This is a genomic window from Paraburkholderia sp. GAS38, from assembly GCF_050434965.1.
GTDB lineage: Bacteria > Pseudomonadota > Gammaproteobacteria > Burkholderiales > Burkholderiaceae > Paraburkholderia > Paraburkholderia phenazinium_A.
The window spans coordinates 114979-172649 of record NZ_JBNDJO010000003.1; the positions used below are offsets into that span (position 1 = coordinate 114979).

50 protein-coding genes (2 of these 50 only partly in view) are annotated in these 57671 nt (G+C 61.2%); 30 read left to right on the plus strand and 20 right to left on the minus strand.

Translation table 11 applies throughout. The annotated features are described in order from the left end of the window. Both P3T42_RS08110 and ggt read left to right on the plus strand, forming a co-directional pair. Positions 1-776, plus strand: the 3' portion of a protein-coding gene (locus tag P3T42_RS08110; RefSeq protein ID WP_074297070.1) for an MFS transporter. 628 nt of this gene lie to the left of the window's left edge; only the last 776 of its 1404 coding nucleotides appear in the window; its start codon lies off the left edge, out of view; the stop codon is at positions 774-776. Between the two features lie 166 nt (positions 777-942). Beyond that, positions 943-2667, plus strand: coding sequence for a gamma-glutamyltransferase (ggt, locus tag P3T42_RS08115; protein ID WP_429305686.1), 1725 nt, complete (start codon positions 943-945; stop codon positions 2665-2667). A gap of 45 nt (positions 2668-2712) precedes the next feature. Here ggt and P3T42_RS08120 read toward each other — a convergent pair whose 3' ends face one another. Together P3T42_RS08120 and P3T42_RS08125 are read right to left on the minus strand one after the other, a co-directional pair. After that, the gene (locus tag P3T42_RS08120; protein WP_429305687.1) at positions 2713-2982 is read right to left on the minus strand and encodes a hypothetical protein; all 270 of its coding nucleotides are present in this window, start codon (positions 2980-2982) and stop codon (positions 2713-2715) included. Positions 2983-3098: 116 nt separating this feature from the next. Continuing rightward, positions 3099-4154, minus strand: coding sequence for a S1C family serine protease (locus P3T42_RS08125; protein WP_429305688.1), 1056 nt, complete (start codon positions 4152-4154; stop codon positions 3099-3101). A 124-nt stretch (positions 4155-4278) separates the two neighbouring features. On the opposite strand from P3T42_RS08125, the gene P3T42_RS08130 reads away from it, so the two are divergent. Together P3T42_RS08130 and ppk2 are read left to right on the plus strand one after the other, a co-directional pair. Beyond that, entirely contained in the window at positions 4279-4659 is a 381-nt protein-coding gene (locus P3T42_RS08130; protein WP_429305689.1) for a VOC family protein, read from the plus strand. A gap of 154 nt (positions 4660-4813) precedes the next feature. Beyond that, positions 4814-5740, plus strand: a complete 927-nt coding sequence (gene ppk2 / locus P3T42_RS08135) for a polyphosphate kinase 2 (protein ID WP_074294365.1) — start codon at positions 4814-4816, stop codon at positions 5738-5740. A 123-nt stretch (positions 5741-5863) separates the two neighbouring features. Here ppk2 and P3T42_RS08140 read toward each other — a convergent pair whose 3' ends face one another. Further along, the gene (locus P3T42_RS08140; RefSeq protein WP_074294366.1) at positions 5864-7450 is read right to left on the minus strand and encodes an inorganic phosphate transporter; all 1587 of its coding nucleotides are present in this window, start codon (positions 7448-7450) and stop codon (positions 5864-5866) included. A 368-nt stretch (positions 7451-7818) separates the two neighbouring features. On the opposite strand from P3T42_RS08140, the gene P3T42_RS08145 reads away from it, so the two are divergent. Both P3T42_RS08145 and P3T42_RS08150 read left to right on the plus strand, forming a co-directional pair. Continuing rightward, a complete protein-coding gene (locus tag P3T42_RS08145; protein WP_074294367.1) occupies positions 7819-8760 on the plus strand; it encodes a LysR substrate-binding domain-containing protein in 942 nt (313 codons plus the stop codon). Between the two features lie 405 nt (positions 8761-9165). Further along, positions 9166-11055 (plus strand): bifunctional diguanylate cyclase/phosphodiesterase, encoded by a 1890-nt coding sequence (locus P3T42_RS08150; RefSeq protein WP_083640236.1) that lies wholly within the window; start codon positions 9166-9168, stop codon positions 11053-11055. Positions 11056-11059: 4 nt separating this feature from the next. Here P3T42_RS08150 and P3T42_RS08155 read toward each other — a convergent pair whose 3' ends face one another. Beyond that, positions 11060-12349 (minus strand): Nramp family divalent metal transporter, encoded by a 1290-nt coding sequence (locus P3T42_RS08155; RefSeq protein WP_429305690.1) that lies wholly within the window; start codon positions 12347-12349, stop codon positions 11060-11062. A gap of 396 nt (positions 12350-12745) precedes the next feature. Between P3T42_RS08155 and P3T42_RS08160 the strand changes: the two genes are divergently transcribed. Then, entirely contained in the window at positions 12746-13405 is a 660-nt protein-coding gene (locus P3T42_RS08160; RefSeq protein WP_429305691.1) for an H-NS histone family protein, read from the plus strand. 91 nt (positions 13406-13496) lie between these two features. Here the strand turns inward: P3T42_RS08160 and P3T42_RS08165 are convergent, their stop codons facing one another. The 3 genes from P3T42_RS08165 to P3T42_RS08175 all read right to left on the minus strand — a co-directional run bounded on the left by P3T42_RS08165 (position 13497) and on the right by P3T42_RS08175 (position 16985). Beyond that, complete coding sequence (locus P3T42_RS08165; protein WP_074266324.1) at positions 13497-13700, minus strand: cold-shock protein; 204 nt, start codon at positions 13698-13700, stop codon at positions 13497-13499. A 109-nt stretch (positions 13701-13809) separates the two neighbouring features. Continuing rightward, positions 13810-14916 (minus strand): VTT domain-containing protein, encoded by a 1107-nt coding sequence (locus tag P3T42_RS08170; RefSeq protein WP_429305692.1) that lies wholly within the window; start codon positions 14914-14916, stop codon positions 13810-13812. 53 nt (positions 14917-14969) lie between these two features. Beyond that, positions 14970-16985 (minus strand): bifunctional DedA family/phosphatase PAP2 family protein, encoded by a 2016-nt coding sequence (locus P3T42_RS08175; protein ID WP_074294372.1) that lies wholly within the window; start codon positions 16983-16985, stop codon positions 14970-14972. A 353-nt stretch (positions 16986-17338) separates the two neighbouring features. Here P3T42_RS08175 and P3T42_RS08180 point away from each other — a divergent pair, with 353 nt between their 5' ends. The 4 genes from P3T42_RS08180 to P3T42_RS08195 all read left to right on the plus strand — a co-directional run bounded on the left by P3T42_RS08180 (position 17339) and on the right by P3T42_RS08195 (position 21840). Continuing rightward, positions 17339-17641: a hypothetical protein gene (locus tag P3T42_RS08180; RefSeq protein WP_074294373.1), complete on the plus strand. Its 303-nt coding sequence runs from the start codon at positions 17339-17341 to the stop codon at positions 17639-17641. A 460-nt stretch (positions 17642-18101) separates the two neighbouring features. Continuing rightward, positions 18102-19247, plus strand: coding sequence for a porin (locus tag P3T42_RS08185; protein WP_074294374.1), 1146 nt, complete (start codon positions 18102-18104; stop codon positions 19245-19247). Positions 19248-19685: 438 nt separating this feature from the next. Continuing rightward, entirely contained in the window at positions 19686-21149 is a 1464-nt protein-coding gene (locus P3T42_RS08190) for a sensor histidine kinase (RefSeq protein ID WP_083640237.1), read from the plus strand. A gap of 13 nt (positions 21150-21162) precedes the next feature. Then, positions 21163-21840 carry a response regulator transcription factor gene (locus P3T42_RS08195; protein WP_429305693.1) on the plus strand — a complete coding sequence of 226 codons (678 nt, stop codon included), beginning with the start codon at positions 21163-21165 and terminating at the stop codon, positions 21838-21840. Positions 21841-21971: 131 nt separating this feature from the next. Here P3T42_RS08195 and P3T42_RS08200 read toward each other — a convergent pair whose 3' ends face one another. Next, positions 21972-22241: a DUF4148 domain-containing protein gene (locus tag P3T42_RS08200; RefSeq protein ID WP_074294376.1), complete on the minus strand. Its 270-nt coding sequence runs from the start codon at positions 22239-22241 to the stop codon at positions 21972-21974. A 144-nt stretch (positions 22242-22385) separates the two neighbouring features. Next, complete coding sequence (locus P3T42_RS08205) at positions 22386-23060, minus strand: response regulator transcription factor (RefSeq protein ID WP_429305694.1); 675 nt, start codon at positions 23058-23060, stop codon at positions 22386-22388. Between the two features lie 478 nt (positions 23061-23538). Between P3T42_RS08205 and P3T42_RS08210 the strand changes: the two genes are divergently transcribed. Continuing rightward, positions 23539-24249, plus strand: coding sequence for a lysophospholipid acyltransferase family protein (locus tag P3T42_RS08210; protein ID WP_074294378.1), 711 nt, complete (start codon positions 23539-23541; stop codon positions 24247-24249). Positions 24250-24405: 156 nt separating this feature from the next. Here the strand turns inward: P3T42_RS08210 and P3T42_RS08215 are convergent, their stop codons facing one another. After that, positions 24406-24609, minus strand: a complete 204-nt coding sequence (locus tag P3T42_RS08215; protein WP_074266313.1) for a cold-shock protein — start codon at positions 24607-24609, stop codon at positions 24406-24408. Between the two features lie 218 nt (positions 24610-24827). Between P3T42_RS08215 and P3T42_RS08220 the strand changes: the two genes are divergently transcribed. Both P3T42_RS08220 and P3T42_RS08225 read left to right on the plus strand, forming a co-directional pair. Further along, complete coding sequence (locus P3T42_RS08220) at positions 24828-25097, plus strand: hypothetical protein (protein ID WP_429305695.1); 270 nt, start codon at positions 24828-24830, stop codon at positions 25095-25097. Positions 25098-25177: 80 nt separating this feature from the next. Further along, positions 25178-25438, plus strand: a complete 261-nt coding sequence (locus P3T42_RS08225; protein WP_074294380.1) for a DUF6723 family protein — start codon at positions 25178-25180, stop codon at positions 25436-25438. 139 nt (positions 25439-25577) lie between these two features. Here P3T42_RS08225 and P3T42_RS08230 read toward each other — a convergent pair whose 3' ends face one another. Beyond that, positions 25578-25847, minus strand: a complete 270-nt coding sequence (locus P3T42_RS08230) for a hypothetical protein (RefSeq protein ID WP_074294381.1) — start codon at positions 25845-25847, stop codon at positions 25578-25580. 266 nt (positions 25848-26113) lie between these two features. Here P3T42_RS08230 and P3T42_RS08235 point away from each other — a divergent pair, with 266 nt between their 5' ends. The 5 genes from P3T42_RS08235 to P3T42_RS08255 all read left to right on the plus strand — a co-directional run bounded on the left by P3T42_RS08235 (position 26114) and on the right by P3T42_RS08255 (position 32403). Next, positions 26114-26362 (plus strand): hypothetical protein, encoded by a 249-nt coding sequence (locus P3T42_RS08235; protein WP_074294382.1) that lies wholly within the window; start codon positions 26114-26116, stop codon positions 26360-26362. Positions 26363-26557: 195 nt separating this feature from the next. Beyond that, a complete protein-coding gene (aldA, locus tag P3T42_RS08240; protein WP_429305696.1) occupies positions 26558-27982 on the plus strand; it encodes an aldehyde dehydrogenase in 1425 nt (474 codons plus the stop codon). 163 nt (positions 27983-28145) lie between these two features. Further along, complete coding sequence (locus P3T42_RS08245; RefSeq protein ID WP_429305697.1) at positions 28146-29468, plus strand: MFS transporter; 1323 nt, start codon at positions 28146-28148, stop codon at positions 29466-29468. Further along, the gene (locus P3T42_RS08250) at positions 29469-30686 is read left to right on the plus strand and encodes a mandelate racemase/muconate lactonizing enzyme family protein (RefSeq protein ID WP_429305698.1); all 1218 of its coding nucleotides are present in this window, start codon (positions 29469-29471) and stop codon (positions 30684-30686) included. It begins immediately after the preceding gene. A 55-nt stretch (positions 30687-30741) separates the two neighbouring features. Continuing rightward, the gene (locus P3T42_RS08255) at positions 30742-32403 is read left to right on the plus strand and encodes a GMC family oxidoreductase (protein WP_429305699.1); all 1662 of its coding nucleotides are present in this window, start codon (positions 30742-30744) and stop codon (positions 32401-32403) included. 105 nt (positions 32404-32508) lie between these two features. On the opposite strand, the gene P3T42_RS08260 is transcribed toward P3T42_RS08255, so the two are convergent. The 3 genes from P3T42_RS08260 to P3T42_RS08270 all read right to left on the minus strand — a co-directional run bounded on the left by P3T42_RS08260 (position 32509) and on the right by P3T42_RS08270 (position 34266). Next, complete coding sequence (locus P3T42_RS08260) at positions 32509-33099, minus strand: IMPACT family protein (protein WP_429305700.1); 591 nt, start codon at positions 33097-33099, stop codon at positions 32509-32511. A gap of 141 nt (positions 33100-33240) precedes the next feature. Further along, positions 33241-33819: a TetR/AcrR family transcriptional regulator gene (locus P3T42_RS08265; RefSeq protein WP_074294387.1), complete on the minus strand. Its 579-nt coding sequence runs from the start codon at positions 33817-33819 to the stop codon at positions 33241-33243. 120 nt (positions 33820-33939) lie between these two features. Further along, positions 33940-34266, minus strand: coding sequence for an NIPSNAP family protein (locus P3T42_RS08270; RefSeq protein WP_429305701.1), 327 nt, complete (start codon positions 34264-34266; stop codon positions 33940-33942). A 301-nt stretch (positions 34267-34567) separates the two neighbouring features. Here P3T42_RS08270 and P3T42_RS08275 point away from each other — a divergent pair, with 301 nt between their 5' ends. Genes P3T42_RS08275 through P3T42_RS08285 form a run of 3 tightly spaced genes read left to right on the plus strand, consistent with a single transcriptional unit; the run spans position 34568 to position 38519 of the window. Next, positions 34568-35629 (plus strand): ABC transporter substrate-binding protein, encoded by a 1062-nt coding sequence (locus P3T42_RS08275; RefSeq protein WP_429305702.1) that lies wholly within the window; start codon positions 34568-34570, stop codon positions 35627-35629. A gap of 32 nt (positions 35630-35661) precedes the next feature. After that, the gene (locus P3T42_RS08280) at positions 35662-37269 is read left to right on the plus strand and encodes an ABC transporter substrate-binding protein (protein WP_429305703.1); all 1608 of its coding nucleotides are present in this window, start codon (positions 35662-35664) and stop codon (positions 37267-37269) included. Then, on the plus strand, positions 37266-38519 hold the full coding sequence (locus tag P3T42_RS08285) for an acyl-CoA dehydrogenase family protein (RefSeq protein ID WP_429305704.1): 1254 nt from the start codon (positions 37266-37268) through the stop codon (positions 38517-38519). Before P3T42_RS08280 ends, P3T42_RS08285 begins: the two co-directional genes overlap by 4 nt. A 70-nt stretch (positions 38520-38589) precedes the next feature. Here the strand turns inward: P3T42_RS08285 and P3T42_RS08290 are convergent, their stop codons facing one another. The 6 genes from P3T42_RS08290 to P3T42_RS08315 form a co-directional block, all read right to left on the minus strand. Continuing rightward, positions 38590-40107: an ABC transporter substrate-binding protein gene (locus tag P3T42_RS08290; RefSeq protein ID WP_429305705.1), complete on the minus strand. Its 1518-nt coding sequence runs from the start codon at positions 40105-40107 to the stop codon at positions 38590-38592. Continuing rightward, positions 40104-40778 carry a maleylacetoacetate isomerase gene (maiA, locus tag P3T42_RS08295; protein WP_429305706.1) on the minus strand — a complete coding sequence of 225 codons (675 nt, stop codon included), beginning with the start codon at positions 40776-40778 and terminating at the stop codon, positions 40104-40106. The genes P3T42_RS08290 and maiA overlap by 4 nt, the downstream gene beginning before the upstream one ends. A gap of 20 nt (positions 40779-40798) precedes the next feature. Next, on the minus strand, positions 40799-41302 hold the full coding sequence (locus P3T42_RS08300; protein WP_074294393.1) for a cupin domain-containing protein: 504 nt from the start codon (positions 41300-41302) through the stop codon (positions 40799-40801). A gap of 45 nt (positions 41303-41347) precedes the next feature. Beyond that, complete coding sequence (locus P3T42_RS08305) at positions 41348-43234, minus strand: FAD/NAD(P)-binding protein (RefSeq protein WP_429305707.1); 1887 nt, start codon at positions 43232-43234, stop codon at positions 41348-41350. After that, positions 43231-44097: an N-acyl homoserine lactonase family protein gene (locus P3T42_RS08310; RefSeq protein WP_074294395.1), complete on the minus strand. Its 867-nt coding sequence runs from the start codon at positions 44095-44097 to the stop codon at positions 43231-43233. Before P3T42_RS08310 ends, P3T42_RS08305 begins: the two co-directional genes overlap by 4 nt. A 110-nt stretch (positions 44098-44207) precedes the next feature. Next, positions 44208-45149: a class I SAM-dependent methyltransferase gene (locus tag P3T42_RS08315; RefSeq protein ID WP_429305708.1), complete on the minus strand. Its 942-nt coding sequence runs from the start codon at positions 45147-45149 to the stop codon at positions 44208-44210. A 211-nt stretch (positions 45150-45360) separates the two neighbouring features. On the opposite strand from P3T42_RS08315, the gene P3T42_RS08320 reads away from it, so the two are divergent. The 8 genes from P3T42_RS08320 to P3T42_RS08355 all read left to right on the plus strand — a co-directional run. Continuing rightward, positions 45361-46677 (plus strand): aspartate aminotransferase family protein, encoded by a 1317-nt coding sequence (locus P3T42_RS08320; protein ID WP_429305709.1) that lies wholly within the window; start codon positions 45361-45363, stop codon positions 46675-46677. Positions 46678-46727: 50 nt separating this feature from the next. Then, on the plus strand, positions 46728-47696 hold the full coding sequence (locus tag P3T42_RS08325) for a diiron oxygenase (RefSeq protein WP_429305710.1): 969 nt from the start codon (positions 46728-46730) through the stop codon (positions 47694-47696). A 54-nt stretch (positions 47697-47750) separates the two neighbouring features. Next, positions 47751-52178 (plus strand): amino acid adenylation domain-containing protein, encoded by a 4428-nt coding sequence (locus P3T42_RS08330; RefSeq protein WP_429305711.1) that lies wholly within the window; start codon positions 47751-47753, stop codon positions 52176-52178. A 127-nt stretch (positions 52179-52305) separates the two neighbouring features. After that, positions 52306-52992 (plus strand): hypothetical protein, encoded by a 687-nt coding sequence (locus P3T42_RS08335; RefSeq protein ID WP_429305712.1) that lies wholly within the window; start codon positions 52306-52308, stop codon positions 52990-52992. Further along, on the plus strand, positions 52989-53672 hold the full coding sequence (locus P3T42_RS08340) for a hypothetical protein (protein ID WP_429305713.1): 684 nt from the start codon (positions 52989-52991) through the stop codon (positions 53670-53672). Before P3T42_RS08335 ends, P3T42_RS08340 begins: the two co-directional genes overlap by 4 nt. Before the next feature lie 117 nt (positions 53673-53789). Further along, a complete protein-coding gene (locus P3T42_RS08345; RefSeq protein ID WP_143788254.1) occupies positions 53790-54683 on the plus strand; it encodes a LysR family transcriptional regulator in 894 nt (297 codons plus the stop codon). Positions 54684-54949: 266 nt separating this feature from the next. Beyond that, entirely contained in the window at positions 54950-56410 is a 1461-nt protein-coding gene (locus P3T42_RS08350) for an MFS transporter (RefSeq protein ID WP_429305714.1), read from the plus strand. Between the two features lie 154 nt (positions 56411-56564). Beyond that, positions 56565-57671, plus strand: the 5' portion of a protein-coding gene (locus P3T42_RS08355) for an MFS transporter (protein WP_429305715.1). It continues 390 nt past the right edge of the window; 1107 of the gene's 1497 nt are visible here — the first part of the coding sequence; it begins with the start codon at positions 56565-56567; the stop codon falls past the right edge of the window.

A 57671-nucleotide genomic window follows, 5' to 3' on the forward strand; every position in this document is an offset into this window, starting at 1 on the left:
TCATGCTGGGCGTCTCGCTGATCGGCGGAGAACTGGTGTCGAATACGCTGTCGCTCGGTATGACCGTGGCCGGCGCCGCGCTGCTGCTCGTCTACTGGCTGTATGCGAGCCGGGTCGAATTGCCGGTGCTCGATCTGCGCCTGCTGCGCATCCCGAGTTTTCACGCGAGCGTGCTGGGCGGTTCGCTGTTTCGCATCGGTCTTGGCGCCGTGCCCTTCCTGCTGCCGCTGGCGTTGCAGGAAGGACTCGGCATGACAGCCTTCGTGTCAGGCTCGATTACGTGCGCCTCGGCCTTCGGCTCGATCTTCATGAAGACGGTCGCTTCGCGCGTACTCGGACGCTTTGGCTTCCGCAAGGTGCTGATGGTCAATGCGTGCTTCGCCGGACTGGCGATCGCCGTGTACGGATTGTTTTTCCCCGGCATGCCCCATTGGGCGATCTGGTGCGTTGTGTTGTTCGGCGGCTTCTTCCCGTCGCTGCAGTTCACGTCGTTGAATACGCTCGCTTATGCGGATATCCCTAGCCGCGACATTGGCCGCGCCACCAGCGTGGCGAGCGTGATCCAGCAGATTTCGCTTGGGCTCGGCGTGACGATAGGCGGGCTCGTGCTGCAGATCTCGCATCATCTGCAAGGCCATCCGGCGATTGTGTGGTCCGACTTCTGGCCCGCGTTTCTGGTGGTGGGGCTGTTCTCATTGGGCTCGATTCCGGTGACCGCACGCATGCCGCAAGGCAGCGGCGACGAAATCGCCAGAGGCGGCAGAGGGCGCGCATAACAGCAAGACCCTGCCACGAGCGCCAGACAGAAACGAAGTGGATGAATTCGTTGCAGCACAGCAAGTTAGGACTGCAGTCGGTGGCTTCGCAAAACACCGTCACGCATGCTATAAGCGAAGGCAGTCGTTTTTTTCACCGCGAAAGAATGGTCATGGAGGAGAGTCAATGTCGTTGGATAAAGTCAAGCTGTCCGCAAGCGCATTTGCCGTTGCCGCACTCGTCACGGTCTCGAGCGGCTTGCTCGAAACGGCCCCCGCGTACGCGAAAACATCCGATCAACCTGCTGTTCTCAACGCCTCGGCCATCGCCGTTGCGGACAAGTTCAGCGCCGACGCCGCCGAGCAGATCTTCAAGGAAGGCGGCAATGCCGTCGACGCCGCTGTAGCCATTGCCTTCACGCTTGCCGTGACCTATCCGGAAGCCGGCAATATTGGCGGTGGCGGCTTCATGACGCTCTACGTAGACGGTAAGCCTTACTTTCTCGACTATCGCGAGAAGGCGCCGATCTCGGCGACACGCAACATGTACCTCGACGACAAGGGCAACGTCATCAAGGGCATGAGCCTGTTCGGCTATCGCGCGGTGGGCGTGCCGGGCACCGTCGAAGGCATGTGGGAAGCGCAGCGCCGTTTCGGCAAGCTGAAGTGGAAGCAGGTGCTGGCGCCGGCCATCAAGTACGCCACGGATGGCTTCGAAGTGAGCGAGCAGTTGCAGCAGCGCCGCGACGACGCGGCCAAAGACTTCGCGGGCAAGACCAACTTCGATACTTACTTCGGCAACCTCAAGCAGGGTGTCAATTTCAAGCAGCCGGATCTCGCCGCGGTGCTGACGCGCATTGCCAACCAGGGCGCCAAAGACTTCTATGACGGCAAGACGGCCGACCTGATCGCCGCATCGATGCGCGGTCACGGGCTGATCACCAAGCAGGACCTGCACGAATACAAGGCCGTGTGGCGCCAGCCGGTCGAGGCGAACTGGAACGGCTATCACGTGATCACCGCACCGCCGCCGAGTTCGGGCGGCATCGGCCTCGTGCAGTTACTGAAGATGAAAGCGGACCTTGCGCCTGACTTCAAGGACGTGCCGCTCAACTCGGCGCAGTACGTGCATCTGATCGCGGAAATCGAAAAGCGGGTGTTCGCCGATCGCGCGCAATACCTGGGCGACCCCGACTTCTACAAGGTGCCGGTCGCCCAGCTGATCGACGATTCGTATCTGGCCAAGCGCGCTGCCGAGGTCAATCCGACTACGCCTTCGGATACGAAGAGCGTGCAGCCGGGACTCGGCACCTCGATGCCGGAGAAGGCCGAGACCACGCATTTCTCGGTGATCGACAAGTGGGGTAACGCTGTCTCGAACACGTACACGATCAACGGCTACTTCGGCTCGGGCGTCGTGGTGGACGGCACGGGTATCGTGCTCAACGACGAAATGGATGACTTCTCGGCCAAGCCGGGCATGGCGAACCAGTTCGGCGTGGTGGGCAGCGACGCGAATGCGATCGAACCGAAGAAGCGGCCGCTGTCGTCGATGACACCCACCATCCTGACGAAGGACGGCAAGGTGTCGCTGGTGATCGGCACGCCGGGCGGCTCGCGCATCTTCACGTCGATCTTCCAGGTGATCAACAACGTCTACGACTTCAATATGCCGTTGCAGGACGCGGTGGCCGCGATGCGCTTCCACCACCAGTTGCTGCCGCCGAACACGATCTTCTGGGAGCCGTACAAGCCGATCGAGGGCGAACTCGCGCAGCAGATCGAAGCGAAGGGCTACAAGCTGCAAGGCCAGGACTTCAGCGGCGACATTCAGGTCATCAAGGTCAATGGCGATACGCCCGAGCCCGCTGCCGATCCGCGTGGCCGCGGTGTGACGCGGGTGGTCCAGTGAGGGTTTGACGCAGCGGCGGTGTGAGCGCGTTTCGCGCCGCACCGCTTACAGCTCTGTAAACCGCCCAAAGAAGCGTTCCCATGCTTCCTTGTCCGTCGTGGAGAGGGTGGGGTTCGACGTCACGCCGAACGCCTCTTCGCGGGCGCGGATGCAGGCATCGATAAACTGCTGCAAGGTGTCGCGATCGGCAAACACCAGTTCGCGTCGCGATGCGGCAATCTCCACGCGCGCCGGCGTTTTGCTCACACGCGGCACGCCGGCGTCATCCGGGCCGGCGGTGTCCCGCGTGACCCGCACCTGATAGTTGCCTGTCACATCGATCTCCCATGCCAGGTGATGGCGGTTTGCTGTCCGAGGGTCGGTTCCCTCAGTATAGAAAATCGCTGTGACACTGTTGGATTTCTCTGGCTTTTCTGCCGTGCGGTTCGGCCTTAGCTAGCCTGTTCGACCGGTGTGAGCGTCAACTCGAGCCGCTGCGCGCCGCGCAGCACCGTCACGTTGACCGGGCGGTCGATCCGCGACGCATCCAGCACGCGTTGCAGGCTGTCGACACCATCCACGGGCAGGGTATCGATCGCGACGATCGTATCGTCCGTGCGCAGTCCGCCTATTGCCGCCGGGCTGGCCTTGACGATTTCCATTACCCGCACGCCGGTTTCCGAGTCGAGGCCAAAGTAGCGTTGGACGCGCCGCGACAGCGGCGTGGTGGTGCCCGCTACGCCGATATACGCGCGCCGCACCCGGCCGTGCGCGAAAATCTGCATGATGACCCACTTCGCGGTATCGATGGCCGTGGCAAAGCAGATGGCCTGGGCGCCGGGGATGATCGCCGTGTTCACGCCGATCACCTGGCCCGCGGAGTTGATCAGCGGGCCGCCCGAGTTGCCGGGATTCAAGGCCGCGTCGGTCTGGATCACGTCGTAAATCATGCGCCCCGAGTTCGAGCGCAGCGAGCGGCCGAGCGCGGAGACCACGCCGGTGGTGACGGTCTGCTGCAGGCCGAGCGGGTTGCCGACCGCAATCGCAATCTGACCGACCCGCACCCGTCCGGATTCGCCCAGTTCGACGTGCGGCAAGGGTTCGGCCGAACCGATCCGCAGCACGGCAAGGTCGCTGCCGGGGTCGTCGCCAACCAGATCGGCGTCGAACTGGCTGCCGTCGGCAAGGGTGACGCGGATCTGGGCGGCGCCGTGTACGACGTGGCTATTGGTCAGCAGGTAGCCGTCCGGCGTGAACAGGAAGCCCGAACCGGTGCCACCGCGCGTGCCGCGGCCGCCCGGATTGGCGGGCGTGCGGTGTTCGACGGCAATGAACACCACCGCCTGCTGGACCCGCTCCAGCGCGCCGATCACGGTGCGCGAGTAGGCGTCGAGCAAGGCGTCGTCGTTCAGGGCGGACGGTGTGGCGGACGCGGCGGCGCCGACGGGCGCGTCCGGCTCGGACGAGGCGCGCGACAGATCATCAATAAAACGGGGACGGCTTCCCATGGCGAAGCTCCGGACAGGGCGGGAGCGTAACTGCAGGGCTGTCCATCCGTTTTCAAGATGCGGGTACGGGTGTGAGAAACTGGCCGTGCCGACGCCCCGTGCGCCAGATGCAAGGAGTACCGCAATGACTGAAGCTGACCCCTCCGAGGCGCCGCGCATCGAGTCGCTGAGCGCGATCACGCTGGCGACCCATGACATGGCGCGGGCCGTGCCGTTTTATGAAGCGCTAGGTTTCCCGCTGAAGTACGGCGGTCCGCAGGAAGCGTTTACATCTTTTGCGTTCGGCCCGTCGTTTCTGAACCTGATTGCCGACAGCCGCGGCCCGATTAACTGGTGGGGGCGGGTGATCGTTTACGTGTCGGACGTGGACGGGATTTATCGCAGGGCGCTGGCGGCCGGGTTGCAGCCCGAGTCCGCACCCGCGGATGCGCCGTGGGGCGAGCGCTATTTCCACCTGACCGACCCGGACGGCCACGAGTTGAGCTTCGCGAAGCCGTTGCGCTAGCCGGATTGGATCGCGTGGAAAACTCGCTATCATGAGTTGATGCAAGCCGTGCCGCCCCAGTAATAACAGTGACACCTCGATCGCCGATAATCGGCCGGTCGCCGCTGCGTCCGGCGCAGTGGGCTTACCTATTCCCGTTTCCAGGAGAGTCGCGATGAAAGAGCAGGATCCCAGAGCCGATATGGCGTCGATGGCGGAGCGGCAGCGCCGTTTTGAAGAGGATCTCATCGACGCGTACGACGAAGAGCTCGAAATGGAAGTGGACGACCGCATCAACGACGGCGAAGCGGGTTTTTCGGCCGAGCATCGCGAGGCGCGCAAGAAGTACTTCCGCGAGCTGTTCCGTCTGCAGGGCGAACTGGTCAAGCTGCAGGACTGGATCGTCGCCACGGGACACCGGCTCGTGGTGATCTTCGAGGGACGCGACGCAGCGGGCAAGGGCGGCGCGATCAAGCGCATCACGCAGCGTCTCAATCCGCGTGTGTGCCGGGTTGCGGCACTGCCGGCGCCGAACAATCGCGAACGCACGCAGTGGTACTTTCAGCGCTATGTGTCGCATCTGCCGGCCGGCGGCGAGATGGTGCTATTCGACCGGAGCTGGTACAACCGCGCGGGTGTCGAGCGTGTGATGAACTTCTGCACGGACGAAGAGTACGAGGAGTTTTTCCGCTCGGTGCCGGAGTTCGAGAAGATGCTGGCGCGCAGCGGCGTGCAGATTCTCAAGTACTGGTTTTCGATTACCGACGAAGAGCAGGAAATCCGCTTCCAGACACGTATCCACGACCCGCTCAAGCAGTGGAAGCTGAGCCCGATGGATCTGGAGAGCCGGCGCCGCTGGGAGGCGTACACGCATGCGAAGGAAGTGATGCTGCAACGCTCGCATATTCCCGAGGCGCCGTGGTGGGTGGTTCAGGCGGTCGACAAGAAGCGCGCGCGTCTGAACTGCATTCACCATCTGCTGAGCCAGGTGCCGTATCACGAGGTCGAGCATCCGCTGATTACGCTGCCGGAGCGCGTGTACAACACGGAGTACATCCGGCAGCCGGTGCCGGCTAACATCATCGTGCCGGAAGTGTATTGAGCGGCTGACGGGTGTTTGCGGCAGGCGGGTGGCGGGAGAGGCAGGTTACTAGTGTGATGGTAAAACATCACACTAGTGAACTCGTAAAGCATAAAACAACCGGCTCGCGCCCCCGTTGTCCCTTCAAAACACGTGCAGGAACACCCAATACAATCCGGCTGCCAGCGCGATGGAAGCGGGCAGCGTCAGCACCCACGCCATCAGCAGACTGCGCACCGTGCTCCACTGCAGCCCCGAGCCGTTGGCCGCCATCGTGCCGGCTACCCCTGACGACAGCACGTGCGTCGTCGACACCGGCAGACCGTAGAGATCGGCCGCGCCGATTGTCAGCATGGCGACCAGTTCCGCCGAGGCGCCCTGCCCGTAGGTCAGATGCTGTTTGCCGATTTTCTCGCCAACCGTCACGACAATCCGTTTCCAGCCCACCATCGTCCCGAGCCCGAGTGCGATCGCCACGGCGACCTTGACCCAGGTCGGAATGAATTTGGTTGCATGATCAACCTGCTTCTTGAAGTTGTCGATCGGCTTCATGTCGTCCTGCGTAAAGGCGGGCTGTTTGGCCTTTTCCATCAGGCGAATCGCCTCGGAGGTGACGTACATGTTGTTACGCACGTTATCGACGACATCTTGCGGCACGTTCGCCATCGAGCCCGATGCGCCGACCTGCTGACCGATCTGGTCGGTCAGTTGCTGCAGCGCGGGCAGCGTCTCGGGTGTCAACTGGCGGGTGCGGACATAGGCTTCGACGGCGGTGCGCGGGTGCGCCGACGGCGGAGCGCCGTTCGTATATTTGGCGAACGTAGCGGAGGCCTGTTGCGACACCGCGACGAAGGTCTGCGTTTCACCAGGCGTGACGGCCTTGTTCAAGGCGTACGCGGTGGGCACCGTGCCGATCAGGATCAGCATGATCAGGCCCATGCCCTTTTGGCCGTCATTCGAGCCGTGTGCGAACGAAACGCCCGTACAGGTGAGGATCAGCAGGCCGCGGATCCAGAATGGCGGCGGCTCCGAGCCCTTCGGTTCGGCATACAACGCCGGCACGCGGACAACGGCTTTCAGTACCATCAGAAGCAGTCCTGAGAGCAGGAACCCGACGATCGGCGAAAACACGAGCGACTTGCCGACGCCCAGCGCCTGATTCCAGTCCACGCCGCTGGTGCCGCTGGCGCCGTGCATCAGTTGATTCATCAGGCCCACGCCGATGATGGAACCCACTAGCGTATGCGAGCTCGACGACGGCAAGCCGAAGTACCACGTGCCGAGATTCCAGATGATGGCCGCGATCAGCAGGGCGAACACCATCGCGAAGCCGGCGCTGCTGCCGACCTGCAGGATCAGTTCGACCGGCAGAAGCTGCAGCACGCCAAACGCGACAGCGCCGCTCGAAGTCAGCACGCCGAGGAAGTTCCACGTACCGGACCACATCACCGCGATATTCGGCGTGAGCGAATGCGTGTAGATCACCGTGGCGACGGCGTTCGCGGTGTCGTGAAAGCCGTTGACGAACTCGAAGCCGAGCGCGATCAGCAACGCGACGCCGAGCAACAGGTAGGGCAGGAAACTGAGTGACTGTACGGACTGCAGATCGGTTACCAGATGCACGGCGCAATACACCGCGCCGAATGCGATCACAAGGAGGAAAATAATCAGACCAATGCCGCGGCTTCGAGCGTTGGTGGTGGTCGTCTGCGGGTACGAAAGTTCCGGCATGGCGTGAGCCCCAAGGTAGTCGCGTCAACTTTTTATGTTGGTTCATCAATATGTCGCATTCGTGACAGATATGTGTCATTCCGGCCCTTTAGGCGCGCAGAGGGGTCTCGCGCCTTGCCTGGCGGGCCTGTGTCATATGTGAAACGCATACGGCTTGCAACTACTATTTCTATTTTGTGGCGGCTAATTTAATTCGTAATACGAAACATATTGCCGATTTCGGTATTCGTCGTTTATCGGCCCTTTCCTCACATCATGAACCTCCGCTGATTGAGTCAACGCTTGCCGTCCGGAAGGCCCGTGGAGCGAACGCGTAAAATGTCACTCCGGTTTGCCGCATCCGATCAGAGACGCCCTTGAAACGAAAAATGCCCGCGCTCAACGCGCTCAAAGCCTTTGAAGTGGCCGGCCGTACCGGCAGCTTCACCCGTGCCGCCGAGTTGCTCAACGTCACCCAGAGTGCGGTCAGCCGGCAGGTGCGTCAGTTGGAAGAGCAACTCGGCGAGGCCTTGCTGCAACGCCGCCATCACCACCTCGAACTGTCGGCCGCCGGCCGCCTGCTCCTGCAGGCGCTGCAGCAGTCGTTCGACAAGATCGAACTGACCGTGCGCAGCATTCAGGAAAAGACCCATCTGAACCGCTTGCGCATCAACGCGCCGCCCACGTTTACGAGCCGCTGGCTGATGCCGCGTCTCGCGCGTCTGCGCGACGCGCACCCGGAACTCGAACTGAGCCTGTCGACGCGCGTCGAGGACAAGCTCGCCGAATCGGGCGTGCTCGATTGCGCGATCCGTTTTGGCGACGGCGAATGGGAAGGCTTCGACAATCGTCTGCTGATGAGCGAACGGCACGTCGCCGTCTGCTCGCCGGCGCTGCTCGCCCGGCACTCGGGGCAGCAGGGCATCGACCTGAATCAGTTCACGCTGCTGCACGTGCTGGCGAGCGACGACCAGCGTTACCTCACCTGGCAGCACTGGCTGAAAGCGGCCGGGATTGACGGCGTCGATACCAGCGGCGGCTACGAATTCGATCTGCTCGATCTGGCGATTCGCGCGGCCGTCGACGGTCTCGGCATCACCATCGCCGACCGCCATATGATTGCCCGCGAACTGGCAACCGGTGAACTCGTGCAGGTGCTGAACGTGCATGTCGACGGTCACCAGTCCTACTGGCTGGTGACGCGCCCGGAGCAGGGCGATCTGCCGCAACTGGCCTTGTTTCGCGACTGGCTGCAGCATGAAGTGTGGTCGACCGAACGCAACCTGGAGCCGTCGGCGTCGTCGCCGGAACGGCTGATCGGCGGCCACTGAACGTTAAGCGGTAAGCGGCGGATAAGCGGTGGCCTCGCTTGCGGGTTAGCGTGCCGGCAAGCGGCCACTCACAACGCATAAGGGGGCCTGAAAGCCTGATCTGGAAGCGCCTTTACATGCCGGCCGGCACGACGCCGTAGCGCCTTGCAAACGGCTTGAACGGCGCCGACGGAGCGGTTAAGGCGAAGTAAGTTAGAGGCCCACACCAAAAAGTTCGTTTTCTGCGGTGTTCTGCACGTTTCGCGGCTAGCTCTGCTTTCCGGTTTCGTCTGATTATCTATACACTGGCTCGACGATGACGAAACGCAAGGTCGTTCTGAAGAACAAGGTGTGGGCCGCGTAACGGGGAATGGCTTTAACGTGCCGCGCGAGCCGACGCTAACAAGAAGAATTGAGAGCAAGCGTATGGGGCAGCGAGCCGAAGGACCAACTGGAGAACCGCGGGTATTTCTGGAAGGGGTACGTCCGCAGCGCGTGGTGTCGACACGCTGGAGCGTGTTGCTGGCATTCGTGGTGACGACGCTCACCTGTTTATTGAGCGGCGCGCTCAAGAGCATGGCGGGTGAAATCGCAGCTATCTGGCTGACGAATGCGGTGCTGCTGGGCCAGATGATGGTGGTTGCGCCCAGGCAGCGCTATTGGGTGCTGGCCGGCGGCATAGCGGGGAACCTGGCGGCCAATCTGATTAGCGAAAGCCTCGCGGTATCGCTCTCTTATACATTGGCCGATACGCTCGAAGTGCTGATTGCGTTCAGCTTTGCGCCGCGCTTGAGCACGGTCGCCGATTTGTTGCGTCCCAAGGCGCTGCTGAGATTTCTGGCCGGTGGCGTGATCCTCGCGCCGCTTTTGTCGGGGCTGCTTGCTACGACGCTGCTGCGCAGCCAGTTAAGCGGCCATCTGCTGCCCAATCTTGCCAACTGGTTCGTCTCCGACGCGCTCAGTCTCGTGATCTTTACGCCCGCGGCGGTCGTGTTCTGGAACGGCGAGGCCGCCGATCTCCTGCGTGCGGACCGGCGTCTGAAAACCTTGGCCCTGTTGCTACTGGTGTGCGCCGTCACCGCCGGGGTATTTTCCCAGAGCCGGTTCCCGCTGCTCTACTGGGCGCTGCTGCCCATCGTGCTGCTGGCGTTTCAAGTGGACCTTGCAGGGGTCATGGTGGGCTTATTGCTGTGTCTTGCGATTGCGGTGTCGTTCACCATGCGCGGCATTGGACCGCTGTGGATATTCCCGTATGAGGACATGGAAGCCCGCATCTTCTCGCTGCAACTGTTCCTGTTTGCCGCGTTGTGCATTGCACTGCCGATCAGCGCGACGCAAGTGTCGCGTGGCCGCCTTGTGGGACTCCTGCGCGAGGGCGAACGGCGCTACCGGATACTCGCAGAGAACGCGACCGACATCGTCATGAGTGTCACGCTCGAGGGCCGGCTTACCTATGTTTCGCCGCGTGCTCAAACCGTGATGCGTCGCAATCCTGACGAACTGATCGGTGCGTACTTGCCGGACCTGGTGATTGCTGACGATCGCGATGCGCTGGCCACGGCCATCGAGAATCTGGCGATCGGCGCGAGCGAAATCTCGCAGGTCAGCCGCTTCAGACGACCCGACGGCCAGATCCTCTGGCTGGAAACCTATCTTCGTCCGGTGATCGATCCGTTTTCCGGACAGCCTGAAGCGCTCACGGCGACGACACGCGACATCACGGTACGCAAAGCGGCCGAGCAGCGCCTTGCCGACGAGCGTATCGAACTACAGGGACTGGCGTTTCGCGACGGACTGACGGGACTCTTCAACCGGCGTCATTTCGACCTCGAACTGGCCAATCAATGGCGGCAAGTTGCAGAGGGCGACGGCGCCGGTTTTACGGCGGTCGTGATGATCGATATCGATGCGTACAAGAGCTATAACGACCACTACGGCCATCAGCGGGGAGACGACTGTTTGCGCACGATTGCCCAGACCATCGCATTGTCGGCGCGGCGTCCGACGGATATCGTGGCCCGCTACGGTGGCGAGGAGTTCGCGTTAATCCTTAAGGAGACCGATCTGCATGGTGCGCGCGTGGTGGCGGAGCGCATTCGCCGTGCTGTTGAAGGGCTGCAGGTACCGCATCACGCGAGCGATGTCGGGATGGTGACGGTGAGCCTGGGCGTCGCTGCGCGGCAGCCGCGTGAAGGGGGCGGCGCGGCCAGTCTCGTGGCGGCCGCGGACCGCGCGCTCTACGAGGCCAAACGGCGCGGCCGCAATCAGACCTTCGTGGCCGAAGACGGCGATGCGGGTCCCGGCTCGCGCGCCTGACGCGTCACGCCGGCCAGAACATGCCGAGCGCCGCGAGTCCCATGATTGCGGTCGCGATCCAGCCCACCCAGCGCAATAGACCCGTCACGGCAAACTCACCCATGATCTCCGGGCGTCCTGACATCAGCATCACCAGCACCATGATCGGCACGGCCGCGAGGCCATTGACGACGGCGGCCCAATACAACGCGTCGATGGGATCGAAATGGGCAAAGGTGAGCGTCACGCCGCCAAAGGTCGCAACCGCCATCACCACGTAAAACTGCTTGGCGACGTTCACCTGCAGCGCCACACTGTTGCGCCAGTTCATCGCACCGGCGGCCGCATACGCAGCGGACCCGGCGAGCACGGGCAGGGCGAGCAAGCCGGTGCCGATCACGGCGAGACTAAACAGCAGGAATGCGAATGGACCGGCGACGGGCTTCAGTGCGCTCGCGGCATCGGCAAACGTTGCGAGTCCCGTGCGATGCACGTGCAAGGTCGCCGCAGTCGAGAGAATGATGAAGAACGCCACGCCGTTCGACATCGCCATGCTGACCCAGGTATCAAGGTTGATTCGGCGCAGGTGTCCGCTAGCCTGTTTGGGCGCGTCAAGCAGGGCCTCTTGCGCCGGCTCCGAACGGATCTCATCCACTTCCTGCGACGCGTGCCAGAAAAACAGATAAGGGCTGATCGTGGTGCCCAGTACCGCAACGATAGTGGTCAGGTAGTGGCTCGAGAAGGGTATCGGCGGCTTGACGAGATTCAGGCCCACCGCTTTCCAGTCGAGCCGCATGACGAACGGCGTTGCCACGTAGGCGAGCAATGCGAGCGGGAGCCACTTAAGGAATCGCGCATAGCGATCGTAGGGGACAAAGACTTGCAGCAGCAGGGAAGCGGTGCCCAATAGCACGATGTAGATCTGCACGGGACCGCCGAGCACGAGCGTGACCGCTGCGCCCATTGCCGCCAGGTCCGCTGCAATATTGATCGTGTTGGCAATCAGCAGGATCATGACGGCGGCGTAAAGGATCTGCGAAGGATAGTGGCGGCGCAGGTTGGCCGCGAGTCCGCTGCCGGTGACGCGCCCCATGCGTGCGCTGATCGATTGAATCGCCACCATCAGCGGGTAGGTGAGCAGCACGGTCCATAGCAGGCCGAAGCCGAATTGCGCGCCCGCCTGCGAGTAGGTTGCGATACCGCTCGGGTCGTCGTCGGCCGCGCCTTTCACGAGGCCTGGCCCGAGGCGTCTCGCCCAGGAGCGTTCCGCCTCGTCTTCAACGACGAGTTCAGGCTCGAACGGTTCGTTTGGCACGGTCTTCCCTTATTGGTTTGTGTCCGCACCGAGGCACCGCGGAGGGTGTCGGGTGGGGGTTATCGCGCGGCTATTCGTTCTCCGAGCAGCATTATTCGTGCCACGAGGAAATCATGCGGTTCCGTGAGACGGTTCTTCCCGCGAGGTTGGACGTGGACGGCATTGCCGACTCTGGTCGAAGCATACTCAGTTCTATTAATGAAACAGTCTCGAGCTTCATCCGTGTCGGTCTAAAGCTCGCCTTGCGATTCGATGCGAGGTCAAAGAGTGTGTTCATCAAACATGCTTAAGCGCATTGAAGCGTCCTATGCTTTACTTCGTTGTGCGTGAAACCATAGCGTTTTGCCATGCGCTCATGGCATAGTGCGTCCATTGCCCACACGTAAGGAGGCGGTAATGGCCACTCTAGAGCAAATTCAAGCGCGTATGAAGAAACTCCAGGCGCAAGCCGAAGTGTTGCTTGCCAAACGGGCGCAAGCGGCTGTCGACCAGATCCGCGAACTGATGATCAAGCACGGCTTGACCACCGTCGATATCGAAGCACGCGCCAAGGCAAGGCGCGAAGCCAAGGTGGCCGGACGCCGTCTTTCAAACGGAGCCGCCAGCGCTAAAGGCAAGATGCCGCCCAAGTACAGGGATCCTAAAACCGGCGCAACCTGGAGTGGTCATGCGCGGCCGCCTGCCTGGATCAAGAACGTGAAGGACCGCACCCGTTTCCTGATTGATGGGGCGGCGGCGATTGCGCTGAACGGCAGCGGCGCTAGCCACGCAACGACTGCGGCCAGGAAGGTGTCGGCGAAGAAAGCGGCTGCTAAGAAAGCGCCCGCAAAGAAGGCCACCGCAAAGAAGGCCACCGCAAAGAAGGCCGTTGCTAAGAAAGCCGTGACGAAGAAGGTTGCAACCCGGAAGGTCGCAACGAAGAAAACCGCGGCCAAGAAACCCGCAGCCAGGAAAACAGCCGTAAAGAAAACGGTTGCCAGGAAGGTTTCAACCGCGAAGCGGGCACCCGCCCGGAAGGCCGCCGCCAAAAAGGCCGCGCCGAGCGCTGCAGCGTAACGGAACCGGCCGCTCGATCGCCTGTTAGAAACGACATTGGCCCGCCAAGGCGGGCCAATGTGTATGCAGGAACGCGAGTTCCGGCGCGCTGTTACAGCGGCGTAATATTGGCCGCTTGCTTACCCTTCGGGCCTTGCTTCACTTCGAAGCTGACCTTCTGGTTTTCTTGCAGCGATTTGAAGCCACTTCCCTGGACTTCAGAAAAATGCGCGAACAGGTCTTCACCGCCGCCGTCCGGCGTAATGAAACCAAAGCCCTTTGCATCGTTAAACCACTTCACTGTACCTGTTGCCATTTTCCTGAATTTTCCAAAAAAGACGTTGTGTTGGTGCCGGTTAGCCGAGGTCGGCAAGACGCGACGCTTCTTTTTACCACAGGCAAATGACAATTCACAACCAGGGTCGCTACCGCCTGTCGCCGGAAGTCCCTCGTTTCGGCGCTACCCCGCGCAGCGTAACGGCCTCGGTCTCCGCCCGCAGGCTTTTCACGCGCGCCGCCAACGCAGCTGCGCTGGCCCGTGACGGAAACGGATCGAAGGCATAACCGCGGCGCGCCCAGGCATCGAGACCGCCCTTTAGCGCGCGAATACGCGTAAACCCTTTGCGGCGCATCTGTTGCGTAATTCGCATTGCCGTCGCCTCATCCTGACAGACGCAATACACCACGCGATTCCTTTCGGGCAAAGCCTCCTCGATGTCCGCCTGCGAGGTCGCGTCGAGCCGCTGCGCGCCGGGTATGCGATGCGTATCGTCCAGTAGCGCCGACTCGGGCCGGGCATCCAGAATAATGGGCGGAGATTCGGTGCGCAGCGTCGCTTCAAGCTGTTCCTGGGTAATCCGAACCCGCTTCAACCAGCGTCTAAAGCGCCAACGCTGGATACAGCGGTAGACGAAGTACAGCAGCGACGCGGCCAGCACCAGGTCGATCACGGTGGTGCCATGCGCCCGGACGGAGAGCACGAACAGGCTGAGCTGCTTTTCGAACACGGCTCCGCCGAGCAGCCAGAATGTTGCCCATACGGAAGCGCCCAGCAGGTCCCATGCGAGAAAGATTTTTGGGTCGACACGGGTTGTGCCCATCAGCGGCGGAGTGGCGATACCCAACCCAGGAACGAATTTGGACACCGACACGATCGGCGCTCCGAAACGTTCAAACAGCGAGCGCGCGGTCCGCACGTGTGTACCGGCGGACATCGACAGGCGCGAAAGGGCATTGATCAGCCGTTGGCCGTACCGGCGTCCCGCGATAAACCAGATCCCGTCGCCGATCAATGCGCCGAGCACGGCTGCGGGCAGCACGTACCAGAACGACAAGGTTCCGCTGGCAATCGCGGAGCCGGCGAAGAGCAGGACCGGTACCGCGGGTATGGGCACACCAAGACGGGTAAGAAGCACGTTTAGAAAAACGACCCCGCCACCCCAGGTCGAAATTTCCGATTGCGGAAACTCTATCAATTGCAGTACTCCTGAGGTCACGAACGAGGGGGAGCGGCATGTCTGCTGTGCCTGCATTCGTGGCGTGCTGTATCTGGAATCGGGAGATCCTGGCAGACGTCAGCACAGGTTCATTCTACGTTTGAATCGATCAGCGTGACGCGCACACCTTCGCATCCGGCGCTGCTCGATACCTCCAGTTCGCGCCAGCCGCTCGCTTCGCCTTGAACGGAGATGAGCGGATCGATTTGCCTGTCGGGACGCAACACATTGAACGGCCACGACGGACGGCGCAAGCGCTCATGCACGAGCGAGCCTAACCAGATCGGCGCAGCGGGCGTGCCGCTTTTACGTTGCACGGCATAGTCGGTGGACCAGAAACGCAAGACGTCGCGTTCGTCGCGCGCGTCGCGGGCGCGAGTAAAGACCAGCGCGGACGGTTCGCCGTTGTTGAGCTTCGGCAGTACCGGCAAGGCGGTGGCTTCGGGATCGGGCGCCACCAGCGAGAGGAGCGAGCGTGCCGACAGTTGCGTGCCTTCTATCCAGCCTCGACGACTCAACTGCGCTTCGATCTGCTCGCGGTTGGCCGACCATTGCACCGTAATCGGCTCGCGCCGGTCGCCCGTCATGTCGGACCGGTAGCACGCGAAGGTCTTCCAGAGCGTATCGGTCCATTGCGCTTCGGTGACCACGTTCAAGGGACGATTCGGCAGGCTGGAAGGTTCGCTGGTGGCGCGGCTAAGGACGATCTGCGGCGCCGCGCTCGCGCAGATCACCAGCAGCATCACGGCAGGCATGAACTCGCGCGAAGCGGGCACCGTGGGGTTGCGCCAGACAGCGGTCAGTGCGACGACGGCGACCCAGATCGCCGCGAATGCCGCGCCGCCAACTGCATCGGAGAACGAAAAACGTCCGAAGTAGAGGCCCGCGAACGCGACGGCAATGACAATCGCGGTGCTGAGCGTCGTCGCAAGAATTCCCTGGATTTTGCCGACCCGCCGCGCCAGCAGAAACGCGAGGAAGCCGTAGACGATCGCGCTTGCCGCGACGTGATTGCTGGGGAACGCATACGCGTCGAAACTCCCTTGACCCAGTGGCGCACGCCGCACGGCCAACTGGATCGCGAAGATCAGCAACTGCGAAAAGGCGACGGCAGCCAGCCAGTAGGCAACCGCCAGCCAGCGCCGTTCATACGTCATCCATACGATCACGGTTGCGACGACGGCTGCGAGTGTGGGGACGCTGCCCAGGGTCGCGAGGCCCGATATCAAGGTGTCGGCCCAGGTGGAGTGGATCGATTGCAGGAATCGATAGACGGACATATCCACCTGAACCAGCGGGTCGCCATTGGCGACGCCCTTCAATACTCCGAAGAAAATGCCGGCGAACAACAACACCAGCACGGAGATGATCGCGACGATGCCCATGGCCGGACGCTCGGGATTCAGCACCTGCAGGAGGAAGGTGGCGGCACGTCCGTTGTGACACCGTGCCCAGGCAATCAGTTTGAGACGCGAGGCGATCGTCCATGCCTGTGCGCGCGACAGGATCAGGCGCATCAAGCGGAAGCTGAGCCAACCGATTGCCGCCAGAATCGCAATCACGGCGACGAGTCGAAACGACACTGCGCCGGCCAGTTGCAGCGACGCGCCGAACACGACACCCGGCAGAATGTGCGCCGGCGCCCACAACAGGGCCGACACGACGTTCATCGCATAGAAGCGCACCGGACTCATGCCCAGCATGCCGGCGACGACCGGCACGATCGCTCGCAAGGGCGCGATGAAACGGGCAAACACGACGCTGCGCGCGCCATGCGCCGCGAAATACTGTTTCCCGCCGTGCAGAATCTGTGGATGCGTGCTGAAGGGCCAGAGCTGGACGATCTTGCTGCGGTAGCGGCGACCCAGCCAATAGCTGATGCCGTCGCCGGCGACGGCGCCGGCGAGCGCGCAGGCGAACAGCCAGCCGAGGTTTAGGGTTCCGGTGCCCACGAGGGCGCCGGCGAGGAACATCGCCGTGCTGCCGGGAATGAAAGTGCCGACGACAGCGACCGACTCCAGGAACGCGGCAAGGAAAACCACCGCCAGCGTCCATTCCGCGTGGCCGCCGAGCAGATGCAACAGGTGAAGATACGCGTGCTCCATCTACTTCTCCGGCAGTTCGGCGCGATGAACGAATCAACGCGATCGGGAAACGCGCCATGTCGAAATATAACCTCAGCAGATGTCGTGCCGTGCTGCTTCGCTCACGCATAAGCGGTCTGGGCCGGCGGCGGGGGGTCTTTGAGGGCGCGCGTTTGCGGTTGGCCGGCGGCGTCGTTGACGTCTTGCGAACTTGACCTATAACGGAGTTGCGGCGCGGTCGTTCTGTGTATCGGGGTCGGCCGCAGCCGGTCCGAAGCGTGCCATTGGTGCATTGCACGGGCCGGTCCGGCAGCAAGGCTGGGCGATTGGAGCCGTTACCCAGGTAATGGGTACCCGATGCAAGGAGTGTCGAGATGAAATCACTTTTCGTGTTGCCGTTGGCTAGCGCTGGCCTGCTTCTGGCAGCCGGCATGGCGAGCGGGCAGGACAGGACGATGGACGTCCAACCACAGGGCCGCGCCATCCTGGAGCAGAACGCGAACCAGTCCGCGCAAGACGCGACGGATATGCCCTACAGCGAAACCGGGCCGACCGGCAAGCCGACCGCGGGTTCCATCACCCATGCCTCGTATGGCGGCACGGCCGATTTCGGCGCAGAGTCGGGTGGCCCGCGGTGCGCAACGGGTCCCCGCTGCAACATTTTCCGCGGCCGATGACGGCAACGAAATGGCGCCCTTGCGGTATCGCGCGATGCTTCGAACGTTCGCAAACGCCATGTGCAGGAAAAGCGGTGCAATGCCAGAGATGGCATTGCACCGTCACGCGTCTCTCGGCGCAGCGCGAGAATTAAAGCGACATTAAAGATTTATCTACCTCGTCGGACGCGTTGTCGCTCAGGCACGACACTTACGCATCGCAAATCCGCTAATTTTTTTCCAGAAAGAAATGCGAGCCCGCTTCGCTCAAGGCGCTAGCGTGTCCGCGTTTCGCACTTGCGCTTGTTGAAAGACTGAGTTTCGCCTGAGAGCTCTCGCCAAAGAAAGCGGCTACTTAAACTTCGCTTGCACTTTCATGTCGCTGCAGCCGCATGCAGCGGCGCTGCGTCACGGCGCACAGAAGGGCGCTAAAGCGCGTAGCAGGCAGAGATTCTCCACTCCACTCATCAGGTAAAGGTAAATGAAAAAAACGTGTTTGGCCGGACTGTTGTCCGCACTTGCGCTGTCTAATGTCGCGCATGCTCAGAACAGTGTCACGCTCTACGGCATTATCGATGAGGGCCTCGACTTCACCACCAACGCGGCCGGCAACCGGGGATACCAGATGGTGAGCGGCGATACGGCCGGCAGCCGTTTCGGCCTGAAAGGCAGCGAAGACCTCGGCGGCGGCATGAAGGCCATTTTCCAGTTGGAAAACGGCTTTAACACCAACACGGGTGCGGCGGGCCAGGGCGGCCTGATGTTCGGCCGTCAGGCATACGTGGGCTTGTCCTCGGCGCAATACGGCACGATCACGATGGGCCGCCAGTACGATCCGACCATCGACATGTGGAGCGGCTTCACGGCAGCCGGCAACTGGGAAGGCGATCTCGGCGCGCATCCGCTTGACAACGACAACGCGGATTGGGACTACCGCATCCAGAACTCGGTCAAGTACGTGTCGCCGACCGTGGCGGGCTTCACCGGCGAAGCCATGTACGGCTTTAGCAACGAAGCCGGCGGTTTCGCCGACAACCGGATGTACAGCGCGGCGCTCCAGTACCAGATGGGAGCGCTTTCCGCTGTATTGGCCTATATGAAGACCAACAACGGCGGTGCGAATACCGGCGGGGCATCGCCGAGCACGACGATCGTGTTCAGCGGGTCCTCGCAACAGAACATCGACGCCGGTGCTTCGTACAAGTTCTCCGACAAGGCCGTGGTCTCGCTGGCCTATTCGCACATCGATGTCTACAACCCGACCTACAGCGAGTATTTCACCACGCAACCGGTCGCGGGTACGCAAAACTCATGGAAGTTCGATAACTTCGAAATCAACGGCCAGTACTACTTCGCGCATGACTTCTGGCTCGGTGCTGCCTATACGTTTACGCGCGCCCATATCTCCACGGTGACGGGCAGCTCGGATGCAAACTGGAACCAGTTGTCGCTCATGCTCGACTATGATCTGAGCGCGCGCACTTCTGTCTACGTGCAAGGGGCTTATCAGCACGCGGACGGCAAGACGGGTCAGGACTTCGATTACGCGAACATTGTCGGCTCGCCGAGTCAGTCGTCGACCGGCAACCAGATGGTGTACCGCATTGCGATGATGCATCGCTTTTAAGGCGTCCGCGATTTAACTGCAACATGCAAAAGCACAGACCGGATTCCGGTCTGTGCTTTTTTCATTGTTGTGCGTTTTAACACGTCTGGCAGGGGCTAAAGCTAAGTTTCTTGCCTGACGTGATAGTTGGTAGTGAGGGTAATGTAAAGAATCCATCTTGATGTTTCATGCAATGCGCACAAAGTGACGGGTTTTTCATCTTTGTGCGGTCTGGTATTTATTCGCGTAAGGCTATGATGCCGACACTGTGACGATTCTGACCATGCTTTGGCAGTTTATGTAAGCTATGGAATCCTTATTGTAATGTTGAGCCTATCCGGAAGCCCATATCCCAGGACGCGAGACGAAATCGACCAGCATGAATGCTCAGGAATTTAATCGCTGTCGATCCGGTCCAGGCGGGTCCACGTTCTTAACGAATCAACACGCGAGGGGCCGATGACCGTGTCCACTCTGGAACTTGGCAAAGTACGAGGAACGGCGATCTCCACTGAGACACGAGCTACGCATTCGACGAGCCGTCCGGGCCAGCGCTGGCATACGAGCACGTTTAGATGGCTGTCGGCTTACGCCGCGATCTTCACGCTGTGTTTCATGGCCTTATTGGGGTTCCTCGAATATTCGGTCGGCGCGGCGATGGAACGCGAGGCGGACAGCGCGATTCACTGGCAGATGCGTTACTTCGATTCGAAAGGCGACGACCGGCTGGTGTCCGCGATTGAAAGACGGATCGAGCGGGAGAACCGGCACGCAAATTACTACGGCCTGTTTACGCCGGACGGCCAGCGCATTGCCGGCGACATCATGGCGTTGCCGCACGGCTTGAAGTTCGAACTGGCGAGCGAGTCCCACAGTTCGACCACGGGCAGCACGCTGATGCTCGCAGAGAATCCTTCCACGCCCACAGTACGCGTGATGGGAGAGACCCGCGCCAATGGCGACCAACTGGTGATCGGGCGCAGCCTGGACGATGTGCGGCAAGTGCGCGAGGAATTGACCCGCGCGCTGATCGGCGGGGGCGTGCTGTGTCTGGTCCTCAGTCTCGGCACCGGTCTCCTGCTGAGTTTTCGTCAGATGCGGCGGGTGGCGGACATGCGGCGCGTCACGACTCGCATCGCCAATGGCGATCTGGCGCAACGCTTGCCGATTGGCGGCCGCGATGAACTGGACATGCTTTGCCATCTCGTCAATCACATGCTTACCGAAGTGGAGCGTCTGATGAACGAGGTCAAAGGCGCGTGCGACGGCATTGCGCACGACCTGCGCACGCCGCTCGTGCGCTTGCGCCTGCAGTTGGCGAACCTCGCGGAGCGGGTGCGCGACAACGGCGACGAGGCGGCCAATACGTTGCTTGCCCATGCGCGCGTCGAGGCGGATTCCATTCTCGACCGCTTCGGCGCCATGCTGCGCATTTCGGAAATCGGCGCATTGCAACGGCGCAGCGGCTTCGACATTGTGTCCTTGCAGACGCTCGTCGAGGAACTGTGCGACCTGTATCAACCGCTCGCAGAGGAAAAGTCGATCAAGCTGCAGTTGAGCACCGAAGCGGTCGATTCGGTCCACGCCGATCGGGCGCTGCTGTTCGAGGCTTTCAGCAATCTGCTCGACAACGCCATCAAGTTCGCGCCGGAAGGGGGCGATGTCAGCGTGGTGTTGCGATCGGACCAGGCGGGTCCGCAACTTGTGATCGCCGACAACGGACCGGGCATCCCGGTGAGCGAGCGCAACGCGGTGCTCAACCGCTTCTACCGCGTCGAGCAGACGCGTCACATACCAGGCACGGGGCTTGGGCTCGGCATTGTGTCCGCAATCGTCCGTCTGCATGATTTCGAACTCCGCATTGGCGGCGAAGAGTGCGGCACGACGATCACCATCGATTGCTGGTCACACAACCTGCAGTAGGTCCTAACGCTAGATGAGAATTCTGCTGGTGTCGTCCTCCGAGACGGAGACGGTTTACCTTCATAAGGCGTTCAGGGAGAGCGCGCACAGCGTACACGTAGCGGATAACCTGCGTTATGCCCTCTATCTGGCCTCGCATGAAGCGTTCGATGCGATTGTCGTTTCCGCGGTGGGGCTGTCCCTGATGACCGCACTGTTCGACGCGCTGCCCGAACTGGCCAGGCTGCCGCGCGCACCGTCGGTGATCGTTGCGCTTGCAAGCGGTACCTCGCAAGATCGCGCGCGCGTGCTGCGCGCCGGTGCGGACGCCTGCTTCGTGCAACCGTATTCGTTTCTCGAGATGCAGGAGCGCATGCTGGCGCTTCATCGCACTTCCGTGGCGCGTTCGGCGCAGCCGGCCGTTACGACGCCGGCGCTGAAGCTGGACCCGTTGACGCGCGATCTCGTCGAAGACGGCAAGCGCGTGCTGTTGACGAAGCGCGAATATCTGCTGATTGAATGCCTGCTGCGTCAGGCGAAGGCGCCGGTAGCGAGAGATCAGTTGATCCGTTACGCGTGGCCGGACAAGGAGGATGTCGAACCCGCCAGCGTCAACCTGGTGGTATCGCGCCTGCGGCGCAAGCTGGAGCTGAATGGGTTCAGGGTCCGCGTCGAGACCATTAGCCGCTTCGGCTATCAATTGGCTTCGTGATAAAGCCTGGCGTGGGGTGTCGGGCCGGCTCGCGCCCGCGCTATGCGGACCGGCGCGAGCAGGCTGCAGGAGATCCGGCAGTCCGCTTCGCCCGGCCATTCACATGCGATGACGCGTGTTGCGCGAAACGTTCACGGATGCGCGTACACGGTGCTGTTCAGGTAGGCGAGCTGGCCGTCCTTTTCTGCGTGTACGAGTTCGCCATAGACTTCGGCGCGGGTCTTCGGTGCAACGGCCTGGCCGGTCGGCGGAACCCATGTGCCGACTTGCGGCGTGGCGTTCGACATCGCCACGGTGGTCGTGGCATTGTCGGCCGGAGCGTTGGTGGCCGGATTGCTTTGGGCGAATGCCGTGCCGGTAGCGAGAATGCTCAACAGGGCTGCGATCTTCAGTGCTTTCATGACTGCTCCTTCATGCGGAAAAGATGGTGAGGTCCGGGCTGTACCGCGTCATGCGGTGCGCGTCTCGGTAAGAAGCAGAATAGAGAGGTAGGCCTATCGCAACGCGAGCATGAAAGTGAAGAGATTTTTAATCGGCTGCAGCGCTTAGCTGAGTATGTAGCCCGAACCCCTGACGGTATGGATCTGCGGATCCTCGCCCGCCGCACTCACCTTCTTGCGCAAGCGCCCCACGTGAACGTCGATGAGGTTGGTGCCCGGGTCGAAGCGGCAGCCCCAGACACCTTCGAAAATCATCGTGCGCGTGAGCACCTGGCCCGGATGCCGCATCATGTATTCGAGCAGTTTGAGTTCGGTGGGCTGAAGGTCCAGCGCCTCGCCGTGATGACTGGCCTGGCGCTTGAGCAGGTCGAACGCCAGTTCGCCGACCTGCAGGCAGGTCTCGACGCTGCGAACCGGGGTCTTGCGCCGCAATAGCACTTCGGCGCGTGCGGCCATCTCCTCGCGTGCAAACGGTTTGGTGAGGTAGTCGTCGCCGCCTGCGCGTAGGCCGCGAACGCGCTCGTCGACGTTCGACATCGAGCTCACCAGCAATACGGGCGTGTCGATGCCCGCGTCGCGCATGGTGGCGAGAATCGTCAAGCCATCCAGATCGGGAAGCGTGCGGTCGAGCGTCACGAGGTCGTAGGTGAACGCCATGACCCTGGCGATGCCGTCGCGTCCGCAGCGCGCAACGTCCACTTCATAGCCGGACTCGGATAGCGCGCTCAGAATCTCCTGAATCATCAATTCATCGTCTTCAACAGATAGCACTTTCGGCATGGCTTGTTCGTTCAGGGAGGAGGGGCGTGAGGGAAGCCTGCATCTGCATGACCCATGGCGAATCCAGGGAGCAGGTCGTACGAACATCATCGCTGAGCGCGCGTAACCGGACGTCGCCACGGGGATGAAGGGTTTTTAATGGTTTTGCAACAGGACTGTGGGCTGCCTTTGCCAGGCAACGCCGGCATCGCGAAGAGACTGCGTCCCGGCGATGCGGTTTCCGGAAGGGCCGGGAAGCGAATGATTGCCGCCGAGACGGAGCCGAAAATTTATTTGTGTCAGACTAGATCGATGTCGGCGCCGCAACCGCATAATTTCGCCCGGTTCGCCTCGCTCACCCGCTCAGGACCGCGCTTTCACGTCTCGTGGCGTGAGGCGTCAGCAGCCATATCCCGCACGAAGGCCGCGCCTTGCGTGCGGTTCCGGCGAGCGCAGACGCAACACCTTCCGGCTCCATTCCTTCTTCACTCGGTTTTTCATGCGCACCAAGTTCATCAAATGGTTTTTCATTGTCTGCCTGCTCGGCAGCGGCACGGTCTACTCCGCGTTGATTCTGCTGCTGTTTCCTTTCGTCGGCAGGGCCGGGCGGTACTGGCTGGCAGCGCAATGGTGTCGTGCAATGGTCGCATGGATGCGCTGGCTGCCGGGCGTCACGTGTTCGGTGGAAGGCCTCGAACATCTTCCGGCGGGACCCTCCATCCTCTTGTGCCGTCACGAATCCACATGGGAGACGCTGGCCTTTCTCGCGCTGTTTCCGCGGCGGATCAGTTTTGTGTTCAAGGAAGACCTGCTGCGCATTCCGTTCTTCGGCTGGGTGCTGCGCGGGCTCGACATGGTCAGCCTGAACCGCGGCTCGCCGCGCCAGGCGCATCAGGCGGTGACACAGGAGTGCGCCGCACGGCTCGCCAAGGGTGATGTGGTGGTGATATTTCCGGAAGGCACGCGCGTGCCGCACGATGCCCCGCCGCGCTTGACCTCGGGCGGTATTCGTCTGGCATGCGCGACCGGCGCGCCGGTGGTGCCGGTAGTGCACAACGCAGGCAAAGTTTGGCCGGCGAAGGGCTGGCCGGACCGGAAGGGGCACATTCGGGTGGTCGTGGGGCCGGAATTTTCATCGCGCGAGACGTCGCAGCAGGACTTGAGCCGGGCCGTGCACGACTGGATGAAGACGGCTTTGCTGGAACTTTGAGGCGCGGCGTCCGGACGGTCTGGGCGCGCTTCGTCGCGTCTTTGCAACGGCGCGGGCGTGCCGGGGGGGCGGTGGGCCGTCCCAAACCGCCGCCACATAAGCAAATGGCCCGCCGAAGCGGGCCATTTGCAGCAGGGGGAACGGGTTCCCGGCCTGTTACAGCGGCGTGATGTTTGCCGCTTGCTTACCCTTCGGGCCCTGCTTCACTTCGAAGCTGACCTTCTGGTTTTCCTGCAGCGATTTGAAGCCGCTTCCCTGGACTTCCGAGAAATGTGCGAACAGATCTTCGCCGCCGCCGTCAGGCGTAATGAAACCAAAACCCTTTGCATCATTGAACCACTTCACAATACCGGTTGCCATTTTTTAATCCATTCAATTTAAATGTCGCGTTCGCGTTTGCCGCGTCTTCGCCCCGCGACCGAACGCGAAGAATGACTTTGTACCACGCTGATATCCAACCTGCCAATCATCATGTTTCAGCGATGCGTTCTAAACCACGAAATCTCAGTCAAATTTGTGTTGGGAGAATGTAATGTGCCGGTAGGGTAAACTGCGACCCACACTCTCCCAGGAAATACATGAAACACTACTTGCAGGAAGAGTTGACATCGTTTTGGGGCCGTCTGACCCCCTATCTCGCGCTGTTGGAGTCCGCGCAAAGCGGCGCGCTGGAGCCGATTGGGCGTGTCACCGTCGACACGGACGAACGCCAGGCATTCGCGCTGCATACCACCGATGTGAAGCCACACGGCGATACGTCGGACGTTCCGACGGGACAAAGCGCCACCTACACGCGTTTGAAGGCCGATGGCGCCGCCTGGGGCCCCTGGCTAAGGGAAGCGTACTGATCACGGCGGCGAACGCCGCTTCCAGAGGGCTGTGCGGGCGCGATGCCCGCTCCGCTCCGCCACTCAATCTGTTTCAGCGTATGAGCAAGTCTGCATTCATCCCCAGCGTTCCGGCGCAATCCGAGAGTGATTTCGACGTCTCGGCGTCCTCGCGCCTCGCCGGCTACCGGCGCTTTTTCGGCGTGTTGAACGTGGTCCGCAAGACCGACGGCCGACTGTTGTTCCCGTTCGACGGTGCGCCCGAACTTGGCCCGTTCCCGACGAAAGTGGAGGCGCTGGCGGCTGCCCAGGTGTATGGCGAGCATATCGTCGCCGCCGACCTGGCCAATCCGGAGCTATAGCAGACCTGGCGGCAGCCGTATGTCGTGTCCTTGCGCCGGACGTCGCTTGCAGGACGAGTCTGCAAGGACGGCTACACGGTCTGACGCCGCAACGAAACGCATCGATATGCTCGGTAGTACTGACGGACACTGCTGCATGTTATTGCGGATCGGTTTTGGCCTGCGTCGTTTGAGTGTTCGACGTGTCGCTGGATGAAGGCATGCTCATGCTGCCTTGATCCATCATCATGCCGGCGGGTTTGGTGGTCCACGGGCTGTTGATCGGATCGCCTTGATACGTCATCCCAGCCGTTGCCGCACCGTGCGCGTTACCCGCACCGCCGTTGTTGCCCGCAAACGCTGCTCCCGACACGCTCAACGACACTGCAGCCGCGCCCGTCATGACGACGGTCAGAATTGCCTTGTTCATTTCGATTCTCCCGGTAAGCGATGCAAGATTGCGTCGCGTCACTTCATATACGGGGAAATGCCGGCACTGGATGCACACCTTCGGTCACGCCACGATGCGCCGTGCGATCTCTTTCAGTTCCTCACCGCAAGCAGCCGTAACCTGGCGTTACCAATCTCGCATGCAGGTTTCACCTGTAAATGAGAACCCTCCCTAGACTTCCGTCACTGCGGTGGCCGTCGCGCATTCCGCTACGCGCGCCAGGCTTTTTCTTGCGGGAGACATCAATGCAACGAACGCGTCACCCCCTCGTGACCGCCCAGTTGGATGGCACGGAACTGTGTGCCGATTATTGCCAGCAAACCGGCCGCTTGCGGATTCTCCAGGGGACCGCCGTCGTACGGGAATGGTTTCCGCCCAACTCGTGGATTGCCATCGCATCGGTGGCCGGCGCCCGCAACTGGGGGACGCGGCCCGATTCCGATGAGCTGCAGATCTTGCTGGCAAGTCAGGTGTCGTTGCTGCGGATCGGCTAGTCGAGCCGGCGCTTCAGCCACGCCGACCCTTCCCCTCTCCTTCATGCCAAACATGAGTTTTTCGAATGTTTGGTGCCCAAATTAGTCGCTTGTCGCCCCTCGCTACGCGGAGAAGAATTCTGCCCATGCAGCGGCGGCATGGAATCCATAGCCGTCGGCCATGCGTTTTTCGCACTATGCCACCTGGTAACGACTATGCGACTCGATCGGAATTTTGTGAGCGGCCAGTTCATCGATCCCGCCAGCGACGAACTCATTTCCGTCTACAACCCCGCCACCGAGGCCCTGATTGCCCGCGTCGCGGGCACCTCGAAGGACGAAGCGATTGCCGCGGTCAACGCGGCGGCGCTTGCGCAGAAAGGCTGGCGTAAGCTGCCGTCCGCCGAACGCGCGGTTTATCTGCACAAGCTTGCCGACGCGCTGACCGAATGCGCGCCTGCGATCGGCGCGGCGCTCGCGCTGGAGTCGGGCAAGAGTGTCGCCGACGCAACCAGCGAAGCCATCTATGCCGGCCAGATCACGCGCTATCACGCGGAATGGGCGCGCCGTATCGAAGGCGAAGTCATTCCGAGCGACACCCCCGACGAGAACCTGGTGCTGCATCGCGAGCCGATTGGCGTCGTGGCTTGCCTGATTCCGTTCAACTATCCGGTCTACACGTTCATGCGCAAGGTCGCGCCTGCGCTGATTGCCGGCAATACGGTGGTGGTGCGGCCGAGCAACAACACGCCGACGTCCGCGTTCGAAATCGCCAAGGCTGTCGAACGCGCGGGCCTGCCGGCCGGTGTGGTGAACATTCTGGCGATGAGCCACGACATTGCGGAAACGCTTTGCACGCATCCGGCGGTCGGCATGATCACGCTGACGGGCAGTGTGGGCGCGGGCCGCAAGGTGCTTGAGTACTGCAAGGCGAACATCGCGAAGCCGTCGCTCGAACTGGGCGGCAAGACACCCGCGATCATCGAGCCGGATGCCGATCTAGAGAAGGCCGCGCGCGAACTCGTCGCGTCCAAGACCACGCACTGCGGCCAGTTGTGCACGGCGATCGAACGTGTGTACGTGCACGAAAGCGTGCATGACCGTTTCGTCGCGCTGCTCAAGCAGCATATGAGCGCCGTGAAATCGGGCGATCGCGCCGACCATCCCGCTTTGATGGGACCGCTCGTCAACGAGGCGTCGCGCCGGTCGATTCATGCCATGGTCGAACGCGCGGTAGAGGCGGGCGCCAGGCTCGAGACGGGCGGCGAGTTGCCGGACGGCAAGGGCTTCTTCTATCCGGCCACGTTGCTGTCGAACTGCCGTCAGGACATGGAGATCATCCAGGAAGAAACCTTCGGTCCGATCATGCCGGTCGTGAAATACAGCACGCTCGACGAAGCGCTTGGGATGGCTAACGATCACCAGTTCGGCCTCTCTTCGGTGCTGTACACCGAGAACTATCGCACGGCGATGAAGATTGCCAACGGCATCGAAGCCGGCGAACTGTACGTGAACCGCACGCCGGCCGATCCGTACCAGGGCTTCCACGCAGGCTGGAAGCGCTCAGGCCTGGGCGGCGACGATGGCAAGCACGGCATGCTCGAATTCACGCAGACCCGCCTCGTGGTCATGAAGTACTAAAGCAACGTTTATTCGGACCCGGCGCGCCGCTCGCAGCGGCGCGTCTTCCTCAACCTGCAGATTCGCGCAAGCACGCTGCAACCATAACAAAAGATATCGGGGACTCGACAAAGCCGGTGCAACCCTGCACCGCAGGCCTTGCGTGTCTCTTAGGAGCACCTCAGTGTCATCTCAGTCCGTCCAATCCGCCGCCTCGCTGGCCGCATCCAACGACGCAGCCGCCTTGCGCGAAACCCCGGCGCAGCGCTATGTGCAACTGCTGCTGCTGGTGATCGCCGCCGGTGCGATCTATCCGATTCTCTATCTGCGGCAGGTGTACCAGCCCACGATGCTGGAAGTGTTTCATATCACCGACAGTCAACTGGGCTATCTGTATTCGTCGCTCGGCACCATCTTTTTGCTGAGCTATCTGCCGAGCGGCTGGCTCGCCGATCGCATCGCGCCGCGCCTGCTCATCTGCTTTTCGCTGATCGCAACCGGTGCGCTCGGTCTGTGGTATTCGACCGCCCCGTCGTTTCATCTGCTGATGGTGATCTTCGGCGGCTGGGGCCTGTCGACAGGTCTTACGTTCTGGGCCGCCGTGATCAAGCGTGTGACGATGATCGCCGGCGCGCATGAACAGGGCCGTTTCTTCGGCTTTCTCGACGGCGGCCGCGGCCTGGTTGAAGCGCTGCTGGCAACCGTCGCCATCACGCTGTTCGCATGGGCCACGCAGACGCGCGGCGAACCGGTGGCGGCCGGCTTCAAGCTGGTGGTCTACATGTACGCGTTCCTGTGCATCGCGCTGGGCGTGGTGCTCGGGATGGTGAAGGATCCGCAGGGTAGCAAGGCCGCCGCGGAGCAAGCTGCCACGCGCAAACGCAACAACGTGCTGGTCGACCTGAAGACGCTCGCGACGATTCCGGAGCTGTGGCTTGTCGCCGCGATTGTGTTTTGCGGCTACCAGGTGTTCTGGGCAACGTACAGCTTTTCCGCGTATCTGCATGAAGGGGCGATCGGCCTGTCGGTGGTGATGGCCGGCACGATCACGACGCTCAAGTTGTGGATGCGGCCGATTGGCGGCATCGGCGGCGGCTTCCTGGGTGACCGCTTCTCCAAGATTTCGGTGCTGGTGATCGCGCTGTTTCTGGCCGCGCTCTCGCTGCTGGGACTGATCGCCGCGCCTGGCATCGGCAGCCATGTGGCGCTGGTGTTCCTCGTACTGTTCATCGGCATTCTGACCTACGCCATTCGCGGCCTTTACTGGTCGTTGCTCGATCGTTGCAATGTGCCGGTCGAAACGATGGGCCTCGCGATTGGTTTGATCTCGGTACTGGGCTACTCGCCGGACGTCTTCCTGCCGCTCATCAACGGCTACCTGACACAGACGTATCCCGGCGTATTCGGCTATCAACTCTACTTTGGCTATGTAGCCGCAGTGGCAGCGCTCGGTGGCTTTGCCGCGCTTGCGCTGAGAAACAGGCTTAACAGGAAAGAAGGTGCGTAAATGAAAGTTGTTTCGCTCGAAACGCATATTGTCGCTGTACCGCCGCCGCATCTGGGCGGCATGTACTGGATCTTCGTCAAGCTGAAGACGGCTTGCGGAATTGAAGGTGTCGGTGAAATCTATTCGGCGACGTTCCATCCGGATGCGATGACACACATCATCGACGACGTGTTCGGCCGTTATCTGCAGGACAAGGATCCGCATCACGTCGAGCGGCTGTGGCGCGAGGCCTATTCGAGCGGCTTCACGCAGCGCCCGGATCTGACCATGATGGGCGTGGTCAGCGGTCTCGAGATGGCGTGCTGGGACATCATCGGCAAGGCGGCGGGCAAGCCGGTCTATGAATTGCTGGGTGGCATGGTCAACGAGCGGCTTCGTTCGTACACCTACCTGTACCCGAAGAACAGCCACGGCGAATACGATTACGACGACCCGGATCTGGCCGCCGAATGCGCGGTGGAGAACGTGAAGCGCGGCTTCACCGCAGTCAAGTTCGACCCGGCGGGTCCGTACACCGCCTATTCGGGCCACCAGTTGTCGATGGAAGTGCTGGACCGTTGCGAGCTCTTCTGCCGCAGGGTGCGCGAAGCCGTGGGCAGCAAGGCCGATCTGCTGTTCGGCACGCACGGTCAGATGGTGCCCTCCTCGGCCATTCGTCTCGCCAAACGCCTCGAGAAATACGACCCCTTGTGGTTCGAAGAGCCGGTGCCGCCAGGACAGGAAGGGGCCATGGCCCAGGTCGCGAAGCACACCAGCATTCCGATCGCGGCAGGCGAGCGGCTGACCACCAAGTACGAATTCTTCAAGCTGCTCGAAGCGGGCGCCGCGTCGATCCTGCAACTGAATGTGGCGCGCGTGGGCGGTCTGCTCGAAGCGAAGAAAGTGGCGAGCATCGCCGAGGTGTATTACGCGCAGATCGCGCCGCATCTCTACAACGGCCCGGTCGGCGCTGCGGCCAGCATCCAGCTGGCGGCTTGCACGCCGAACTTCCTGATTCAGGAAAGCATCGGTACGTGGGGCGGTTTCCACGCGGAAGTGTTGAAGACGCCGATTCGCTGGGAAGACGGCTACATCATTCCGTCGCAGGAGCCGGGTCTCGGTGTGGAGTTGAACATGGACGTGGTGCGGCAGCATTCGCCGTACACGGGCGAACGGCTGCATCTGCAGATGGCCGCGAAACCCGCGGACGTCAAGGATCTCGCGCCGGCCAAGGGTTGAGCTTGAGACTTACTTTCGCATTCACTGAAGCGGACGCCGTCGGGCGAGATAGACCATGAACTACGACTACATTATTGTCGGCGCGGGCTCTGCGGGCTGCATCCTCGCCAATCGCCTGACGGCGTCGGGCCAGCATTCCGTGCTGCTGCTCGAAGCGGGTGGCAAGGACAACTCGTTCTGGTTCAAGATTCCAGTGGGTTTCACCAAGACGTACTACAACGAAACCTATAACTGGATGTATTACAGCGAGCCCGAAAAGGAACTCGACAACCGGCCGATCTATTGCCCGCGCGGTAAAGTCCAGGGCGGCTCCGGTTCGATTAACGCGATGATCTTCGTGCGGGGTCAGCCGCACGATTTCGACGACTGGGCTGCCGCCGGCAACAAGGGCTGGTCGTTCAAGGACGTGCTGCCGTATTTCCGCAAGCTCGAGTCGCATCCGTTGGGCAACACCGAGTATCACGGCGCCGATGGCCCGATTCGCATTTCGCCGATGAAGGACGCCGTGCATCCGATCTGCCACGTGTTCCTCAAGGGGTGCGAGCAGGCCGGGTATCAGCGCACTCAGGACTTTAACGGCGCGCAGTTCGAAGGCTCGGGCATATACGACGTGAGCACGCGCAATGGGCAGCGTTCGTCGAGCAGCTTCGAATATCTGCATCCGGTGCTGGACCGCCAGAATCTGACGGTCGAACGCGAAGTGCTGGTGAGCCAGGTGCTGTTCGACGGCAACAAGCGCGCGACGGGCGTAGTGGTCAAGCAGAACGGCGGCGCGCGCACCTTCACCGCGAACCGCGAGGTGATTCTCGCGGCAGGCGCGGTGGATACGCCGAAGCTTCTGCAACTGTCCGGTGTGGGCGACAAGGCGCTGCTCGCGCAGCATCGCATTCCGCTCGTGCATGAACTGCCGGCGGTAGGGCAGAATCTGCAGGACCACCTGTGCGTGAGTTTCTACTATCGCGCCAACGTGAAGACGTTGAACGATGAAATGCGGCCATTGCTCGGCAAGCTCAAGCTGGGCCTGCAGTACCTGCTGACGCGCAAGGGGCCGCTCGCGATGAGCGTGAACCAGTCGGGCGGCTTCTTTAAGGGCAACGATCAGCAGGTGGAGCCTAACCTGCAGCTCTATTTCAATCCGCTGTCGTACCGGATTCCGAAGAGCAACAAGGCGAGCCTCGAGCCCGAACCGTATTCGGGCTTCTTGCTGGCCTTCAATCCCTGCCGGCCGACGAGCCGCGGTTCGATTGAGATTGCTTCGAACCGGGTCGAAGATGCCGCCAGGATTCGCATCAACGCGCTGACCACGGAGAAGGATATCGACGAGGTCATCCAGGGGTGTGAGCTGGTGCGCAAGGTGATGGCAACGTCCGCGCTGCGGGGCATCACGGTGGAGGAGATTTCGCCGGGGCCGCAGGTCAACACGCGCGATGGCTTCCTGCAGTATTTCCGCGAGCAGTCGGGCTCGATCTATCACCTGTGCGGATCGTGCGCGATGGGGGCGGACGTGCAGACGTCAGTGGTCGACGAGCGCTTGCGCGTGCATGGGCTGACGGCTTTGCGGGTGGTCGATGCCTCCATCTTCCCGAACATCACGTCCGGCAATATCAATGCGCCGACGATGATGGTGGCGGAGAAGGGCGCCGAGATGATTCTCGAAGATGCGCAGGCGGATGCCGTGGGCAAGCGGGCCAAGCCGGAACTCGTGGCGACGCATTGAATGCCGGCGGCTGGTGAATGAGCGCGCGAGGGGCCGCGCCGATTTCGTATCGGGCGGCTCCGTTTCTTTTGGGGCTTGCGTGTCGGCCAGGCTAGCCCGCGCGCTTCAGTCTTCTTCCGGAAACACCGCGCGCCCCTGCGTCATATCCCGCAGCGCCTCACGTGCCCCTTGCACGGCCGTGACGGGCATGCTGACCGTCAGGCGCACTTCCATTTCGTAGCCGCTATTGGCGAGCGTGTAGCCCTCCTGTTCAATCCAGCGGCGCACGCGCGCCTCGTCGGGATACGCGATTTGCACCGTCAGCAAGGTCTGGGCAATCCGTTCGACGCGCGGCGCGTCCTGCAGCACACGGGCAATCGCGTCGGTATAGGCGCGCACCAAACCACCCGCACCGAGTTTTACCCCACCGTAGTAGCGCACCACGGCCGCCAGCACGCCGTCTAGGTCGTGATGCCGCAGCACTTCGAGTATCGGCCTGCCGGCGGTGCCGGACGGTTCGCCATCGTCCGACATGCCGGACTGGCCGCCCGCCAGCAACGCCCAGCAGACGTGCGTGGCGGTGGGATGCTCTTCACGCAGACGGCGCAGTTCGGCCATCGCCGCATCGCGGTCCGCGACGGGGATTGCGTGGGCGATGAAGCGGCTCTTGCGGATTTCGATTTCTTGTTGGCACGCCGTAGCGAGGGTGTGGCTCATGCGGATTTGCAGTAAAGTTTCCAGGAATACCTACGAGTTCAACATTCCTGGTTACGCTGCCTCGGTACGGGTAGCCACGATTATCCCATTCACCGGATCCAATGCGCCGGCAAGCGCGCATTCGTTGGTGGGCCTGTTCGTCTATCGCAGAGGCGCTACGGGCTTGCTTTCCGTGGCAATCAGTCTTTCAGCGGCGTCCCACGCTTCACTCGCCGCGGTTTTTCTGTCGCCGGCCATCGCCGACAGAATGGCGCCATCCAGCAGCATCACCATCTGTCGGGCCATCAGTTCCGCTGCTGGGCGCCGCGCTATGTCCAGCAGCAGGTTCTTGATGAAAAGCCGAAGGCCGGTCTTCTGGGCAATCGTGATACGCATGATCTCCCCAGGTTGCGAGCGGAACTCGGAAAATGCTCCAGTGAACATGCAACCCGTAAAGTCTCTCGTCTTGAACCACCGTTCATGCCACGCGAACACTTCGCGAATCTTGTCCATCGGATCCGATTTTTTATTCACAGCATCGGTTAGCGAAGCGAGCGATTGCTGCATTCTTTGAGCCAATACTTCGGATACGAGGTCGACCTTCGACGGAAAGTGCCGGTACATGGTCATCTTCGCCACACCGGATTCTTCAATGATCCGGTCCATACCTACCGCGTGATAGCCGTCCATGGAAAAAAGGCGTGTCGCTGTTCTGACGATATCCTGCTTCTTGGCGGTCATGGTCGTGTTGTCAGTTCAATTAAGTAAGAACATCCGTGACAAGAATACTACTGCGGAAAATAATTGAACAGACCGGTCTATCCTTGAGCGGCGCTTCGATTGCGTTATGGCATACGTCTCCTACCGCAATGCAGAAAAGGCCGTCGGCGTCAGAAAGTAATTTTCGACTCGCTCGACAATCGGCCTTTCCGCTTCGGTTGCGATGCGCTTCGCGATCCACTCCGCGTCCGCCTGGAATGCGTTCCACTTCTGCTCGCGCTCCGCGAGGTTCTCCCACTTCACCATGTAGGTCAGCGTGTGATTGCTCGGGCCGATCAGCGTCGTCCAGAAGCCGATCTGCTCGATGCCGTATTTCTCGAAGAAACCGAGCGTTATCGAGGTAAAGCGGTCGAGCAACGCCGGCAGGCGCGTGGGCAAGCAGTGATAGATGCGCATTTCTACGATCATGTTGTTCTCCATGTCAGGTTGTGCATTTACGTGTCATAGCAGTCGACGAGGTCAATCGTCAAGTCCTTCGGGGGCGATTCATCGTTAAGAAAAAACTGCAAACAACAAAACTACGTTTGCAAATTACCCCATGCGCATAACCTGAAAACTCGCCGGATGCCATTCGGTATCCTTATTTGTTATGACTGAAATAGCCGATCGAAGCTTCATGTTCCTATTGATTCACGACATGCTCCAGCGACATTGATCCACAAGGATCGCCCGAAGAGATCGACACCCACACTAACGAACGGTGAGAGTTATGAGCCGCATCTGGTACACACGCTGCCCGGCCCCCACGCCCTTTGGCATCACGGTGCAAAAAGGTTGGCTGCAGGAAGAGTTTGCTGCGGACGGTATCGATATCAAGGCACTGCAGGACGCGGACGACGTGTTGATCCGGCGCTCGCATTTCACGCACAGCCAGCCGTGGTCATTCCGGCAAGGCGGCAACATTCCCGCGTTGTGGGCGCGCGCACAAGGCAGCGATACGCGCCTGATCGGGCTTAGCTGGGTTGATGAATTCCAGGCGCTGATTACGCTCGACAGAGACCTTACCCTGGCACCTGCCGCAATCGCCAGGCGCCGCTTCGGGTTGCCGCGCAATACACATTCCAGTGTGGTGGACTTTCATCGGGCAACCGCTTTGCGTGGCATTTCATCGTTACTTGGCGCGGCAGATGTGCCGTTTAACGGCATCGATCTCGTCGATTTACCGCACACCCCTCGTGGACTGGAGGACGTCAAGCCGCCGGACGAAGCGCCAATTGGCGAGTGGCTGGCGAGTCAGCGCACCCATGAGTTTACGCGCGAGGCTCAGGCCTTGTTGCGGGGAGAGGCTGATATCGTCTTTGTCAAGGGTGCTACGGGGCTCGACATCGCCAATCTGCTCGACGCAAGAATCCTCGTTGAAATCGGCGCACAAACCAATCGCCAGGCACACGCCAACAACGGTACGCCGCGCCCGCTTACCGTGGATGCCCAACTGCTACGCGAACGGCCCGATCTGGTGGAGCGTGTCCTGTCCCGCACATTGGCGACGGGTGATTGGGCACAGGCGAATCCGGACGAAGTGACCGCCTATATCGCCCGTGAGACGCGCAGCGCCGAGCATTGGGTGCAGCACGCATATGGTGCGAACCTGCATCGTCAATTGACGATTGGACTCGATCCGGACGCACTCGCGGCACTCGCTGACTTCAAGACTTTCCTGTTCAGGTGGGGCTTCATTCCCGCGGATTTTGATTTCGACCAATGGGTCGATCCCGCACCGCTTGCCGCTGCTCTCAGACGTCGGCAGGTATCTCAACCCGTGCTGGTCTAGACACGGCAATATATCTTCGCACTTCGAAAAAAATGATCATCAATACGTCGCAGAGTGGTGGATTCAAATATCTCGGGAGTGTGTTGTGGATCGTGTTGGCGCTGACGCTGGCACAGGTGGGGCAGGAAGCCGTCGCACAGGTACGCGGAGGGACACTCAATTTCGTCGTGACGCCTGAGCCGACAGCGCTGGTCGATCTGACCACCACGGCTATCAATGTTCTCAAGGTCAGCCCGAAGGTCACTGAAGGGCTGCTCGACTACGACCTGAACCTGCAACCGAAGCCGTCGCTAGCAACCTCATGGGAGGTTCGCGACGACGGCCGCCAATACGTGTTCCACCTGCGTCATGGCGTCAAATGGCACGACGGCCAGCCGTTTACTTCCGCTGACGTCGCGTTCTCTCTTCAGACGCTCAGGGCCGTTCATCCGCGCGCAAAGGTAACCTTCGCGAAGGTCACTGACATTGAGACGCCGGATCCATACACCGTCGCGATTGTGCTGTCGAAGCCTGCGCCGTATCTGATCAAAGCGTTTTCCGCATCCGAAACACCGATTATCCCGAAGCATCTCTATGACGGCTCCGAGGTGGGTTCCAATCCGGCCAACAACGCCCCGATTGGCACAGGCCCTTTCCGCTTCGTCAAATGGGTGCGCGGGAGCTACATTGAATATGCACGTAACGACGATTATTGGGGCAAGGGCAAACCGCGGATCGACCGGATTATCGTCAAGATCATCGACGACCCCGCCGCGCGGACGGTCGCATTCGAAACGGGAGCGGTAGATCTGGGCGGCGATACGCCGGTACCGTTATCGGATCTCGCCCGGTTAAGGGCGCAGTCGAAGCTGGGGATCGAGACGCGGGGTTACGATTTCGCGGCCGGCCCGACCCGTATCGAGTTCAACCTGGACAACGCTTACCTCAGGAACCTGACGGTGCGACAGGCCATCGCATCGGCTCTGGACCGGGACGTGATCCGTAAGGTGGTCGCTTATGGCTATGCCGTGCCGGTTGCGAGCCCGATTATTCCCAGTAGTCCGTATTACGATCCTGCACCCAATCCCTATCCCTACAACGTCGAGCGTGCCAATGCGCTGCTGGACGAAGCCGGCTACCCACGCAAGGCCGATGGCACGCGCTTCGCCCTGACGCTCGACCCACTGCCAATGGGCGATCTTCCGGTCCGCACGGCCGCGTACGTGAAAGCCGCGCTGTCACGCGTGGGCATTGCGGTCACCGTGCGCAACCAGGATTTGCCTGCTTATCTGAAGCGGGTCTATAGCGACCGCGACTTCGACTTTACCGTCAATGTGATGAGCAATCTGTTCGATCCGGTGGCGGGCGTTGCCCGGCTCTACACCACCGAAAGTTTCCGGCGCGGTGTGCCTTTTACCAATGGCTCGCATTACAGCAATCCGCAGATCGACCAACTGTTTGCGGAGGTCGCACAGGAAACCGACGAGAGCAGGAGAAAGCAGTTGTTCTTTCAGATCCAGCGGATTCTCGAACACGATCTGCCGGACATCAATCTTATGGTGACGCAGTCCGTGACGGTGTACTCGCAGGCGGTGTACGAGCATACGGTTTCACCCGATGGTACGGCCGGTAGCTTCGCCGATCTGTGGTTGCAGCGATGAGAGGTGCAGGCCACACGATGAGCGTGCTGCCATTGGCGCGCGCTACCTCCGCGCACGACGTGTTGATCGAAAAGGCGGGGGAGCTTGGCCGCCTGTTTGGCAACAGTGCGGCTGAGCATGACCTCACGGGCGAGCCGCCCGCGCACCAGTTCGATGCCTTGCAGGCGGCCGGGCTATTACGACTCACCGTCGCCGAGTCGGATGGCGGATACGGGGCGGGTCTCGCCGTGGCATCGGCCGTCGTTGGCGCCGTGGCCCTCGGGGATCCTGCCGTGGCCCTCATCCTGTCAATGCACTACAGCCAGCACGCGGCTATCGTACGGTCCGAACGCGTGGGTTCTGACGACTGGCCCGCGCATCTTGCGCGGCGCTTGAGCCGCGAATCCGTCGAAGGTCAGTCGCTGATCAACGCGGCGCAGGTTGAGCCGGCGCTGGGATCGCCCTCGCACGGCGGTCTGCCGGACACGATCGCACGACGGGTTGGGAGCCAGTGGCAGATTTCAGGTCACAAGATTTACGTCACCGGTGTGCCGCTGCTGTCGTGGATCAATGTACTGGCGCGAACCGATGAGGATGAGCCTCGTCTGGGCCATTTTCTCGTGCCCAGCAACGCCGAGGGCGTACGGGTTGTGGAAACGTGGGATCCGATCGGCATGCGCGCCACGGCGAGTCACGATGTTGTTCTTGAGAACGTGACGATTCCGATTGCCGACGTTGTCGCGCTCAAGCCCGCCCGACTCGGATTGCAGCGGGACGCTCACGGAGCCACCTGGTATTTCAGCCTGGTGGGCGCTGTCTACGACGGTGCGGCGCGGGCGGCGCGCAACTGGCTGATCGAGTTTCTCAACGAGCGCCGCCCGAGTTCGCTGGGTGGCGCCTCGCTGGCGAGTTTGCCGACGGTGCAGGAAGTCGTCGGACACATCGAGGTTCTGCTCGCCACCAACGACTGGTTGATGCGAAGTCACGCCGAACACTTCGACGCAGGCGATGCTCCAGACGCGCTATCCGGTGTCGTCAAGCATGTTGTCATCGACAACGCCGTGCGGGTCGTGGAACTCGCGATCGAACTGGCAGGCAACCACGGCCTCGCCCGGCGTAATCCGCTGGAACGGCACTATCGAAACGTGTTGTGCAGCCATATCCATGCTCCCTCCAACGCATTGCTGCGGGGTAACGCCGGGCGTGCGGCGCTCAGTGCGAATCGTCAGCCGGAACATCCTCATTCACAAAGCAGTGCAATGAAGTGCTGAAAGGCGTGGATCTGGCGCATCGCCACCTTTATCAAGGACGTTCATCTTGCGTGAACTATCCTGACGGCACTCAGCGCGCCAGTGCAAGCTCGGAAAAATTACCGAGGAGTACCTGGTTACTGCCGAAGTTAAGGACTTCGCGCCGGGCCACCGTGACCGTGTGCGGTGCGAGCAGTGGAATTCTCGGCAGGTCTGTCTGCACGATGCGCTGGAATTCTGCGTAGATGGCGCGGCGCCGCTTTGGATCGGTTTCGGTTTGCCCTTCCTCGAGCAGACGGTCAACCTCGGCGTTCCGGTAGTTCGACGCATTCGAAAATGCCACGCCTCGCTTGAAGTTCTTCGACCAGTAGAAGCGCTGAACACCGATTGCCGGATCAGGACCCGCGTTCGCGCTATAAAAGATGGTGTCGAAATCTCGCGCTGTATAGGTACGGTCGACGAAATTGCCGAAGTCCGATGTGTGGATCTGGACGCACACGCCAATTGTGCGGAGGTTCTCGCGTAGATGCACGGCCAATACGCCAAGTGCGCCCGTAGGCTCAGGATAGGCGGTGAGCGTGAGGCGCACGCCGAGCGCATCGCGCTTGAATCCCGCTGCTTCCAGAAGGGCTTCGGCTTTCGCGAGGTCGAATGCATAACGCGGTACGGCATCGGAGTGGAAAGCGGGAAACGCCGGCGGAATCGGTGTTTCGGTCGCTTCGGCATGGCCGTGCCAGATATCCTTGACGATGACGTCCCGATCGAATGCGTGAGCAAACGCCTGTCGCACGCGGAGATCCTTAAAGATCGGGCGGTCCAGGTTAAATTCGAATGCGGCCACCCACGTGTTATACGTTGAGGGATGGCTGGTCACAACAAGGTTGGGATCGCGGGACAAGCGCGCGATGTTCGGGAAGCTGACGCCGTAGTCGTCGGCCAGATGCAGTTCACCGTTCTCAAGCGCCGAACTTGTCGCAGCGGGATCCGCGATAAACCGGAACAGAAGCTTGTCGAGCCATGGTCGCGGCGCGTCCCAATAGTCGGGGTTCCGTTCAAGCAATACATGGTCGCCGGGTTCCCAGCGAACGAATCGGAATGGCCCCGTGCCGATCGGCGCGGCGTTCGCGGGGTGGGTCGTCACATCGGTGCCCGCATAGATATGTTCAGGGATCACCTGGGCTTCGAGTGAAGACGTCAGCGCACCCAGCAGGTACGGTGCGGGTTGACTGAGGCGCAAGACTGCTGTCAACGAATCCGGCGTATCGACCGACACCACGTTTGCAAAAGTAGTGCGTCCGCGGCTGTGATACTTTTTCCAGACTTCCATCGCGGAGAAGGCGACGTCTCGGGACGTAAAGGGTTTCCCGTCATGCCAGGTCACGCCGCGACGCAGATGAAGCGTCAGGGACAGCCCGTCTTCGGCGATGTCCCAGCTCGTCGCCAATTGCGGCTGCGGGCCGAAATGCTCGTCGTATGACAATAGACCGTCGAACAGCTTGGCGGAAATGATCTGCGCCGTACCTGCCGACGTCACCGCGCTCGTGAGACCGCTGTGCATCTCCGGGCCAGCGCCGATAACCAGCGTGCCACCACGTGGAAGCGCCGTCATGCGCGTACCTGTGCTGGCGCTACAGGGTTCGCACCCGGCTGGTTTTGCGGCAACGCAGCCTGGAAAGCGGCATGCTCGAGGCAGTGTTGGGCAATGCGTGGGAGAACGCTTAACGACTCCAGCGAAACGCCATTAGCCAGCGCACTGACGAACTGGGGAACAATGAATGCGTCAGCGAGCGTCGCTGTATCCCCGTAGCAAAAGGCGCCGGTCAGGCCGGACCGTTCCAGGATTGCGTCGATTGCCCGGAGTCCTTCCAGTATCCAGTGTTGGGTCCATGCCTTGCGGCTTTCGGCGTCGATATGAAGCTGGCGCTCGAGATATTTTGTCACGCGTATCGCGTGCAAAGGGTGGATATCGCAGGCAGCGGCGGCCATCAGGGCTCGAACGTATGCCCTTGCTTCCGCGCCTCGCGGAAGCAAGGGGGGCGACGGATAGCGCTCTTCGAGATATTCGCAGATAGCGCCGGATTGAATCAGCGTGTAACCGTCGTCAGTCACGAGGGACGGGACGAGGTGCTGGGGATTGACCTTGCCATAGGAGGGGCTGTTATTCTCGCCGTCCTCCCTCAGCAGGTTGATCGATATCGTGCGATAGGACAGGCCCTTCAACGCGAGAGCAATCCGCACACGGAAGGAAGCCGTTGATCTGAAGAACGAGTACAACTCCATGACATGTTCCCCTGTGTTAGTCAGGAAGCCGAATAAGTCAACTGTATCGGCTTGTCTTGATCCGCGCGAGCGAGATTGCCGAGCGCAGCGTTTTGCGGCAGGTTCTGCAAGACGATCAACTCCAGCGGCACCGTACCTGCGCGGTTGTCGATGGCGTGAACGCACCATGCGGGCACGAACAGCCAGTCGCCCGTATGCAGGGACTGCAGGTCCCGCTCGCTATCGATCGCGATATGTCCTTCGCCTCGTTGAACAAAGTACAGATGCCAGAACGAATGGCTATGCACCGGTGCATGCGTGCCCGGCTCGACGATCTGGGCTGTCAGGGAGAGGCCCGGAGCGATTGCGGTCTTATCGGCTGCGCTGTCGCGCGTCAATGCAACGGACCCTCTCGCGTGTCCGCCGTGCTCGTTTGCTGCCGCCCAGATGTCGCGGCTGTGCCAGATCACGGGTCGCTCGCGCTGCGGTCGCGCGCGTTCGAGGTACTCGACGAAGGGGATCAGTCTGCCTTCCTGAACGATCATGGATTGCCTCCTTGTTTTCTGGGTTGCCGGTCGGCTATTGAGGACTCACCCGACAACCGGGGCAGTGGATGCGTGTGTCGCCGCCGGGGCAGTTTCTCCCGCAACATCGCCTGCGCCCAGCAACTGGAAAATGCCTTGTACGCAGATCTCCGCGTCGAGGGTCAGGCGTGATTTCCTGCCCGGGCGCGGCAGCTCCTGGGTGTAGTAGTGAGGCCCTTCTACCGGATAGCCGATGGCCCACAATCGTGGGTTCACGTTCCCCTCTTGCCCGATAACATTGTTGGACGGGCTGATATCGATTCCGCCTGGGTGGTACGGTCCGTTGCGGTAGCTGCGTATGAGTCCCCGTGAAACGAGATTCGCAACCAGTTCGGACTGATCCCGTTCGGGGCTGAACACGTCGATGCGCGAAATCACCAGAACGTCCGCGTAGCGCCGTTCCGTCTGCGTGCCGAACGCGGTTTCGATTGCGAACTGTGCACGATCCCGCTGGGGAAAGACGGCGGCGCCGGGACCGCCGGCAATCTCGATCACACCCTGATCGAGCAGCGTCAGCAGCTCAAGGTTTCTGTGCCTGGGCGGCCCGAAGACGATGCGGTTGAGCGTGTTCACGAACTGCCCGCTGAACATCTTGTCCGAGTCGGGGGTGAAACCACGATATTCAGCCGCTCGTCTGAATTGCTCGCGTACGTCACGCAGGACATCGGTTGCCGCTTTGAGCGGGCTTTTTACATTACCCTTTTCGACCTCGGCGAGATCGTCGAGGAGAAACTGCCGAAAGAAGCGGCGGAAATCAGCCAGATCGGAGAAGGTGCGGGCGCCGATCGGATCGAGGATCGCCTGGATGGCGGCCCGCGCGGCATCGTCGAACACGAACTGCTCGGGAGGAGGCGCCGAGCCGGATAAGGCAACATGCCTTGCATAGGCCATATCGGCCATCACCAGCGGCATGACCTCGTTGACAAAGTCGATCTGGGTATTGCCGCGCAACGCCAGCGCGCGCTCACGGAGCGCCGCTATCGCGCTGACGGTGAAGAAGTGCGGGATATAGCGTCCGGCCGCACCCTTCTGATTCACAGCCCGGGCGGAAAACGGCAGGCCGCTGCGGGAGAACAGCAGGATGGCAGGTTCCCGCCCAGACCGTTCGTAGTGCGACTTTCCTGCACGCCGGACGAATCGGCCGCCCCTGCCGACAGTAAGGTGCGAGATGACGTCGTGTGCGGTGAGACCAATCCCCTGTATCGCAACGGTTGCGTCCGGTGAGATCCGTCCAAGCTGCTCGACGGGATAAGCTCCTGGAAAGAAATCGAGCTTGTCGTTCGAGCTGGCGTACGCCCGTACGAACTCGGCGTGGTCTGCGTCCGCCCCGTCGTACTTGCGCTTTCCATGTCCCGTCGTGAGGATGAGGTAGTCGGTGTGGAATGTTGCGCCACCATCGACATGGACGCTGAAACCGCCTTCGGTTGCGGCGGTGACATCTCGCGCAGCACGCCGGTGATGATGCAGCGAAACGTTGCGAGGAAGCGCTTTCACCACGAGATCGAAGGCAGCGGAGAAGTATCTGCCGAGCAGATAGCGCGGAAGATAGTGCTGTTCGCCGATCTCTTCGCCATGCGGCGACCCGGTGGGATAGAACGCCCCGTCGAAATGCCGGTATCCGGCCTGGCGCGCCCAGTCGATGAAGGACGGTGCGTTGGCGCCTCCCGCGACGCTGTCGGGCGGGAAGATGGTGACCTGGTTAGCCAGCGTGTTGGTGAGCAGATGCGGCGGCTGGGTGTCATAGTGCGTGCCCTGGCCGCATTCGCCCGGATCGACTAGCTCGACACGGATCGCGTCGCGCCAGCCCAGGATGTCCACGAAATGGGCGACACGCTCGAGGACGCTGAGGCCACGTGGACCCATGCCGATAATGGTGAGTGTGATGGGCTTCATTGCACGGCTTCCGGCGATGTCTCTACTGCCGGCTTCAAGTCGGCGCCGAGGGGCGATTCCCGGTTCAGCGGCAGTTCGTGAAGCAGCGCGATATCGCGATCGTCAGGCAAGGTGGGAAAGCGGCTCAGCACGGCGGGATCGTGCCCGGGAATGACGTGGTCGGGCCCATCGGCGAGGGCGTCGATGCGCGCGTACCCTTCGAGCATCAGGGCCACATTGGCGACGAGTGGAAAGGGCTTGCGTTCGCGGATGTTGGACCAGTAGTGCGCACCGTCGCTCGCCAGAACGACCTGACCGCGCTTTGTGTTGACGCGAACCACCTGCTGTCCCAACGTATGACCGCCGATCAGATGCAGCGTCACGCCCGGAAGCAACTCGGCGTCGCCATCGTGAAACACGATGCGTCCTTCGTACAGGTGCCGCACCGCGGACAGCACATCCTCCACCTCGAACGGGCGTCGCAGCAGATCGTGGCACATGCACCGCCCGGTGCAGTATTCCATCTCACTGTCTTGCAAATGAAACACTGCGCGCGGAAACTGACCGAGATTACCCGCGTGGTCATAGTGCATGTGCGTGATCACAACGTCACGCACCGACGACGCGTCAATGCCTATCTTTGCCAGCGCGGCCACGGGCGTTCGCAGGAACGTGCGCTTGCGCTTGACCGCCATGTCCTCGGCGAAGCCGGTATCGACCACGATCACGCGTTCTCCTGCGCGGATAGCCCAGATGAAATAGTCCTGCGGCATAGGAGCATCGTGTCCGTCGTAGAAGAGATAGTTCTCCCTGGCAGTGCGGTCGTGCTGAACCGCGTAGCGCAGCGCAAAGACCTCATAGTTCGGCGTAGGCTCGGAAACCATCGGGCATCACCTCCTGTCGGGTGCGTCGTTCGGGACGCCTCCTTGTGGCATTGAAAAGAAAGCCGCTGCAGCACGGGGTGCTCCGCTCGCGCAGCGGCGCAGCAGAAAAGTTAGTGTTTCCTGAACACGTACAGATAGAGGCTGCTTGAGACCTTGAGCGAGCCGGTTCGCGCGAGGTGCGCCTCGACGACATCGCGGACGGCATCACGCAAGGAATCGTCGCCGAGTCGCAGGGCGACATTCCGGTACCGCATCGTATGGGTGTAGAAGTTGAGCAGGGCGTCGATGTCGGGGAAGTCCATGGTTCCGTCGAACCAGGGTTTGCGGATCAATTCGAGCTTGCTGGGCGCATGGAGCAGGATGTTCGCATCGCAAAAGCGATTGGTGCCCGGCGCGGTAAGAGCGGCATGGTCGTGCGCAAAGCCGAGTTTCAGGAGCGCATGATCCTGAAAGCGGTTGAGTTCGCTCATCCAGTCGAAGTCGGGCGTGAGCAACGCAATGTGGCCGCCGGACTTTAGCAGGCGGGCAAGCTTGTCGAATGCGCCCTTGATATCGGGGACATGGAACAGCACCAGGTTCGCCAGGATCAGGTCGAAGCTGCCGTCATCGAACGGCGCGTCTTCAATGGACGTCTGCAGGAACCGATGTTTTCCCGGCACGGGGTCGATTCGCTCGCGCGCTGCTTCAACCATGGCGTCGGCGATGTCGATGGCAGTCACGTCAAGCGGACGGGAACGGGCAAGCGCATAACTGAACCTGCCGAGACCGCATCCGGCATCCAGCACGTTGCTGAATTTCAGGTCCTTTAGCTGGTCCACATACCACTCAGAGATGGATCGACTCGCCAGCGACTCCCAGGCGTCCGACCGGACCTTGAAGTCTTCCGTCGTGGCGTAACTATGCTGCACCAGATGCTGCCGGTCGAAGTAAACGCTCATGTCCATAATCGATGCTCCTCGTTTAACAACCCGAACGGGTTTGGGTGAATGTAAACAACTTCGACGATTTCGAAACAGGTATACAGATTCGTATACCTGAATATAAATAACCAATGAATGCGCGATGATTTTTTAAGGACGTGTTGCTTGCGAAAGCAAGGCTAAGTACAGCACATATATCCAGGTTTTCAAGGCGTTTTTAAACTTGACATCGATATATCCTGACCTAGAGTAGACGGGCTGGTATATGCGTGGCTGTGAAAGAGAACGATCAATGCGAGTAAATCACGATCTGGTATATCTAAATATTTTTTAGGAGTACATCATGAGTGGCAGGTCTAGTTCAGCAGCATTATTCGCACGCGGCAGGAACAGTATCCCGGACGGTGTCAATTCACCGCTGCGTTCGTTTCAGCTGGTTGGGGGCGATCCGATCGCGGCACGTGAGGCCCGAGGCTCGCGCGTGATCGACGTTGACGGGAAAGAGTACGTCGACTTCCTTAACGGCTTCGGCGCGCTGATCCTGGGTCATGCGCATCCGGAAGTGGCGGACGCAATCGGACAGCAAGCGAAGCGCGGCACGTCATACGGGTTGTCGACCGAAGCAGAGTATGAACTGGCCGAGCGGATCGTCGCCAGCACGTCCGCTATCGAAGCGATTCGCTTCGTGTGCAGCGGCACGGAGGCGGTCATGACCGCCACACGCATTGCGCGTAGTCATACGGGACGGAACCTCATTCTCAAGTTTCGCGGCTCGTATCACGGTCACTCGGATGCGCTGCTTGCCAGTCCGCTGAATCTTCAACAGGGCGAGTCGAGTTTGAAAAGCGTCAGCCGGGGTATTACGCATAATGCGAACCGGGACGTCCTGCTTGCGGAATATAACGATGAAGAGGAAGTGGCGAAGATATTCAGCGAGCATGGAGATTCCATTGCAGCAGTGCTGGTCGAGCCGCATTCGACCAACATGGGCTTCGTGAAATCGCGCCCGGGCTTTATCAAATCCTTGCGGGATATTACGCATCAGTACGGCGCGCTACTGATCTTCGATGAGGTGGTATCCGGGTTCCGCTTTAATTTCGGTGGCGTCAGCAACCTGTTTGGCATCGAGCCGGATCTGACCACATTTGGAAAGATCATAGGAGGTGGGACGCCCGTGGGGGCATTCGCCGGCAAGGCCCTCTACCTCTCCCAGGTGGCTGCCGGCGGCGGGGTCTTTCAATCGGGCACGTTTGCGGGCAATCCCCTGACGACGGCAGCCGGAATCGCCACGCTGAAGGTGCTTTCCCGTCCGGGCTTCTACGACCAGCTCGAAGCAAAGGGCGCGTGGGTCGAGCAGCAACTGACCAGCGGATTCGCCGGGCATCGGATTCCGTTCCGGGTTAGCCGGGTTGGGTCGGTGCTTGGCATCGCGTTCAGGGATAGTAGCGAGCCACTGAAAGACTACCGCGACGTAAAAACTCAGGACTACGAGACTTTCACGCGATTCCATCGGCGCTTGCGCGACGCGGGCTTCCTGCTTGCGCCGTCGCTTGAAGAGCCGATCTTCCTGTCTGCCGCGCATACGGATGCCGATCTGCGAGCATTTACCGAGGCCGCTGTGGACGCATTGCGCGAACTTTATAGCGCCGTCGCGGGATAGGGCAACGTCCCACCCGATGATTTCTGTCTAAACATCTTACGAGGAATGACATGGACGCTGATATTCAGCTTGAGGACGCGCGACTGGAGGAAGCGGTAACTCGCTGGTACGCCAACGCGACGGTGCGCAACAGTCCCCGCATCTTTGTACCCGCCAACATCGCAAGCGAAAACATCTTCCCGAAGTCGCGCCAGCTATTGGCCGGCCACCAGATCGTGACGTCGCTGGGTGGCGATGCAGTTGCTTACGTGCTCGCGCAGTCGACGTACAAGTATATGTATGAAATCGGCCTGCTCGAGACGAGGTTCGTGATCGACTGCTCGTTGAAGATCGTGAATGGCGAGATCATCGCGGGCGTGTCGGAAGAAGACCGGCGCGAGGCCATTACCATCGTCATCGACGAGGGTTACCACGCCTATGTGGCGCTCGACTTCATTATTCAGCTCAAGAAGAACTCGGGGATCGAGCCGCTATCCGTTCCGCAGACCAATGGCAATCTGGATGCGGTGCACCGCGGATACGCGAGCTTGCCGGCAGCGCTGCACGCCCCTTATCAGCTGCTTGCCACCTGCCTCGCGGAGCACACGTTGACCAAGGACCTGCTGAGCATCGGCCGGGAAAAGGAAGCCACTCGTACTTTCACGCAGGTCATGACCGATCACGTCTCGGACGAAGGCCGGCACGCCAACTACTTCGCGCGTCTGGTACGTGAGCACTGGGCGACGTTGGGCAAGGCGACCCGCGAGCGGATCGGCGTGTTCCTGCCGGGATATCTCGACGACTATCTCGCGGCCGATTTCGAGCGTCGATTCGATCGCGCGGTGTTGTCGCAGCTTCAGCTCTCGGCCAGCGAAATCGACACCGTGCTGCAGGAGACCAACGAGCGGTACGCAGCAAGCGCAACGGACTATATCAAGGTGACCCGCAGCAATCTCGTGAAACTCCTGGAGCGCACTGGTGTGCTTGACGAGGCGGCAGTCAGGCATGCCTTCGTCGACCACGGCCTGCTGACGGCCTAAGGGACCTCGGCGCCCCGCGCATGCAACAAAGACAGCGTTCTTCTGGGAGCACACATGCTGCTGAATCAGATACTTCGTCACTCGCTTGAACAGCCGGATCAGCTCGCCGTATACGATGGAAATCGAGGGCTGACATACGCCGAACTCGAGAGGGTGAGCGCATGGATCGCAGAGCAGATCCATGCGATGCCCGTCACGCGCGGAGCGCTGGTGGCGGTCTACCAGGACCGGGGGGCCCTGATGGTCGCCAGCATCGTCGGAATCTGGCGAAGCGGCGGCGCGTACACGGTTGTTGAAGCCGAGGGTATTGCAGAGGAGCACTACCATCGGCTAGGGGTGATCGGACCGGATGTGGTGCTGACGACCGAGGAGCATGCCACGGCCCTGGTCGAGCGTGGCTTCCGGGTCTGCATCGTTGACCGGAACGAAGCGGCGCGTGCCGGCGTGGCCGCATCGGGCGGTGCGCTACCTGTCCCGCAGCGGACCAGTGGCGGCGGCGTTCCCGACACGGCCGATCTTGCGTACGTGCTATTCACGTCCGGCTCGACGGGGGTGCCAAAAGGTGTGATGGTCAAGCACGGAAATATTGCCCACTATGTCCGCGCGCTGATCGAACGGCTGGACGTGCGCTCCGGGTTGACCTATGCCCACGTCAGTACGATGTCGGCGGATCTCGGGAACACCAGTCTGTTCCTGTCGCTATGGACCGGCGGCACCTTGCATGTGATCGACGACAGTCGTCGAAAGGATCCGTCGGCCTTGCTTGCGTATCTGCAGGACCAGCGGATCAAGGTGCTGAAGATCACGCCGTCGCACTGGGAGGCGATTTTCTCGTTGCTGGGTTCGGCCGGGGCGCCGCAGTTCGCACTCAAGTATCTGATTCTTGGTGGCGAGGCACTCTCGGTGAAGCTGGCGCGAGCGGTGCTCGATGCGGGGATTACTGAGCGGCTGGTCAACCACTACGGACCGACTGAGACCACTGTGGGCATTACGGCCTATCCCATCCCGGATGGCGACCCGTCGGCACTGCCGGCCACAGGGACCGCGCCGATCGGCCTGCCGCTCGGTGAAACGAAGCTGATCGTGCAGACGTCCGACGGCTCTTTTGTGGACACCGGCGCACAGGGCGAACTCTATGTCGGAGGTCCTTCCGTTTCAGCGGGCTATCGCAACAACGCGCAAGCCAATGAGAAAGCGTTCGTCGCCGGCCCAGGCGGTCACGGGCGCTTCTATCGAACAGGAGACATCGTCCGCATCGATGAGCGCGGCGTTGTTCACTTTCTTGGGCGGGTGGACCGTCAGGTGAAGGTGAACGGTTACCGGATCGAGCTCGAGCAAATCGAACGGGCGCTGAAGTCGCTCGACGGATGCGAGGGTGCAGCCGCGTTCCTGATCGATGTGCGTGAGCGCCCCTCGATCGCGGCCGCCGTGCTGGCGCGTGGGCAGGTAACAGGCGAGGAATGGAAGACGCAACTCGGCGGAATACTGCCCGCTTATATGATTCCCCGCGAGTTGCAGGTCTTTTCGGATTTTCCACTGACGCCGAATGGGAAGACCGATCTTGCGCGTTTGAGAGCACTGCTTGATGAGCGCATCAAGGTAAGAGGGCAAGCGTCCGTCCGCGATGGGGATGGGAGCGACAATGCAGTGACAGCGGTACGGGAGGCATGGCGACAGTGCCTGGGACATGACAGGTTTACCGACAGCGACAACTTCTTTTCCTTGGGCGGGGACTCGCTCGACGCGATCGGGGTGATAGCAAGACTGCAGGCCGGCGGCTATCGTGTATCGGCACGTTCCTTTCTGAAGGAGCCCACGGTTCGCGCGTTGGCACGCAGCGTTCGTGCGGCATTGGACGATGCGCCGGTATCGGCAGCGGACAACGCGAGCGTCACTGGCGCGATTCAGGCCGCGCGCTTCTCGGCTGCCCAGCGTACCTTTTTTGCGCAGCGCCTGGCCCGGCCGGATCATCACAACCAGGCACTGATGTTCGACGTGGCAGGCCCGCTGTCTGTTGACATACTCAGGCAAGCGTTTGAACGGGTCCGGGACTGGCATCCCTTGTTGTCGACGCGGTATCGGTGGATCGACGACGTATGGACGGCTGAACAGCAGTCGAAAGACCGATTGAAGCCGGTACTGGAAATCACTGAGATTCCAGCGACACAGGATCCCGACGACGTTGCCGTTCTCGTCCGCCGCACAAGTCAGGCTTTGCAGGCGTCGTTGAGCCTGGAAGCGGGACGGGTGTTCGCGGCGCATCTGTTTCGCCGGGAGAGCGGAGCCAGCCACCTGGTGCTTTGTGCGCATCATGTGGTGGTGGACGCGGTATCGTGGCGAATCCTCGTCGACGACGTCTCGCGTCTGTACAGCTCGCTTCTGCGAACGGGGACGGAGCCCGCTGCGCCTGTTTCCGGCTCGGCCTGGGATTGGGCCGAACACGTTGCATCGAGCGGTGCGCTAGAGGCCGATCTGGACTTCTGGCGCAAGCTTCCGGCGACCGTCGTGCAGGAGCGCTTGGGGTTGCGGGTCAAAGGCAATCTCGAACGCCATGCCAAAACAGTATGGCTGTCGTTTTCCCGCGAGCGGACGAGCGAACTTCTCAGGGACCTGCCGGAGCAATTCGGCGCCCCGTTTCATCATGTTCTGCTCGCGTCTTTCCTCCACGCGTTCGATGAGGCGGCGGCGTCGCGACAGAATCATCTGGTCGAAGTGGAGAGCCATGGACGGATGACCTTCGACGACGACATCGACGTTTCGCGTACGGTGGGATGGTTCACCTCCGCCTATCCGGTGGTTGTGTCTTCGGTGAGCGGCGAGCTGGCGGGAACCGTCGGCCTGGTCGACGCGGCGCTCGGCGGCGTGCCGCGCCTTGGCATTGCCTACGGTGTTCACCGGGACATCCTGGAGCGGGAATGGGGTGGCGTTCCGGCGGCGCGCTTTTGCTACAACTATCTCGGGCAGTTCGAGTTCGGAGACGGCGATGCATTGACGCTGAGACCGTCTACGCTGTCTCCCGGCTTCGCACGGGGATACGATAACGATCGCATGCACGAATTCAGACTGACCGGACGGATCATCGATGGACGGCTGATCTGCGATCTGGGGTATAGCGGCGAGCGGCACGATCCGGCCACCATCCATGCGATCGTCGAGCGCACGGCGGTACTGCTGAGCACGGCGTTGACAGCGGATGCGGGTGACCCCGCGGTACGCGAGGGCGCCCGGCCTGGCTCCGAACACGCCCGTGTCGAGAAGGGGTTCAGCACGTTCATCGAGGCCGGAAGTAGCGCCGGATTGCTCACGTATCGCCCCACAGGGCTGCATAGAGGCGAGAGCGATCCGGGAGGTTCGCGCGATCGTCGACGGTATCGCCATGTGCTGATGTCAGGGGCGACGGGGTTTCTCGGCGCCTATGTATTGCGTGAGTTACTGCTGGCGACGGGCGCCCGTGTCCACTGCATTGTGCGCGCGGCGACGGATGACGAGGCCGCCACCCGGCTGGCGGCGGCGTTCGACTGGTACTTCCCGGACACGCCGCTGACGGGCTTCGGTGCGAGGGTGCAGGCCTATTCGGGGGATGTGGCGGAGGAACGGCTTGGGCTCGGGAAGCAGACCTATGAGTCGCTCGATCGGGAGATGGATGCCGTTTATCATTTTGCCGCGGATACGCGCCTTTTTGCCGACGAAGACGTACTCGAACGGCAAAACATCACCGGCACGCGCCGGCTGGTCGAACTGGCATCAGGAAGGCATCCTAAGGATCTTCATCATATGTCGACGCTGGCCGTCTGCGGCGTCAACCAGAGCGGCAAGGCGATTGTCTTCAGCGAGTCCACGTTAGATGTGGGACAGGACTTCCTGAACGCCTACGAAAGAACGAAGTTCAAGGCCGAAAAGCTGGTGCGGGAGTTTGCATTGCGGGGCGGCCGGGCCTTCATCTACCGGTCCGGCAATGTCTCCGCGGACTCGCGTAGCGCACGCTTCCAGCGCAAGGCGGCTGACAACCGTTTTGTGCAGCTTTTGCGCGCGGCGGTGAAAATCGGCAGCCTGCCGGCCCATGTCGGCGAACCGGTCGCGCTGAGCCCGGTCGATGTCGTAGCGCGCGGCATTGTGGCGCTGTCCCTCGACCTCGTGCAGGGTGGTGGTGTCTATCACGTGGACACCCCCTGGACGATCTCGATGGAGGACGTTTTCGACACGCTACGGGAGCTTGGCATCCCCTTCGAAGTCACTTCGCACGCCACGTTCGCAGAGCTCTTTCGCAGCGGCTCGGTATCGAACGACCGGGATGTTGCGTTGGGCTACTTCTGGGCATCGAGGCCGGAGCGAGGTATAGCGTTTGACCATTCGCGAACCCTGCGGATTCTGTCCAGAATGTCCCGCGATTTTGAGCATCCCAAACGGGAATGGCTACGGGCGTTTCTCGCGCACCTGGTGGCGGCAGGGGTGCTATCCGGGCAGTCCGCGCTGCCCGCGTAGTTTGCGGCGAAAGGTTTGTCGCTGCGCACGGCGGCGAGCGTCGACGCTGAGGGCGACCTCGCCGGGAACCCGCTGAGGCCGCATCGAAGCGGTGGTGACAACGACTGTCGATTTCGCAAGGAATACGATGAGACAAGAACCAGCAGGCATGGCGACATGGCTTAATGCATGGCAACTGGTGTGGACGTCCACGCTGACGGTTGCCGGTATCGCCGCGATTATCCTGATACGGCAGACTGATCTCGTCGGCGTGCGAAGTGTCATTGCCATGTCGGCACGCACGTCGCTAGTGTTGTTCTGCCTGGCGTTCAGCGGCTCGTCGGTCCACCGGCTCTGGCCTGGCCGCTGGAGTCGATGGCAACTGCGCAACCGGCGTTATCTCGGACTGTCGTTCGCCGCCTCGCACACCATCCACATCGCGGCGCTGATTGTCTTCGGGGTGGTGGCGCCCGCCGTCTACGCGACCGTGGGTACGTGGACGAACGGCATGCTTGCCGGACTCGCATACGTCTTTCTGCTGGCGATGGCCGCGACGTCGTTCGATCGCACGGCGGCGTGGCTGGGGGCCGCTCGCTGGCGGGCACTTCATCTGGTGGGCAGTTACTACATCTGGCTAATATTTCTGATTGCGTTCGGGAAACGCATGATGCGACATCCCGTCTCGTTCTATCCGGTCGCCGTGGCGATTCTGGTGTTGAGCCTGGCCATACGACTGGTTGCCGGCCCGTACGCACGGCGGCGTACCCGCGCGCAATCCTTGCCGCAGACTCTGCCCAGTGACGCGGTCGAACCGCGATTGAGCCGCGAAACATGAGCAAGAGCGGCCCAGGATTCGATTTGACTCATCAGTTCTCCATGGCGAATTGGCTCTCGGGATGGCGGCTTTTTGCCCTTCTGGTGGCGACACCGATATCGATGGCCGCAAACGTGGCGCTCTTTCATCGAGACGTGGATGGCGTACGCACCGTGGTCATCCTGACGGTGCGCTATACGTTGGTCCTGTTCTGCCTCATTTTCAGCGTGTCGGCACTGCAGCGTTTGTGGCCGAACGACATCTTCCGATGGCTGTTGCGGAATCGCAGATATATGGGGCTTTCATTTGCAGCGTCGCACAGCGTGCATATTGCCGGCCTCGCCGTATTCGCGCTGATTGCGCCGGCCTCTTACGCGCGGGAGAGTCGGCTCTTTAGCGAAATCGTGGGGGCGATTGGGTATTTTTTCGTGCTCGCCATGGCGAGCACTTCGTTCGACGTGACAAGAGCGTGGCTCGGGGACGCCCGCTGGAGGACTCTGCATTCGGTAGGGGGGTATTGGATCTGGGGCGTCTTTGCGTACATGTTCGGGAAGCGCGGCCTCGCTTACCCGTCTGTTCCGCTATACCGGGTCGCCTTGTTGCTGTTGCTGCTATCCCTCGCGTTGCGGCTGATTGCTCGAGAGCGTCGCCGCAAGGATAGGGGCGGGCTTCCAGCGGCGGCGGTCCCCGAGCGAAGATAACAATCGCCCGGTTCGCTGCGCATTCTTAACCGCTGTCCTGGTTACCGTAGCCGTGAATTGGTGATATCATAATTTTATGATATCAGCATTCCAGCATAACAAATCAGGATGGATGATATGCCCACTCTTGACGTCGATTCCGTAAGCGCGTTCGTGCTGGTGGCCGATCTGGGCAGCTTCACGAAGGCTGCCCATGCGCTGGGCACATCGCAGGCCGTCATCAGCGTGAAGGTGAAGCGCCTGGAGGACCGGCTGGGCTACCGGTTGCTGGAACGCACGCCCAGAAAGGTCAACCTGTCGCAACGAGGCAAGACCTTTCTCCGCCCGGCCAGAAACTTTATTGCGGCGCATCAACTGGCGATCGCCGGGCTCACCAGCACCCCGAAGCGGCTGGTTATCGGCATCAGCGACCAGGTGGCCGGCCCCGGTTTGCCGGCTCTCCTCGCGCAGTTGAGTGCCTACGATCCCAGTCTGGTGATGGAAGTCCACATCGATGCCTCGCACACACTCATGGATGCCTTCGATAAGAGCGCGATAGACGCGGCGATCGTGCGGCGGGAGGACGACCGGCGCGACGGCGAATTGCTGGTTCGCGAGCGTTTCGGCTGGTTTGCGTCGTCGCGCTGGGAAAATGGGGAGGGTCAGGCGCTGCGTCTGGCGTCTCTGGCGTCGTCTTGTGCCGTTCGGGCGTTAGCGACGCAGGCGTTGGATGCCGCCGGGATCCCCTGGACGGAGGTGTTCATCGGTGGCGGGATGGCGGCGGTGGGCGCGGCGGTGTCGGCGGGTCTTGCGGTCGCTCCGCTAGCGTATAGCGTCGCCCCGGTCGGCACGATCGATGTGGGCGCGCGATATGGCTTACCGCGTTTATCCGAGTCCGATGTCGTTCTTCACGCCGCGGTCACCGATCCGCTCTCGCAAGGTGCGATCAGACGCTTAGCGGCGTCGTTCAGAAGCGGGGAGACCGGGGCGGCAATCGCCCTTGAGCCGGCTTCCAGCGCCATGGTCGCCTGAAGTCGCCGGGTACCGCCTTCCTCAACCGGTCAGCCAGTCAGCCGGTCTCTGCCGGCAATCAGTCTCAGAGTCTCCGAAGTCGCCGGAACCGGCGCGTGGCGGGCGTCAGCGTCCTGTGCGGGCGCCTTGAGACATCCATAAATGATATTTCTGAAATATCCTTTCATAGCTTCCCTTTATAGATCCCGCCCTGCAGACTACAGGCATTCCAGCTAGGGGATGCGGGCGGATGGCCCGGCCGTCCTCGCCAGACTGTCAGGGACAACATGAGCACGAAGGGATACACGGGGGCACTGGAGGTATCTGTCACGGCCGGAGCGGAGCCCGATCCGCGACGGTGGTTCGCGCTCCCGATTCTGCTGATGGGCGCATTTTTGCCGCCGCTCGACTTCACCATTGTGAATCTCGCTTTGCCTTCCATTCGCCAGAGTCTGGGCGCCACGTCGAGCGAGGTGCAGTTCGTAATCTCGGCCTATGCCGCCACTTATGCGGTGTTCCTCGTGACGGGCGGACGTCTCGGCGATCTGCGCGGCCGCAAGCGGATGTTCATGACCGGCATCGTGGGCTTTACGCTGGCATCCGTGCTGTGCGGGGCCGCCTGGTCCCCAGGTGTGCTGATCGCCGGGCGTATCTTGCAGGGGCTGATGGCGACGGTGATGGCGCCGCAGGTGCTGGCTTCGATCCGCGTACTGTTTCCGGCGCACGAGCAGGGGCGGGCGCTGGCCTTTTACGGCGCCACGTTTGGTCTCGCCAACATCTGCGGCCAGATATTCGGCGGGGTGCTTGTTTCGGCTCATCCGTTCGGCTTTACCTGGCAGACCATATTTTTTGTCAACGTCCCCATCGGCATCGCTGCGTTGGCGGGCAGCGCTGTGTTCCTTGGCGACTCGCGGGCACAAGAGGCACAACGGCTGGATCTCGGCGGCGTCGTGCTTCTGTCGGCGACGCTAGGGTTGCTGGTTTATCCGCTTGTCGAGGGGCGCGAAACAGGGTGGCCGGTCTGGATCATCGCCATGCTGGTCGCCTCCGTCTTCGCGTTGGTCGCGTTCATCGGTTTTGAAAAGCGGTTCGCGGCTCGGGGTGGGTCCCCGCTGGTCGATTTCTCGCTGTTCCAGAACCCGGGGTTTGTCGCCGGCATTGCGATGGCGGTGCTGTTTTATATGCAGAACGCCTTTTTTCTGACGTTCTCCGTTTATCTGCAGAACGGGCTGCGCCTGACGCCGTTTGACGCAGGGATGGCGACCCTGCCGTACGTGAGCGGTGGCTTCGTCGCCTCCCTGGCTTCGTCGCGTCTCATGCAACGTCTTGGCCCCCGCGCTCTGACTCTCGGTTTCGTATTCCAGGTGGTGGGCTTCAGCACGGTGATGTTCGCAGTCAGTGGCGGGCCATCAGGAACGCTGGGACTCGGACTGATATGCGCCGGGGTCGGCTTCGGAACCATCATGCCATCCGTCCTCAAGGCCGTAATCGGCGGTGTCGATCAAAGGCATGCCGGCCTGGCGTCGGGCGTTGCAATCTCCGCCTTGCAGATTGGATCGGCGCTAGGCGTGGCGATTGTCGGCGATGCCTTCTATAGCGCGCTGGGTACAAGACAGGACCTGAGGGCCTATGCCCATGCCTTTACCTTTGCCCTCGGATGTAATGTCGTGCTCCTGATCGTTGGCGGGTGCCTTTCTCTTAGGCTCCCAGGCGCGAGGCGCACGTTCGCCTTGAACAGAGGCGGTTGAACGCATGAGCGGCGATGTTCCCCTGTCAACCTGAGGGGCGCGCTTTCGCATAATCGTCCCAGGCATGTACCTGATCCGACTGTTACCGGCCGCAGCCGTTTACACAACAATGCCCGCCTTGCCGGTGGTTCCTGTCAATTCCGAAGGGTAAGCCATGAAATCTGTTCAGCTAAATCAGGATGCGGCCGCGGCCGACGTGGGTTCGGTCTCGCTTCCTCGTGCCGATGCCGAGCTGTCGCTCAAAGAGGGGAAACCTTCCTCTAGTCGGCTGGCGCTAACGGTCTTGCTCACGGGGGCTTTTCTTTCGCCTCTTGATTACTTCATCGTCAATCTCGCTCTCCCCTCAATCCGGACCGGGATCCACGCGAGTTCCGCCGAACTGCAACTGGTTGTCTCCGTCTATGCTTCCGCGTTTGCGGTGCTACTGGTTACGGGCGGACGATTGGGTGATCTGTTCGGGCGCAAGAAGCTGTTCATGTCGGGAATGGCGGGTTTCGTCATCGCATCGGCTCTCTGCGCGGGTTCGCCGAATGGCATGATTCTCGTCATTGGCCGGGTGCTTCAGGGCGCGGCGGCTTCCGTGATGGTTCCGCAGATACTCGCCACGATCCGCACCGTGTTTCCGAAAGAACAGCAGACTAAGGTCATGAGTTTGTATGGGTTCGTCTTTGGCATCGCTGCGGTGGTCGGGCAACTGGGGGGCGGCGCGCTCATTACGCTAAGACCGTTTGGCCTGGAGTGGCAGTCGATTTTTCTGATCAACATTCCGGTCGGCACACTTGCACTGATCGGTGCGTGGAAGTTTGTACCCGAGAACCGATCCGCGCATGGCGCGCGGATCGATTCGGTTGGCGTGATTCTGCTGTCGTTGTTTCTGGGGCTCGTGATCTATCCGCTGACGCAGGGTAGAGAGGCGGGATGGCCTACCTGGACATTCGTTTCCTTTGGCGCGAGTGTGCCTGTCTTCCTCCTGTTCCTGTTGGCCGAGTATCGATTGAAGCTGCGGGGCGGAGACCCGCTCGTCGACCTGCAACTGTTTCGGAATCCGGTGTTTTCGCTCGGATTGCTGCTGGCGTTCTGTTTCTATTGCGACAGCGTATTCTTCCTGACGTATGGCATCTATCTTCAGAGCGGGCTGCACTGGACGCCGCTCGCCGCCGGTTTTGCAATTTTCCCATTTGGTATTGGCGCTGTCCTTGGGCCCTTGTTGTCGCCTGCGTTGGTGCGTCGCGTGGGCAGCCACGTTCTGACCACGGGCTTT

Coding starts and splice junctions, on each gene's coding strand:
- ggt (WP_429305686.1), top strand. CDS start 943: ATGTCGTTGGATAAAGTCAAGCTGTCCGCAAGCGCATTTGCCGTTGCC.
- P3T42_RS08125 (WP_429305688.1), bottom strand. CDS start 4,154: ATGGGAAGCCGTCCCCGTTTTATTGATGATCTGTCGCGCGCCTCGTCC.
- P3T42_RS08130 (WP_429305689.1), top strand. CDS start 4,279: ATGACTGAAGCTGACCCCTCCGAGGCGCCGCGCATCGAGTCGCTGAGC.
- ppk2 (WP_074294365.1), top strand. CDS start 4,814: ATGAAAGAGCAGGATCCCAGAGCCGATATGGCGTCGATGGCGGAGCGG.
- P3T42_RS08140 (WP_074294366.1), bottom strand. CDS start 7,450: ATGCCGGAACTTTCGTACCCGCAGACGACCACCACCAACGCTCGAAGC.
- P3T42_RS08145 (WP_074294367.1), top strand. CDS start 7,819: ATGCCCGCGCTCAACGCGCTCAAAGCCTTTGAAGTGGCCGGCCGTACC.
- P3T42_RS08150 (WP_083640236.1), top strand. CDS start 9,166: ATGGGGCAGCGAGCCGAAGGACCAACTGGAGAACCGCGGGTATTTCTG.
- P3T42_RS08160 (WP_429305691.1), top strand. CDS start 12,746: ATGGCCACTCTAGAGCAAATTCAAGCGCGTATGAAGAAACTCCAGGCG.
- P3T42_RS08165 (WP_074266324.1), bottom strand. CDS start 13,700: ATGGCAACAGGTACAGTGAAGTGGTTTAACGATGCAAAGGGCTTTGGT.
- P3T42_RS08170 (WP_429305692.1), bottom strand. CDS start 14,916: ATGCAGGCACAGCAGACATGCCGCTCCCCCTCGTTCGTGACCTCAGGA.
- P3T42_RS08175 (WP_074294372.1), bottom strand. CDS start 16,985: ATGGAGCACGCGTATCTTCACCTGTTGCATCTGCTCGGCGGCCACGCG.
- P3T42_RS08180 (WP_074294373.1), top strand. CDS start 17,339: ATGAAATCACTTTTCGTGTTGCCGTTGGCTAGCGCTGGCCTGCTTCTG.
- P3T42_RS08185 (WP_074294374.1), top strand. CDS start 18,102: ATGAAAAAAACGTGTTTGGCCGGACTGTTGTCCGCACTTGCGCTGTCT.
- P3T42_RS08190 (WP_083640237.1), top strand. CDS start 19,686: ATGACCGTGTCCACTCTGGAACTTGGCAAAGTACGAGGAACGGCGATC.
- P3T42_RS08195 (WP_429305693.1), top strand. CDS start 21,163: ATGAGAATTCTGCTGGTGTCGTCCTCCGAGACGGAGACGGTTTACCTT.
- P3T42_RS08200 (WP_074294376.1), bottom strand. CDS start 22,241: ATGAAAGCACTGAAGATCGCAGCCCTGTTGAGCATTCTCGCTACCGGC.
- P3T42_RS08205 (WP_429305694.1), bottom strand. CDS start 23,060: ATGCCGAAAGTGCTATCTGTTGAAGACGATGAATTGATGATTCAGGAG.
- P3T42_RS08210 (WP_074294378.1), top strand. CDS start 23,539: ATGCGCACCAAGTTCATCAAATGGTTTTTCATTGTCTGCCTGCTCGGC.
- P3T42_RS08215 (WP_074266313.1), bottom strand. CDS start 24,609: ATGGCAACCGGTATTGTGAAGTGGTTCAATGATGCAAAGGGTTTTGGT.
- P3T42_RS08220 (WP_429305695.1), top strand. CDS start 24,828: ATGAAACACTACTTGCAGGAAGAGTTGACATCGTTTTGGGGCCGTCTG.
- P3T42_RS08225 (WP_074294380.1), top strand. CDS start 25,178: ATGAGCAAGTCTGCATTCATCCCCAGCGTTCCGGCGCAATCCGAGAGT.
- P3T42_RS08230 (WP_074294381.1), bottom strand. CDS start 25,847: ATGAACAAGGCAATTCTGACCGTCGTCATGACGGGCGCGGCTGCAGTG.
- P3T42_RS08235 (WP_074294382.1), top strand. CDS start 26,114: ATGCAACGAACGCGTCACCCCCTCGTGACCGCCCAGTTGGATGGCACG.
- aldA (WP_429305696.1), top strand. CDS start 26,558: ATGCGACTCGATCGGAATTTTGTGAGCGGCCAGTTCATCGATCCCGCC.
- P3T42_RS08250 (WP_429305698.1), top strand. CDS start 29,469: ATGAAAGTTGTTTCGCTCGAAACGCATATTGTCGCTGTACCGCCGCCG.
- P3T42_RS08255 (WP_429305699.1), top strand. CDS start 30,742: ATGAACTACGACTACATTATTGTCGGCGCGGGCTCTGCGGGCTGCATC.
- P3T42_RS08260 (WP_429305700.1), bottom strand. CDS start 33,099: ATGAGCCACACCCTCGCTACGGCGTGCCAACAAGAAATCGAAATCCGC.
- P3T42_RS08265 (WP_074294387.1), bottom strand. CDS start 33,819: ATGACCGCCAAGAAGCAGGATATCGTCAGAACAGCGACACGCCTTTTT.
- P3T42_RS08270 (WP_429305701.1), bottom strand. CDS start 34,266: ATGATCGTAGAAATGCGCATCTATCACTGCTTGCCCACGCGCCTGCCG.
- P3T42_RS08275 (WP_429305702.1), top strand. CDS start 34,568: ATGAGCCGCATCTGGTACACACGCTGCCCGGCCCCCACGCCCTTTGGC.
- P3T42_RS08280 (WP_429305703.1), top strand. CDS start 35,662: ATGATCATCAATACGTCGCAGAGTGGTGGATTCAAATATCTCGGGAGT.
- P3T42_RS08285 (WP_429305704.1), top strand. CDS start 37,266: ATGAGAGGTGCAGGCCACACGATGAGCGTGCTGCCATTGGCGCGCGCT.
- P3T42_RS08290 (WP_429305705.1), bottom strand. CDS start 40,107: ATGACGGCGCTTCCACGTGGTGGCACGCTGGTTATCGGCGCTGGCCCG.
- maiA (WP_429305706.1), bottom strand. CDS start 40,778: ATGGAGTTGTACTCGTTCTTCAGATCAACGGCTTCCTTCCGTGTGCGG.
- P3T42_RS08300 (WP_074294393.1), bottom strand. CDS start 41,302: ATGATCGTTCAGGAAGGCAGACTGATCCCCTTCGTCGAGTACCTCGAA.
- P3T42_RS08305 (WP_429305707.1), bottom strand. CDS start 43,234: ATGAAGCCCATCACACTCACCATTATCGGCATGGGTCCACGTGGCCTC.
- P3T42_RS08310 (WP_074294395.1), bottom strand. CDS start 44,097: ATGGTTTCCGAGCCTACGCCGAACTATGAGGTCTTTGCGCTGCGCTAC.
- P3T42_RS08320 (WP_429305709.1), top strand. CDS start 45,361: ATGAGTGGCAGGTCTAGTTCAGCAGCATTATTCGCACGCGGCAGGAAC.
- P3T42_RS08325 (WP_429305710.1), top strand. CDS start 46,728: ATGGACGCTGATATTCAGCTTGAGGACGCGCGACTGGAGGAAGCGGTA.
- P3T42_RS08330 (WP_429305711.1), top strand. CDS start 47,751: ATGCTGCTGAATCAGATACTTCGTCACTCGCTTGAACAGCCGGATCAG.
- P3T42_RS08335 (WP_429305712.1), top strand. CDS start 52,306: ATGAGACAAGAACCAGCAGGCATGGCGACATGGCTTAATGCATGGCAA.
- P3T42_RS08340 (WP_429305713.1), top strand. CDS start 52,989: ATGAGCAAGAGCGGCCCAGGATTCGATTTGACTCATCAGTTCTCCATG.
- P3T42_RS08345 (WP_143788254.1), top strand. CDS start 53,790: ATGCCCACTCTTGACGTCGATTCCGTAAGCGCGTTCGTGCTGGTGGCC.
- P3T42_RS08350 (WP_429305714.1), top strand. CDS start 54,950: ATGAGCACGAAGGGATACACGGGGGCACTGGAGGTATCTGTCACGGCC.